Raw genomic sequence first — 57,671 nt, 5'->3', positions numbered from 1 at the left:
CACGGACATCATCCATGTTCAGCTCCGAAGCCTGGCCAACCAGATCGCTCAGGGCGGCCTCCGGCAGCACACCAGAGTGCTGGAACAGCAGGATTCCCTCGCGGAAAACAAACAGCGTCGGAATCGACTGAATGCCCAGGGCTGCCGAAACCTCCTGGTTGGCATCGGTGTCCAGCTTTGCGAACACTACCTCTGAGTGCTTCTCGGAAGCCTTCTCATAAATCGGGGCGAACTGGCGGCACGGACCGCACCAGGATGCCCAGGCATCAACGAGCACGATGTCGTTGTTCTGAATAGTCTCAGCGAAAGTCTCGTTCGTAATATCAACAGTTGCCATGGGTCTAACTCCTCTTACTCTTTAACGTCGTGTTCTAACTTCACGTTCTTTACGTAGGTTTTTACCCGTTAGTCTCCCACAACGCACGCGGGGGTCGTTTCATTCCCGCCGGGTTCGCGGGAACGTCGTAAAGCGGCGCGTGCTAGTGGTTGATGCGGACAGTGTTGGCCTGTTTACCCAGGCCATCGATGGTGATGACCATTTCCTGGCCATCCTGAAGGTAGGTCTGCGGGCTCATGCCGTGGCCAACACCCGCCGGCGTTCCCGTGGAGATGACATCGCCCGGGTTCAGCTGCACGAACTGTGAGATGTAGGCGATCAACTTTGCCGGGGAGAAAACAAGGTCCGCAATCGGTGCATCCTGGCGCAGCTCTCCGTCGACGTATGTGCGCACCCGCGCGGAGTCCGCATCGAAAGCATCAGCCGTGAGCATCCACGGCCCGAAAGCACTGGCGCGCTGCAACGTCTTCCCCTGTAGCCACTGCGCGGTGGCATACTGGAAATCGCGCTGGGTGAAGTCATTCATAATCGCGTACCCAGCGATAGCGTCCTGCGCCTGCTCCTCCGACACCCGCAAGCAGGTCTCACCGACGATAACCGCGAGCTCGCCTTCGTAATCGAGCTTCTCCGCGCAGGCCTCCGGCACTCGGATATCATCCTTCGCGCCAGCGACGGCATCGGCAAACTTTGCGAATAACGTCGGCACCTCGGGGCGCTGGTGCCCCATCTCGTCGATGTGCGCGGCATAGTTCAGGCCGACGCAGACAATCTTGCCCGGCCGCGTAATCAGCGGTGCGAACGCCCACGCGCTCTCCGCCATGACGTTGTCAGGGTTGTTCCCCGCCTCCGCCAAGAGTTCTTCCGCTTCACGACGCCACGTTGGCCGCGCTAACACATCTCCGAGACAGTGGTCATCAAAAAGGACCGCTACCCCGTCGCCGAGAACAGCGGCGCGGGTTGCACCCTGATATCGCAACGTTGCTAGACGCATGGCTTTCTCATTTCTTCATGGCTATTCTCTGTGTCACTTCTGCCGCCTGATCGGCTCTCGGTTCCACGCTACCGCCTTGTTGAGCTGAATTAGGAAGCAGGTTCGCTCTTCGGCTGACGCGGAGCCTCGCCTTCAGGCAGGGAAGAAGGATTCTGGCTGCGCTGAAGGGCACGCTGCCCCGGCGTAGTCATGCGCACTACCCACGCAGGACGGACAAAGAGCCACCCGGCACCGATGGCAAGCAGCAACCTGTGCAGACCAAGGCACAGCATCGCCGCAATGATAGTCACCAGCGGCGTCATGATGACCAAGTGTGGGTCCTTTGGCAGGATGAGGTCGCAAATAATCATGACCACAACCAACATTGGAATGTGCATGAGGAAGATAGGCAGCGTTCGGCCGCCAACCTTTTCAAAGGGCACAACTAGGCGAGTGTTCTGCAGCATCGCCATAATATTGATTGCAGCCAGTGCGCCAGTGGTGGACAGGTACACGCGGGTGAAGCCGACGTTGCCTTCGTTAAAGCTCGAGTAGGTCGCCTGCACCCAGATCGCCACCGACAGGAACGCCGTCAGCGTCACTAGCAGTGAGAGGCCGCTGCGACGCTGTGCCATCCGGAAAATCCAGGGCGCACCGTACATGCCCAGCACGTAGAAGAACAGCATCTTGGTGACAAAGTCCCACGACCAGCTGGACGAGGCAAAAGGTGCCCATGCACTAATGAGGCCTGTAACGATGAGCTGAATCACCGGATGTACCCAGCGAAATGCTCGTGTGAGAATTGCGAACAGCGCCAGCGCCCACAGGAACCAAAGGTAGGAAGTTGGTTCGATGATCGCGTGAAGCGTGTTGTAAATTCGCGGCCCCCACGCGCTGTGGTCCGTGATCGGCGGCGGAGATACTATGCCATCGGCATCCACGTGCGTATACGGCATGAGGAAAAGCACGAAGTCACGCAGTGGAACCCAAATCACGTAGAGATAGACCATCACCCAGATTCGGCGATTGGCTAACTTATGCCACGACTCCTTAAGTGCCTTGCCGGCGAACAGCCCAGATAGCAGGAAAAACAGCGGCATACGGATTGGTCCGAGGAAGAAGTTAATCCCCGCCCACTGCGCCGTGTAGTAACCGTGCGCTTGCAGCTCTGTGATGGCATGGCCAAGCACAACTAAAAGAATGCACAGCCCCTTAGCCGCATCTACCCAACCGACGCGCTGTTTCGGCGCACTCTTCTGCCTTTTCGCTTTGGCCTCCGCTGCCACGGGAGCGGCAGTTGGTGACATAGTGCTTCCCCGCTTCCCGACGACTCCGCGTAACCCTCAAAACCTTCAAAACCATCAACGCACGAAAACTCGCCCTATTGACTGTCACTCACCTTACCTAGCCACCCGGATTGCACTAATTCTGGGTGGCTAGGCCAGGCACCTAGAGAGAACCGCTGGGCTCCTCCGCCAGGTTGGCGAACCTGGAGTAATGCAGCTGGTGGGCCACAGCAATGCTTCCGGTCGGTCCACCACGGTGCTTTGCGACGATAATATCCGCCTCACCAGCACGTTCATGGTCAGCCTCCTGCGAGTCCGGCCGGTAAATCAGCATGACGATATCGGCATCCTGCTCCAGCGAACCCGACTCACGCAGGTCCGAGACCTGTGGCTTCTTATCTGTGCGAGCTTCCGGACCACGATTCAGCTGCGAAATTGCAATCAGCGGTACCTCGAGCTCCTTCGCCAACAACTTGAGCTGACGGGAGAACTCCGAGACCTCTTGCTGCCTGGACTCGACTTTTTTACCCGAGCTCATCAGCTGCAGGTAGTCGACCACGATCATCTTCAGATCGTGCTTCTGCTTCAGCTGACGTGCCTTCGCGCGAATTTCCATCATGGTCAGGTTCGGCGAGTCATCAATAAACAGCGGAGCATCACGAATCTTGTCGCCGACCTCGACCAGCTTTGTCCAGTCCCGCTCATCCAGGTCACCGGAGCGCAAAGATGCCATGTTGATCTTCGCCTCTGCGGACATGATGCGCATCATGATTTCATTGCGCGACATTTCCAACGAGAAAATTGCGCTGGTCATGCCGTTGCGAATCGAGGCCGAACGCATGAAGTCCATTGCAAGCGTGGACTTACCCACACCCGGACGGGCCGCAATAATCACCATCTGACCTGGGTGAAGGCCATTTGTCAGCTTGTCCAGGTTGGTAATCCCCGTCGGCACACCCTGCGCCAGACCGCCGTTTTGGGTAATAAGATCCAGTTCCTCCAGCGTGTCATCCAGGACATCGGCGATGGGAACGTAGTCATTCTTCGTGTTCTCACGTCCAACGCTGAAAATGAGCTGCTGCGCCTCATCCACCAGCTGCTCCGGCTCCGTGTCCTCCGCGCCCGCATAGCCAATCTGGGCGATTTTCGTGCCGGCCTCTACCAGGCGACGGATTGTCGCCTTCTCCGCAACAATGCGGGCATAGAACTGCGCATTCGCCGCCGTTGGCACCAGGGAGGCCAAGGTGTGCAGGTACAGCGGACCACCGATGCGCTCCAGGTCTCCAGTTCGATCCAGACGACCTGCCAGCAAAATGGGGTCAATTTCCGAGGACTCACCGTAGAGGTGCAAAATCGCCGAGTAAATCGTCTGGTGCGCTGGCCGGTAGAAATCCTCCGGCGTCAGCTGCTCGTACACATCCGCGACGACCTCTGAGTTCAGCAGCATCGCGCCGAGCACACTCTGCTCCGCCTCGATATTGTGCGGCGGGGTGCGCTCAAAAGTCGCGCCCGCGACCGCACTCGCACGAGCGCCACGACCACGGTCTCGCTCCCAGTCCCGCGCCCCAGATCCGCTTGCCGACGATCCGTTGCCCGAGCTCTGCGAGAAGGAATACTCCTCCGGTGGCGCATCCTCTACCGGCGGTTCCGGGGGCAGCGGAACGTCATCGAAGGAATCATCGTGGGAATTTACCGAGTAGGAGGACGCCTCGTCCCCTGCTCCGGAATGACCACCATCACCTACAGGCTGACTCATCGTGAGCAGCTCCTCCCCTTCTGGACCACTTAGGTGCCTTTTCAACCCTGTTGCTGACTGACCGTCACACTCAATATGTCTGTTCCGACCGCCAGCACTGGACACCTGATTACCTACCGCAGTTATACCTGTTCGAGCGGATTGACGGACCTGTAAAAGTACCCTTGAAGGCCCCGGAAAACAATCTTCTACGGTGTTTATCCCCGAAGTTATCCACAGCACCTGTGGACAAGCCTGGGGAGAACATGTGCACAATCAAGAAAAGTCCAGGTGAACGGTCCGTAACCCTAAACCGCCGCTTGAATGTTAACGGGGGTAGCGGAGTTTCAACCCGGAAATATTCTATCTACGCAGGCCAGTGCGTATTTGCCTTAATTCTGCACAAATGTAATCCTCTGTTACCTCGTTAGCATCGATGCTGCTCATGCGGAGATTATTAACGATAAATTAATAAAAATCTCGCGCTCTCCAGAAAAGTTATCCACGGCAGCCAGGCAAGTTACCCACAGGTTTATCCACAGAAATCATTGTTAGCCTGTGGACAAGTCGTAGACGCTCTTTCCAGCACCTGCGTAAAAGGCTTTAAACCAGCCTTAAACCACGAAAAGCCCCGACCTTTCACTACGAAAGATCAGAGCTTCACGTGTGCTGTTGTCATTGGGCCTCAGAGCCCGCGCAGTCTTTAAACGCGGTGCTCGTCAGCCGCCGTCAAAGTAAAAACTCTAAACCGCGAACTTACGCGGCGACGACCTGTACGGAAACATGCGCGGTAATCTGCGGGTGCAGCGCGATGTCAACGGTGTGCTTACCAAGGGACTTGATCTGGCTCGGAGCAAGCACGACTGCGCGCTTGTCGATAGCCTGACCGGAAGCCTTACGAACTGCATCGGCGATGTCACCCTTGGTGACAGAACCGAACAGCTTGCCATTTTCCGAAGCCTTCACAGCAACGGAGACGTTGTCGAGCGAATCAATCTTCTGCTTGACTTCACGTGCATGGTCGAGGTCGCGGATAGCGCGAGCCTCCTGGGCACGACGAATGCCCTCGATCTGCTTTTCTGCGCCGCGGGTGGCAACAATTGCCAGTCCGCGAGGAAGCAGGTAGTTACGTCCGTAGCCGGCCTTGACCTCAACGATGTCGCCTGCGACACCGAGCTTGTCAACGTCGGCGGTGAGGATCAGCTTCATGATCCCTGCCTTTCGCTGGATATGTCTTTAAAAGATTATGAGAATTGTGGATGCTAAATCTGCTGCAAACTAGTCACGTAGTGCCGTGGCTGGAAGGAGCTTAGAACGGAGGCTCATCGCCGCCGAAGCCGCCACCGGCCGGAGGAGCTGAGTTCCACGGATCTTCCGCAGGAGCTCCGCCACCAAAACCGCGATCGCCCTGTCCACCCTGGTTGCCCTGGTTTCCACCAAAGCCACCGCCGAAACCACCACCGGCATTTCCGCCCTGGCTGCGGTTGCCGCCGCCAAAGTTTCCACCGCCGTTGCGTGGAGTGCGCGTGACCTGAGCTCGAGCGAACTTCAGGGACGGGCCCACCTCATCGACCTCAACCTCAAAGACGGTACGACGCTCGCCCTCGCGGGTCTCGTAACTGCGCTGGCGCAGACGACCCTGGACGATGACGCGCATGCCCTTGGAGAGACTTTCGACAGCGTTCTCCGCTGCCTCACGCCACAGGCTGCAGGTGAGGAACATGCCCTCGCCGTCAACCCACTGGCCATCTCGGTACACCCGCGGAGTCGACGCGACGCGGAAGTTCGCGACGGCGGTGCCGTTCTGGGTGTACTTAAGCTCCGGGTCAGCAACCAGGTTGCCAACCACTGTGATTTGTACGTCTCCCTGAGCCATGCTTCTTCTCCTCGGTTGTATTCTGTCGAGCTGATGATGGGGCTTTCGCCCGCTATCCTACGGCTTTCGCATTACCGGTGTGCCCCATTCGAGCACTCTAGCTACGCAAATATGACGCAGATTAACGATCAACCCGCAGCACCTTGGTGCGCAGGATGCTGTCGTTCAGATTCAGACGACGGTCGAGTTCCAGCACGGTTGCGGACTCGCAGGTGAGGTCGACGACAACGTAGATGCCGTCTTCCTTCTTCTCGATCGGGTAGGCGAGGTGGCGCTTACCCCAGATGTCCACCTTCTCCACCTTGCCGTTCTCCTTGCGGACAACGTCGAGGTACTTCTCCAGGGACGGGCCTACGGTGCGCTCATCCTGAGACGGATCGATAATAATCATTACTTCGTAGTGACGCACGGACCTCATCACCTCCTATGGTCTAGTTCTTGTATTTCGGCTACACAGCGTGGTGCGCTGGCACTGTCTTTCATGCCAACCGCTATGCAGCAGGAGGATCGTTGCGTCAAGCAACCCTGCCAGGGTACCGCAGGCAGAGGTATATGTCCTAATCGCAGGCGCCGTCGGCAAGCAGTACTGGCAAGCGGTGTCAGGGCGCCGAATAAAAAGAGACGCACACAGAGCTACTGCGTGCGTCTCTTTGAATTGTGAAGTTGTCGCGTGCTTGGTGGGCAGTTAACGCTCTAGCAACTGACTACCTGGCCTGCGTCCTACATTGATGTCGAGGAAGCATGTGCCAACGCAATAATCACCGGAATGACTGTCGCGAATAGGAAAGCTGCTAGGCACAGAGCCCAAATGATTGCCGGTTTCCACTTCTGCATGAAGCCCCAAAAGGCCGTGCCGAACATCAGGAAGCCAATCGCGACGCAGACGATGGTGAAAATCACCCACGTGTCCACTTACTGTCCACCTCCAGGGTTACCGGGGTCTCCGCCGCCTTCATTGCCATCGCCGAAACCACCGCCTCCCGGAATCGGGATGGGCAGTAGGTCAGCGATTCCGCCGCCACCGCCGCCGCCATCGCCGCCCGGAACCGGAAGCGGTGCAGGCTGCTCCTCGGAGGACTCAGAGGTCGACTCCTCGGCCGACTCCTCTTCTGTGGTCTCCGGGGCAGAGCCCTGGTCATAGCCAGAGTCAGAGGTCGATGGCGCCTGGTACTGCGGTGCACCTGCGACACCACCGATTGGTTCCGGCTTGGTGAAGTACTCAAAGTCCTCGTTGGCCAGTGCGTTATCCATGGTGTACTTCCACAGATCGCCCGGGGTTTGGGCACCGTACATGATGCCACCGTAGGCATTGTAGAGCGCCGAACCATCGACGTTGCCAACCCACACAGCGGTCGACAGCTGCGGTGTCGAACCAATCATCCACGCATCCTTGTTCTGGCCGGTGTCACCCAACTGCGTAGTACCGGTCTTGGCGGCCGACGGGCGACCACCACTCAAGGGCTTGTTGCTGTAACCGGCAATAGGCTCCATGGCCGATATCACATTGGTGGCCACTGCCTTGGAAACTCGACGGTCGCCCTTGTCGGCATTGGACTCGTAAACAATCTCGCCCTTGGAGTTTTCAACCTTCTCGACGAAGTGAGTCTGCTGATAGACACCATCGTTGGTCAGCGTGGCCAGACCAACGGCCATATCCAGCGGACGTGTGAGGTACTGACCCAAGGTAATACCGTCCTGCGAGTGACCGTTGTCATCCATCAGAGTCTTTTCAATACCCGGGATGGACTCGGCCACGCCCAGACGATGAGCCATTTTGGCAGTGTCATCCGGGCCATTCTTCAGGTCGCGCTGCAGGCGAATAAACGGGGTGTTCAGCGACTGCTTCAGGGACTCGTAAATCGGGAGGACACCACCGCCGGCACCACCGGCGTTGTACAGAGTGGCGTTACCGGACTGGACAGGCGCCGAAGAGTACTGCGCGGTCAGCGGAATGCCCTGATCGAGCGCTGCGGCCAGCGCAAAAATCTTGAAAGTAGAACCGGTCTGCAGACCGCTGTTCGCGTAGTCCCAACCAGTCGGATCGTCGCCACCGTAGTAGGCACGGACAGCACCGGTCTTTGGCTCCACCGAAACGATGGCGGCACGCAAACCCGTTGACTGATCGACGTAGTTTTCCATCGCATCCAGGGCAGCCTGCTGCACCGTCGGGTCAATGGTCGTCGTAATGCGTAGACCGCCAGTGTTGACCTCCTGCTCGGAGATACCTTCGCGCTCCAACTCAGCCAGCACCTGATTCTTGATCATGGCAGCCGGGCCGGGCTCCGGAGCCTGCTTCGGCGCCAACGCCGGATCGATGGTCTCCGGGTACTGCATTCCCGCGCGGTCCTGCGGCGAGACGATGTTCATCTCCACCAGGCCATCGAGGACGTAGTTCCAACGCTGCTCAGCCTCTGGACGGTTAGTCCACGGATCCAGTGCGGATGGACGCTGAATCGAGGCTGCCAGCACGGCACCCTCTTCGGCATTCAGCTCACCGACTTCCTTACCGAAGTAGGCCTTCGACGCTGCCGCGATACCGTATGCGTTACGACCAAAGTAAATCGTGTTGAGGTAGGCCTCAAGGATTTCGTCCTTGGTCCACTCCCGCGCCATCTTCGCCGACATGACCAGTTCCTTGGCCTTACGGGTCAGCGTGCGCTCATTGCCCACCACAGCATTCTTGACGTACTGCTGCGTAATGGTCGAGCCGCCACCGGCACTGGAATTACCAGTCACGACTCCCAGAGCCGCACGGGCATAACCAGTCAAGGAGAAACCCGGGTTGGTATAGAAATCACGATCCTCAGCTGCCAGCACTGCATTGCGTACAGCATCCGGCACCTTGTCGATAGTGATGTTGCTTCGGTTACCGCCCTCGGGGACGATGCGCGTGATTTCCTTTTCACCAGAACGGTCATAAATCACCGCAATCTGGCTATTGGCCAACTCCTCTGGCTCCGGCACGTCCGTTGTCGCATAAGCAACACCGAACACAACTACCGGCAACAGCACGACCAACGCCACGGCTAGACCGAGCCACGCTAAAATTCGCCGCTTATTGTCAGTCGGCTGTTCTTCTTGCGCCATCGAGCTTTCCTCTTCATGGTCATCTGGTTCATGGTCATCTGGGGCGTACTGCCCCTTCTCCGGGTCCGGCTCGCTTGCCGACGTCATCTCTGAACCGGTAGCCAGACCCTCGTCACTGCCACCGACCGAAACAGCATCAATGCTGTCGCTGGAATCGTCGTCAAGCGATGCGTCATCGGAGCGTGCGTGCGTATTGAAGGAATCAGCATCCGGCTGATCCCACCACTCGCCTGATGAATTAGAACCCTGGCCCTCGTGAGGGCTGTTAGGACCGCCTGGGCTATCGGGTCGATCATTGCTCACGGGTGCTCTCCCTAGTTTTCTGACTCTTCTCGAGCTGCCTGAAGTGTCCGGGTCAGGAAACTCCACTTGCAGTCGGGGCACACCTCAACTTCTTTGACGGTGCACGAACCATATTCATTAACTATTGCGGATAATTCGTTTTCAGTACAAGCAGAGCCGGAACGACGGCCCAAGTTTTCTCCGAACACCCAGAATACGAGTCGGAGGTCGAATTTGCGACATACTGGGCACTCTTCCTGGGACTTTCTGCCGTGAAAACGCGCGGCAGCGACCAGCCGAGCATCGGCATCACAGAGTGATTTCCGTGAAATCTCCCCTGCACGCCACTGCTCCAATAACTGCTTCTTGAGCAAGGAGTGATCGATCTCGCCCTGCCATGTCATCACGAAGACAGATTAGCAGGCGCGTGCGGGCTGATTTCACCCCCGCTTTATCGGTAAACACATGCCCCCTCACGGTTCGGGCATCGGCAAAAAACGCATAAAGGTATAACGTCACGCTCGTTACCTCAATGCGTGCACCCACTCACGGCCGCACCGCGGGCGTAAGGCCCTGGCGTAAGGCCCTGGTGCGGGGTCCTGATGCTTGGTCCTTCTGCGAGTTCCCGGTGTGAGTTCCCGGCGCGAGGTCAAAGCCTCCGAGCACATAGTTTCAAGGAGAATTACCAAATGAGTTCAATTCGCGTCGCTATCGTCGGCGTCGGCAACTGCGCCTCCTCCCTGGTGCAGGGTGTCGAGTTCTACCGCGATGCAAAGCCCGATGAGACCATTCCTGGCCTCATGCACGTCGTCTTCGGCGACTACCACGTCTCCGATGTCGAGTTCGTCGCAGCTTTCGATGTTGACGACAAGAAGGTCGGCAAGGACCTCTCCGAGGCCATTGTTTCCTCCGAGAACTGCACCATCAAGATTGCCGATGTCCCGACTCTCGGCGTTGAGGTTCAGCGCGGCCCGACCCTGGATGGCGTTGGCAAGTACTACGCGGACACCATCGACGAATCCCCGGCTGAACCGGTCGACGTTGTTCAGGCGCTGAAGGATGCCAAGGTCGATGTACTGGTCTCCTACCTGCCGGTCGGTTCAGAACAGGCTGACAAGTTCTACGCACAGTGCGCCATTGACGCTGGTGTAGCTTTCGTCAATGCCCTGCCGGTCTTCATCGCTTCCGACCCTGAGTGGGCCAAGAAGTTCGAAGACGCAGGGGTTCCGATTGTCGGCGACGACATCAAGAGCCAGGTCGGCGCAACCATCACCCACCGCGTCATGGCCAAGCTATTTGAGGACCGCGGTGTTCGCCTCGAGCGCACCCTGCAGCTCAACGTCGGCGGCAACATGGACTTCAAGAACATGCTCGAGCGCGACCGCCTCGAGTCCAAGAAGATCTCCAAGACCCAGGCTGTCACCTCCAATCTCACCGGTCCACTGGCCGGCAAGATCGATGACCGCAACGTCCACATCGGCCCGTCCGACTGGGTGGACTGGCTGGATGACCGCAAGTGGGCCTACGTCCGACTCGAGGGCAAGGCCTTCGGCGAGGTGCCGCTGAACCTTGAGTACAAGCTCGAGGTCTGGGACTCCCCGAACTCCGCTGGCATCATCATCGATGCTGTTCGCGCTGCCAAGATCGCCAAGGATCGCGGTATCGGCGGCCCGGTTTACGCCGCTTCTTCCTACCTGATGAAGTCCCCGCCGAAGCAGCTTGCCGACGATGTTGCGCGAGCACAGCTCGAAGCATTCATCAAGGGCGAAGACTAAAAGGTACAAGCACTCAAAGGTACAAGCCAGCAGCTCCGAGAGCATGTTCCTTGAAAAGCGTCAGCCGGTTACCCATGCGGTAGCCGCTGGCGCTTTTGTGCTTCTCTCTCCCCTATCCTCCCCGCGTCTCTTCCACGCCTTCTCGCCCTACTCGCTGCTGCGCCCATCTCGTCCCCGCCATGGATGCGTGCGCTGCAGTCGTCGTAAAGCTGACAGCAATACATCCGAGAGAGTTGATCCGCGAGATATATCACAAGCCGAAAGGGTTCGCGAGAGTAGCCGTATGGCTACCTCCAACCCACCGTTCTAAGTACAGAGGAAGTGACACTTTAGGGGGTTTCTGCCAGCACCGAAAAAACCTTATACGCAGATATGTTTAATGCCTTGTACTGGGGTTTTAGATGATTGGCGGAAAATTCCCGGTGATTTCATTGCCGAAATTACCAGTTGTAGAAAAATAAGTAGCACCCCAAATAAATTTCGTATTGGCAACTAGCGCTGTTCGCATATAACATCGTCGCTATGACATTATCTTCGGGCTCGATTGGCAATCCTGATGCCGTTACTCCTCTGTCGCTCGCTAAGCGCATTCGCCCTCTCCTGACTCGCGCTGAGCTGCTCTACAGCCGCCGCTCCTCGGAGTCCCAGCTCAGCCGCGCGCAGCTGTCCATCATGATGACCCTGGAGGCACTGGGTGCCTGCCGTATCAGCCAGTTGGCTGAGGCCGAGGCCATCCGCATGCCCACCGCCTCCAACGCCGTGCACCACTTGGAGGTCGCCGGCATGGTGGAGCGCGTCCGCGACAGCAAAGACCGCCGTGGCGTCCGCGTTGAACTGACCGACCGTGGCCGTGAAGAGCTGCACCGCGTTTCTGAAGAGCGCAATCAGCAGATGGCTGAGATGTTCAGCACGCTGACCCAGGAAGAGCTGGAGTTTGGCGCTGGTCTTGAGACGATTCTGTCCAAGATCCTCGAAAACTACCCGGAGCACCCAAAGACAAACCCAAGCGTCTAGTCTCTTTTCCAGCTAGCCCTGCCACCTTTAAGCCCACAGGCAGGATACATAGCTTTTACACTTCCTCGGTGCCGTTTTAAATATGCCCGCCTATCCACGTAGGCTATTACCCAGAAGCACCACTTGGATATTTCTGAGTAATCACAGGAGGATTAGCGATGGCTTCCCGCCCGCTTCGTATCATGATTGCGTGGCGTCCAGGCGAGTACGGCACCGAAACGCTTGCTTACGCCGCTTGGTTAGCTCGCACCACGAAGGTGCAGATTCGCGTTGTCAGCGCACTGTCGCGTGGCTGGCCGCTGACCTCACTGGCTCGGTTGAGCACCAATGACTCCTGGGTTTCCCACGAAACCGAGTCTCTTGAAAAAATCATCAAGGATGAGCTAAAGCTCGCTGGCCTGCGCAAGGGCATGCTTGACGACGATGCCGTACGGATCATCGAATCCTCCAGCGAATCCACAACTATCTGCAACGAAGCCGAAGAATTCGAAGCCGATGTGGTTCTGCTTGGCACCCGCCGAAGCAATACCAAGGACTGGGCCGCCAAGAACCGCAGTCGCTTTACTGCGGGATCAACCTCGGATGCGCTGCTGCATTACTCACCAATCCCGCTGGGATTGGCGATTCCCGGCGCGAAGCTTTCTAAACACGGTGTGACCCGTGTCAGCATTTGCTACATTGACACCCCACAGTCGCACCACGCATTGAATAAGGCTGCTGACCTGGCATATCGCTGGGAAGTTCCCCTGCGTTTGGTCTCATTTACGCCGCGTGGTGCGACCATGTACCCGACGGAGAACGGCTACGGCCCCTCCTCTGACCTGATGATTGAGTGGCGCGAGCAGGCTATGGGCCTGCTCGACCGCGGTATCGACCGCGCGCATACCCGTTACCCAGACCTTTCCATTGATGCGGAAGTAGCCTCCGGCAACGGTTGGGAAGAGGCCATTCAGTCCATCAAGTGGAAAAAGGGAGACTTGCTCGTTTTGGGTTCGTCTACTCTTGGCCCATTCGGGCGAATTTTCATCGGCTCGTCGACTAACCACATCGTTCGCCACAGCCCGGTGCCAATGCTGATTACTCCGGCCTAGTATGGCAGGCACATCAGACGGCATTTAGAGGCGAGGGGAGCAGATGGTGGATAATTCACCGAAGCGCAGTACACCAGAGCGCAATGAGGATGAAATCTTCGACGAGCTTGAGCGCAAGATGTATTCCGGCAAGCGCGCCTACATCTACACCGCGGGTGTGATTCTTACGACGCTGCTCGCGGGCCTCATTATTGGCATCGCCGGCGCCATTGTCGGTGGCCCCACCTGTGATGCGGGTAAGTCCAGCTTCCTCTGCTCCCGCACTTGGGAGATCCTTTTCCCCGTTGTCCCGGGCGTAATCTCCCTGGTCGGCTGCCTTTTGGGCTTCTGGCAGACCTACGTGGAGTGGAAGAACTTCCGCAACTGGCGCGCGTGGCTCGCTATGTGCTGGGTGCTCATGCCCTTCACTTTGATGTGGATGCTCTCCACATTCGGCGTCCTGATTCTGGGCGTTAAGTAGGGGTAAGAGGCGGCCAGCCTCGGAGCCACCCCTTGAGGCTTTTGCGAGAAAGTCTCAAGCGAGAAAGTGTCTGGGTTTATGTCAAATTTGAGCCGATTTTAGGCTTCAAACTGACATAAACCCAGACACTTTCTTGTAGGCATTAGCCTCCCGGCTACTTCTTCACAACTAGATTGACCATCTTGCCCGGAACGACAATGACCTTCACGATATTGCCACCGGCGTTCTCCACAGCTGCGACAACCTTTTCGTCGGCACGCGCGACGGCCTCGATGTCCTCGCGGGAAGCATCGGTAGCCACGTCAATGCGAGCGCGAACCTTGCCGTTAATCTGAACTGGCAGCTCAACGGTGTCGTCGACCAGCCACTTCTCGTCAACTGCCGGCCACGGGCCGTGTGCCAGGGACTCGGTGTGGCCGAGGCGGCTCCACAGTTCCTCCGCGATATGCGGCGCGACCGGACCAAGCATGAGGGCCAGCGGCTCCACGGCGGCGCGCGGTGCACCGGCCGAACCGTAGGTCTTAGTCAGGTAGTTGACGTACTCAATGAGCTTTGCGACGGCCGTGTTGTCACGCAGCTCTGCGTAGTCGGAGGTAACCCCTTCCACGGTGCGGTTGAGGGCCTTGAGGTCGTCGTCGGAAAGCGCTGCGTCCGTGACGGCGAGCTCACCGGAGTCCTCATTGACCACCAGGCGCCAAGCGCGCTGGAGGAAGCGCTGCGAGCCGACCAGATCCTTCGTCGCCCACGGGCGGGAGGTGTCCAGCGGACCCATGGCCATCTCGTAGACGCGCAGGGTGTCAGCGCCGTAGTTGTCGCAGACCTCGTCGGGGGAGACGGCGTTCTTCAGGGACTTGCCCATCTTGCCGTACTCCTGGAAAACTTCCAGGTCAGAGCCGTCTTCGGCGCCGCCTGGGATGAGGAACTTACCATCGCGCTCAACAACCTGATCCGCCGGCTGGTAGACACCACGGGCATCGGTGTAGGCGTAGGCCTGGATGTAGCCCTGGTTGAACAGACGGCGGTACGGCTCCTTGGAGGTCACGTAGCCGAGGTCGAAGAGGACCTTGTGCCAGAAGCGGGAGTAGAGCAGGTGCAGCACTGCGTGCTCGACGCCACCGACGTAGAGGTCGACGCCGCCTGGGTCGTCCTTACCGTGAGTCTCCGGGCGAGGGCCGGTCCAGTAGCGCTCGTTTTCCAGGTCAACGAACTCCTCAGCGTTGTTCGGGTCGATGTAGCGCAGCTGGTACCAGGAGGAACCTGCCCAGTTCGGCATGACATTGGTGTCACGGCGGTACTTCTTCTTGCCATCGCCGAGATCGAGCTCGACATTGACCCAGTCAGTGGCCTTGTCCAGTGGAGCCTTTGGCTCGGTGTCGGCGTCGTCCGGGTCGAAGGTGACCGGCTTGTAGTCCTCGACCTCTGGCAGCTCGACCGGAAGCATGGACTCGGGCAGCGCGTGGGCGTGACCGTCCTCGTCGTAGACGATGGGGAAGGGCTCGCCCCAGTAGCGCTGGCGGGCGAACAGCCAGTCGCGCAGCTTGTACTGGACCTTCTCGTGACCAGCACCTTCCTTCTCCAACCACTCAATGACGGTGGCGATGGCGGTGTCCTTGTCCAGGCCATTGATGTCCAGGCCGGAATCATTGGCGGAGTTCACGCACGTACCGTTACCGACGTACGCCTCCTTTGCAATGTCACCACCTGCGACGACCTCGCGGATTGGCAGACCGAAGGCAGTGGCGAACTCGTAGTCGCGCTCATCGTGGGCCGGGACAGCCATGATGGCACCGGTGCCGTAGCCAATCAAGACATAGTCGGAAATGAACACCGGCACCTGCTCACCGCTCACCGGGTTGGTGGCGTAAGCGCCCAGGAAGACACCGGTCTTTTCCTTGTTCTCCTGGCGTTCCAGGTCGGACTTGGAGGCAATTGCGGCGCGGTAAGCGGCGACGGCCTCGGCTGGGGTTTCCTTGCCGAAGGTCCAGCGCTCATCCATGCCCTCGTAGGTACCGCTGCCGGCTTCGACCAGCTGATCCACCAGCTCGTGCTCAGGAGCGAGCACCATGTAGGAGGCTCCGAAGAGAGTGTCCGGGCGAGTGGTGAAGACCCTGATCTTGGTGGAGACCTTCGGGCCGACCTCGGCTGTGAAGTCGACCTCGGCACCGCGGGAGCGGCCAATCCAGTTGCGCTGCATGGACTTGACCTTGTCCGGCCAGTCCAGCAGCTCCAGGTCGTCGACTAGGCGATCAGCGTAAGCGGTGATGCGCATCATCCACTGGCCCAGCCGCTTGCGGAACACCGGGAAGTTACCGCGCTCCGAACGGCCCTCGGCGGTCACTTCTTCGTTGGACAGCACAGTGCCGAGGCCCGGACACCAGTTGACCATCGAATTCGACTGGTAAACCAGACGGAATTCGTCGACTGCTTCGCGCTGCTCGGTCTCGCTGAGCTCAGCGTAGACGCGACCGTCCTTGGTAGCCATCTCGCCCGACTCCAAGAGTGGAATCAGCTCATCGATGCGACGGGCCTTCTTCTGATCCTCATCGAACCAGGCGTTGTAAATCTGCAGGAAAATCCACTGCGTCCACTTGTAGTAGTCCTGGTCAGTGGTCGCGAAAACACGGCGGCGGTCATGGCCAAGTCCCAGGCGGCCCAGCTGTCGCTCCATGTTGGCGATATTCGTTTCCGTCGTCACGCGCGGGTGCGTACCGGTCTGGATTGCGAACTGCTCCGCCGGCAAGCCGAAGGCGTCGTAGCCCAGGGTGTGCAGCACGTTTGCGCCCTGCATGCGGTGGAAGCGCGCGAAGACGTCGGTGGCGATGTATCCCAGCGGGTGGCCTACGTGCAGACCGACACCGGACGGGTACGGGAACATGTCCTGGACGAAAAGCTTGTCCTTCGGCGGAGTCGATCCGTCGGCAGCTGCCAAATCGCCCACCGGGTTGGGGGCGTAGAAGGTGCCGTTATCTTTCCAATACGCCTGCCACTTTCCCTCTAGCTGAGTCGCCAGCTCGGGGGAGTAGCGGTAGTCGGTGGCTTCTGCCGAGGACGAGGACTTTTCGCTGTTGGTCATGGTCTCACAGTCTAATAGGTGCGTTTGGCACGTGCTCAACCACCTATATAAATTGGAAGCATGATTGTCATCCCTGTAATTACCCTGGTTCTGGCTGTTTGCATAGCCGTTGTCGCTGGTTTGGCATGGTCGGCGAAGCTACCGGGTAATAACTGGATCGGAATTCGTGCGCCTGAGGCTCGAAAGTCCCAGGAAAACTGGGATATTACGCACCGCGTTGCCGGCCCGCCGTGGGCTGTGTCCGCTGTCGCTTTCCTCGGTGCCGCCATGCTCGGCTTCCTCGCCATCCGCCCGGAGGCCTCTGGTTGGATGTGGCTGTGGTACGCCGTCGCTCTGCTCGCCGGTATCGCCATGCTCGGCATTGGTGCGGCTATCGGCTCGCACACCATCGCGCTTTACGACGCCAAGGTCTCCGCCGAGTCCGGCTCCGGTTGTGGGTGCGGCGACGGTGACAGCGGCTGTGGCTGTGGCTCCGCCGCCACTGATGCCACCGACACTGCGGCTGATGATGCCTGCTGCTCCGACAACCCGGCAGCAGACTGCGGTGTCTCCGGTGGCTGCAGCTCCTGTGGTCTGGAAGGACTGTGCACGGACAAGGGCTCATCCGCGAATGCCACTTTCAAGCCTGTGGACAAGGATGCGCTGCGCAAGGCAGCTGAGCAGAAGAAGTAAAAAATTATTGCAGAGAAAAGCTTCTGCAAAACAGTAAGACAACCTCTGGTTGCCCACTAAGCTATTTGTCCATGTGGCAACGAATTGTGAATTGGCGTCCAGATCCCCTCATCGTCGGTATCGTTGCTGCAGCGATACTGGCGATTATTTTTCCTGCAAGCGGCACTACCGCTGAGGTTTTCAGCTGGGCCACAAAGATCGCCATTGGCTTCTTGTTCTTCCTCTATGGCGCGCGCCTGAGCCCGCAGGATGCGTTGGCCGGTGTTAAGCATTGGCGGCTGCACATAACCATTCTGGCTTTCACATTCGTGCTGTTCCCAATCCTCGGCCTGCTGATGAAACCCCTGGATTGGATTCTTTCTCCTGGCCTCTACCTGGGCATTTTGTACATGACGCTGGCACCGTCGACGGTGCAGTCGAGTGTGAACTTCACCTCCATCGCCAAGGGCAATGTCGCCGGCGCAATCGTCAGTGCCTCGGCATCTAACCTGCTGGGCATTGTGGTCACACCGGTGCTGGTGATGCTGTTGATGGCCACCGGCGGCGGCATTCATGTGGATTCGTCGGTGTTCTTGGATATCTCGCTGCAGTTGCTGCTGCCATTCGCAATCGGCCAGCTCACTCGCCGTTGGACCCTGAAGTTTGCCGCCGCGAAGACGACTAAGAACGTTGACCGCCTATCTATCGCAATGGTCGTTTACGCGGCGTTCTCCGAGGGCATGGTGCAGGGCATCTGGTCGAAGGTGCCGGCAGGAGACATTGTCATCCTGTGTGTGCTTTCGGTCGTGCTGGTGGAATTCGTTTTGCGGTTGTCCGGATTCATCGCAAATAAGATGGGCTTCGACCGCAAGGACCGCATTGCGATTCAGTTCTGCGGTTCGAAGAAGTCCCTGGCCACCGGTCTGCCCATGGCTGCCGTTATCTTTGGTGCCGATGCCAGCCTCTACATTTTGCCGCTGATGATTTTCCACCAGATTCAGCTGATGATCTGTGCGGTCTACGCCGCTCGCTGGGGCAAGGAAGCAGAAGCTGAGCCGGAGCCACAACCCGCTTAACGCGGTCTAGCGCATGGACCCGAGGGGCGAATCCGGCTTGGCACATATACTGGGGCGCACAACATATGGTTCGGTTTTAAACGAGCAAACGAAAGTGTGAGATTCAGCATGGCTAACGAGAATCCGGCTCCGTTCTCCCCGGAACAGCGCGCCGCAGAAGAGACCGCAATCAACGAGTTCTGGTCGTGGTGGAACTCTTTTGGCGCCGATGCGCTCGACTCGATGTTTAGTGTCCAGCTCGGTATCGATGGTGCTCCGAATGCCGCCGATGTGGACATTATTGATGTCCAGAAGGAGGTCGGCGGCCGCATCGCCGCTATTAATGACCGGCTCATCTGGGGGTTTGAGGCTGGCGCTCCGTATTCTCGCCACCTTCTGACTGTTAGCGCTGCCGGCGATCCGGAGCTGCGTCCGGTCGCTCGCCGTTGGCTGGAGGCCGCGCCTGACGACGGCGCGGTGTGGTCTTTCACCGACCTCCGTCAGGCGGATCCGGCGATGAAGCTGTCGCTGGGGGATGTCGCGGCCACGTTGGTTGCACAGGGTGCGCTCGAGGCCGATGCTCCGGCCGAGGTCGATCCGGCAGACGCACGCGTGGCTGTTAGCAGTGGTCATGGGGCAGTGGACGTTCGTCTATTCCACCCGCTGTTCCCGGCAATTGCTCAGTTGGAGGACGGTGAGCGCTTGGTAGCTCAGCTCGGTTTCACGCTGCTGCAGCTGGCTCTGGGGGAGGAGGACTTCGGCCTATGGCTGCGCGGCTTTGCCTTCGCTGGCGAGGAGCCGGAAGGTGCTATCCCGCTACCGGAGCTGGGCGGTGTCGTCGAGCAGCTCGCGGAAGAGTGCCCGGAGTGGCTCACCATTGATGCCGAAGCCAACGGCCAGCCACTCGTCGTCGCTACTCGCGCGCCGATTACGCAGCTGGTGAGCCCGACTATGACGCAGCATGTGCTGATTCAGCTCATGCTCGGCAATATTGATGACAAGGGCTTGCCGACGGACGAATCGAAGGAATCCCTCTCCGAGTTCAATACCGCTGCCGCTGAAGCCATCGCTGAGGACAAGGGTATTTTTGTTGCAACTGAGCAATCCGATGGCATGGCTCTGATGCACTTCTTTATTGACCCGGCATCTGATGCGGAGGCGGGTCTGCGAGCTGTTGCGGAGACGTGGACCGAGGGAGAGCACGTCGTCGATACCGCTTACGATCCAGCTTGGCAGCGCGTCGGTCACCTGCGCGTGTAGATTGGTTTTTTGTTATGAACGCTCGTCATCGTCTTACTCCACGGCCTTCCCGCGCGATTCGCATGGGTCTTACCGGTGTCATCGCTGTCACCAGCCTTCCGCTGGCAGCTGGAAACGTCGCTGCGGCTCCGCAGCCAAAACTGACTCCGCAGGGCACTATTGATGCTCCGGGGCGAACCCAGATCAGCTTTACCCACACCCCAAGTGGCACGCACTACGGTACGGCGAACGAAAATGAGGCTCGTCCGGGGCTTTCGATTGTCAAGCTCTACATTGCGGACTACGTCTTCAAACATGGCACAGAGGCGGACAAGGCGAAGGCCACAGAGATGATTCGCTACTCCGATGACAATATCGCCAGTGAGCTCTATGGCCGTTACCCGGATTCCATCAACGCCACTGCGCGTGAGTACGGCCTCAGCAACACCCACGGTGCAGATCACTGGGGAAATTCAACAACGTCCAGCGCGGACACTGTGAAGTTCTTGGAGGCCAAGAAGCGTGAGAACTCTTCTGACCCGGTGCTGGTTGCTATGAGCACCGCGTCACCTGTGGCAGCGGATGGCTACCGTCAGGATTACGGCACCGCCACGCTGCCGGGTGTTATTGGCACAAAGTGGGGTTGGTCCGATGACCGCCAGAGCGTTCACGCCTCGGCATCCATTGGACCTGACTTCAGCGTCGCTGCTAACACCTACGGCACGAAGGAAACTCACACCAGTGATGTTCAGAATGCCTTCGACGGCACGCTGGGCACTCCATCGCTGCCTGGCCTGCCCGACAGCCCGAGCCTGCCGGACATCCCAGGCGTCCCGAACCTGCCCGAGAGCCCGAATCTCGGCGAACTACTGAATCTGCCGGAATCCCCGCAGCTGCCCCAGATTCCGGGACTACCGGACTTCACTGGTCAGGTACCGGCACAGTTCTAGCCACTGCCGCTAGCCACTGGTCCGCTGGCACCGTCCCACACACAGCGCACCTCACGCGACAAGGTTCACGAGGACCATATACAGCGCCGTGCCTACAAAAATCGAAATCACGGTGTTACGCCGCCACCAGTGCAGGCCAATGGTGACCACCAGTGCTACGGGCACGGCCCAGGCAGCGCCGGGGTCGCCACTCTCACCGCTGAGTCCTAGCCGCCCGAAGACGGTGTAGGCAACCAACGCCACCATGACTCCAACCGGCATGGTCGTGCCGAGGAACTCGAACAGGGGAGACCCCTTCAGAGTGCGCACGAATGCAAACGGCAGCGCACGCAGCGCAAGAGTCACCGTACCCATCGCAAAGAGCGCGGCAAGCACATAGCCGGAATCGGGCATCGCGGTCATGCTCGCTCTCCCTCCGTTACACGCTGATTGCTTGCCGACGTCATGCGCATCACCCGATCCACCCGCGGTGACCACACGCGCAACAGCAGCAGGCCGAAGTACATCAGCAGTCCGATAACCAGCATCTGGTTCGGGTTAATCAGCCAGCCCACCAGCGTGCAGACGATAGCGGACAGGGGCAGTGACCAATCCTTGGAAGTCTCAAACGCGTCCATGGCCAGCACCGTAAAGAGCGCCACCAGTGCGAACTCGGCACCGCGGATACCCTCGGGCAGTGCTGCGCCGGTTAGAGCCCCGACAATACCGGAGCCCACCCACAATAACTGGCAGAGAATCTGAATCGTCAGCAGTCGGTGGCCCGACATCTTTTCGTCCGCATTTGCCGCAGAGACGATGGCATACGACTCGTCGGTAAGCGCGTATGTGGAGTATGCGCGACCGAGACGAGACTGTATCCGGTCGCGTGGGAACGTCAGCCCATAGAAGACGTGGCGGAAGTTGACCATAAAGGACGTCACAGCACAGCCGAGCAGACCCGTATGCGCCATAACCAGGCCGACAGCGAGGAACTCCATCGACCCCGCGTAGACCACGAAGGAGAAGATGGGTGCCCACCACCAGCTAAAGCCAGTTTGTGCGATGAGCAGGCCGAATGCGAGCCCTAGCGGAATGAGTCCCATGCCCACGGGCAGTGTCTGCCGGATGCCGGCAGCTATGTCGCTGCGGTCGCCAGTTGCTGTGGTTGTGGCGCTACTTCCTTCAGCGCTGATTCCTTCGGTATTGATGTGCTCACTCATCTAGTTGTCACGTACATCTACGGGATAGGTGCCATACAGTGGCAGCGGCCAGGGCTGACGGCGCATGCAATCACCCCAGATGTCTGCGGCAGCAGGCGCGAGTACATCTGAGGGCAGGGCAGGGGCGACGTACCAGTCACCGCGCTCGAGCTCGTCTTCCAGCTGCCCCGGATCCCAGCCTGCGTAACCGGCGAAGATGCGTGCGCCATCTATGCGGTCGCGTACGCCCTCCGGCTCCGCACCGAGGTTGACCAGCGCAAACCTGTGAGCGATGCGTTCCATCAGCGGGGCACCGGTAATACTGTCGGTCTCCTCTGGGAGGGTGGCACCATTTCGCACCACACCAATGCAGATTGGCTGTGTCTGGTTGACCGGACCCCCGACGTAGAGCACCGGCGGCTTGGCCATCAGCGGCGCCCAAGGCTCGAGCACATTGTGCACCGGCGTCTGCGAACGCTGTGTGAGATCGACACCAAGGGTGCCGTGTTCATCGTGCTCAATGAGGAAAATCACCGAGCGGGAAAACTCCGGCGAGAGCATGCCGGGTGCTGCGAGCAGCAGCATACCGGCAGCCGGGTCGTTGCGCTCGAGGCTGGTAAAAAGCCGGTCGCCGTAGAGATTTTCCGGATTAATCGATGCCATTAGCTCTCACTTTCGCTTTCAGCCTGCTCACCGGACTGCTCGTACCACCATTTCTTCAGCGCCAAGATAGCATCTTCACGCTCCAGCGGACCGGACTCCAATCGCAGCTCTTTCAGGTAATTCCAGGCCTGTCCGACTTCTTTGCCGGGCTTCAGGTCCAGAATTTCCATGATTTCGTTGCCATCCAGGTCGGGGCGGACGCGTGCGAGGTCCTCCTGCTCGGCGAGCTCCTTGATTCGCGCTTCCAGGCTGTCGCAGGCTCGTGCGAGGCGTGCTGCTTTACGACGGTTTCTCGTCGTACAGTCGGCCCGCACGATTTTGTTGAGTCGTTCCAACAGATCTCCGGCGTCGTTGACATAACGTCGCACCGCCGAGTCCGTCCACTTGCCTTCGCCGTAGCCGTGGAAGCGCATGTGCAGGTAGACCAACTGCGAGATTTCGTGGTTGGTCTTCTTCGGGAACTTCAGTTTCCGAAGGCGGCGTCGCACCAGCTTCGCGCCGACAACTTCGTGCTGGTAAAAGGTGACGTTTCCCTGCTCGTTGTAGGCACGGGTAGCGGGTTTGCCGCAGTCGTGCAGCAGTGCCGCCCAGCGCAGTACGAGGTCCGGTTCACCGGGTTCTTCCTGGTCAATAGCTTGCCGCATGACCTGCAGAGAGTGTTGGTAGACATCCTTGTGCTGGCGGTGTTCATCCTGCGTCATGCGCATGTCGGAGATCTCCGGCAGCACGCGGTCGGCCAACCCCGATTCCACCATCAGGTCGATACCTCGGCTTGGGTCCGCACCCAGGATGAGCTTGTTCAGCTCGGTGGAGATGCGCTCGACCGTGATGCGGTCAATTTCGCTGGACATTTCCTTCAGCGCTTTGAGCACACGCGGTGCCACGTCGAACCCCAGCTGGGATGCGAAGCGGCAGGCACGCAGCATCCGCAGGGGGTCGTCGCCAAAACTGACCTCCGGCGCCCCCGGGGTGTCCAACACACCCGCGACAAGATCCTCGAAACCTCCGAGCGGGTCGAGGAAGGTGCGGGTGCCGTCACCGTGGAGCTCCACGGCGATGGCGTTACAGCGGAAATCACGGCGGATTAGATCGCCCTCCAGCGTGTCACCGAAAGTGACCTCCGGATTCCGGCTGACCTGGTCATACGTATCCGCGCGGAAGGTGGTGATCTCCACCTGACGGCCATGCCGTTCCGCGGAGAGTGTGCCGAATTCAATGCCGGTATCCCAGACAATGTCCGCCCAGTCATCGAGGATTGCGCGTGTCACCTCCGGGCGCGCGTCGGTGGTGAAATCGAGATCCACGCCCAGTCGCCCTAAGAGAGCATCGCGCACAGAACCGCCCACGAGGTACAGGCGATGGCCAGCTGCACTAAACGCGGCTGCCAGCGAATCGAGGATCTCCGACTCCTTGGCGATCGCCTGATCCGCCACTGCCAGCATTGCCGTCCTGCGCACCTGTGGGTCTGCGTCAGCAGTCGCCGGAGTAGCACCGTGAGGTGTAGTCCCCCCGGGCTGGTCACCATTTGTCGTTGAAGGAGTCGATTGTGTCACGACCGACACAATACCCGCTTATACCTATAAACCCGGTAGTCTAAGTGGAATGAACAACGTGGTACGCAATGACAACTCGGCGGCGAAGAGCCGTCGACGTCGTCGGCGACCGCGCAGAAGGGGTGGCGTTTCCTCGTCCACCAACACTAGCAACGCTACTACCAGCGGAAATTCTGCGAAACGTAGTGGCTCCGGTGCCAATGGCCCCCAAAAGGCCAAGCCAAACTCCGGTGGCGCCAAGAAATCTTCCAAATCACCGAAGTCGGCACGACCCTCGAAGCAGTCGAACAACCGCGGTGGCCGTAAGAACGGTCAGGATAGGAACAATCGCCGTCGTCACGCACAGACGAAGCGCACAAACAATCGCCGTGCGCACTCGTCGCGCGCGCAAAATGCAGCGCCGATGCAGACCTCGATTGAGACTTCGGCGGGCGGACTGGTCGTCTCGGGTCTGGCCGAGGCGGTCGGCGAGGGCGGCAAGGTCGACCTGTCGCGGATTTATGTCGCGCTGATTGGTCGGCACGACCGCCGCGGGCGCCTGCTGTGGTCAATGCCCAAGGGCCATGTCGAGCCCGGCGAAGCTTTCGATTCCACCGCCGAACGTGAGGTGTGGGAAGAAACGGGCATTCGCGGCGAGGTCATCGAGGAGCTCGGTGTGATTGACTACTGGTTTGTCTCCGATGGCACGCGGATTCACAAGACCGTGCACCATCACCTTCTGCGCTACGTCGATGGCGATTTGAACGACGAAGATCCCGAGGTCACTCAGGTCATGTGGGTCCCGGTAGACACCCTGGTGGAGCGGTTGGCCTACGCTGACGAACGCAAACTGGCCCGGCGCGCGCACAATCTGCTGCCCGATCTCGCCCGCGCGGAAAAGCGAGCAGGCCGGCAGACGCCGAGGTGATTGCGCATGTTCAGGTTGCAGTTGCCAAGGAATGTTGTTCGTAAAGTCACGGCCGCCACCGCAGCGCTCATACTGTGCTTGCCGACGGCCGTTGCGCCCCCAGCTTTTGCGCAAGATGAGCAGTTGTGGGGCAGTGGTACCAATCGAGTCGGTGAACAGGGACCCCTTCGGCTTTCGATAACCAGCTTCGCTCCGCATGTCGCGGCTCTACATTCGACACTGACCATCAAGGTGCAGGTGCACAACACCTCCAACGCGGATATCAGCAATGTTGCGCTGCGCCCACAGCGGGCCGGCGCACTAGCTTCCTCTGCAGATGCGCAGACGATTCTCGCTGAGCCTGAATCGGTGTTTGATGTGGCTGGTACCTTCAGTGCCCCCATCGAGCTGAAAGCGGGCGAGACGCGTGAGGTTACGCTAAGTGTTCCTATCTCCGCACCGGCCCCAGAAGGACTCGACATCACGGAAGCCGGCACGTTTCCGCTGCTCATCAACGCTAACGGGCAACCGGAAGATGACATCGACCGCCTGCTGGCGGAAACACGCGCACTGCTACCGGTGACGGATTCGCAAGCTGCAGGTGATGAGCCGGAACCGCCTGCCGGTGATGAGAACGACAACGATGAGACCGACAATTCCGATGCGCCCACCCGCCGCGACCCAGTGCCGTTTTCGCTGATTTGGCCCATCAGCCAGCCAGTGCCAGTGGTCGGCGGTGAGACCGGTGACGCACCCTCGTCGCCGAATCTCATCCTCACCGACAATTCTTTGGCCGAGTCTCTCGAACGCGGTGGCCGCCTCGACGGTTTGCTCACCTCGTTGGAAAAAGGCTTTGCCGGCCCCGATGGGGAGAGATTGCGGGAATCGACATGCATCGCCATCGACCCGGAGACCCTCGATGCAATCTCCCGGATGACCCGTGACTACTGGATTGGCACCAGCCGCCCAAGTCCTGTCGAGTCCTCTCCACGACTGCGGGATTCCTGGGGAAACGCGGATGACACCAATCTCACGCATATGCCCGCCAGCGACAATGCCGCCGACTGGCTTAACCGGCTGCACGATCTCACACAGGACACGTGCACACTGTCACTGCCGTGGGGCGGCACCGATGCCAGCGCCGTAGCTCGCGTGGCGGATCAAGAGCTTTCCATGGAGGCACTCGCCGCTGGTCGGCAGACCATCGCCAAGCATTTGGACGTTCAGACACTGCCGGGTATCTATTTGCCCGCCGAGGGATACGTAACGTCGGAAAGCGCCCCGCTGTACTCGGCGGCGACAGCTCTGAACGGAACCACTCCGGAGCGCGCATTCGAAGACCGCGTAGATACCGGCGAGACGATGCCTCCCTCGCCCACTCCACGCGAAGCCGCGCACGACACCACCGTATTAGTCGCGGACAACACCACTATCACCGCCGATGGTCAGACACTACGGCCTGGCCACAGTGGCGTGCTTGCCGACGGTAGCCGCGCCTTCGCCCTCTCTGGGGCACTGACAGCCTCTCTGGCTGTAACAGGACGGTCTCCCCAGACTGTGGCGTATTCGAATCTGCTGGGACGCTACGATTTCCGAATCGACTCCGAGGCTGCACGGATGCAGACAGCGATTGGCACTCTGTTCCAATCACTGACTGATTCGGATGCCCCTCGCGCGGCTGTAGTGGCAGCACCACCGTCCGGTTGGGATCCACACGCTAGCGACGCTGAAGATTTCATGGCCGCGGTTCGGAAAGCCGTGGACGCTAACCTGGCTGAGCTAACTCCGCTGATGGACTCCATCACCGCCGCAGCTCGTGACCTGGATGCGGGCTCGGTTACCCCAGTTGACGAGCTCGCCGATCCCGCGCCAGTGAGTGAGACGCTCGTGGAGAAGGCTCAACTGGCCTCCCGCGAAATCACGGACCTGACCACAATCATGTCCAACGATCCCAATGTCGCACTGACGCGGTATGAATTCACCCGCCCCCTGCGGCACGACTTGCTGCGCTCGTTTACAACTCTCGGCCGGCGAAATCAGCTGCAGTCACCTGACGTGCAGCGGCGGAGCGAAGAACTCAGCGACCAGGCACTGATTATGACTCGACGCCTGCGCAATTCAGTGACGTTGGTAGCTCCCGGCGGTGTCTACACCCGCGCAACGCAGCTGTCGCCGATTGCGGTGCTGGCTCGCAATGGCCTGCCGCTGCCGGTTCCCGCGTTCGTGCGCGTCGGCGCTGGAGATTCGGTGATGGAGGAGAAGTATGAGGCCGCCATCCCCGCCAAGGGGTCGGTGACTGTTCAGTTCACTCCGAAGTCGGGTGATGATGCAGAATCCACTCCGGCGACCAATGCTCCAGAGGGAGACCGGCCACGGGATAGTGGAGACAACTCCCACAACCTGTTGCTGTGGCTCGAATCACCTGGCGGCACGCCGATTTCTCGATCAGTGAGTATTTCCGTGCAATCGGGCGCTTCGGTTGGGGTTTTGGCTATCGTGACCCTCGTCATCGTCACTGTTGGTGGGTTTTTTGCCGCAAAACGGTCTCAGTACTTTCGGAAATAGACCCCCTTTTAAGCAACAATAGGACATGTGACTGACTCAGACGCGCATAAATCTGGACTTCGAGGCCGCATTCGTCGCCCCGCGCCACCGGCCCCAGTTCCGGCGGCGCGGCCAACGGCTGAATCTCAGCCGGCCGAAGCGGCCCCGGACCTAACTCGCGTATCCGGCCATAAGGCAAATGCCGATACCGCCGCTGACGCGATGACGGAATCGGCATCACCATCGCCAGCAAAGGCGGCAACTGCGACAGCAACCGCTTCCAGCGATTCCTCCGCAGGCTCGACGGCGGACGCAAATCAGGGACAGTCGAACTCGGACATCGTCGCCTCCACGGGCTCGATGGCAATCGCTACCCTGATTTCGCGCATTACGGGTTTTTTGCGAAACCTGCTCATCGGCGCGACGCTGGGTCCGGCTGTGGCTTCAGCCTTCAACGTCGCCAACACACTGCCGAACCTGATTACGGAAATCGTCCTCGGCGCGGTGCTGACTTCTCTGGTGGTGCCGGTGTTGGTGCGCGCGGAGAAGGAGGATCCAGATCACGGTGCCGCCTTCATTAGACGTCTCTTGACTGTCTCTATGACGCTGCTGGCAGTGGTGACGGTGCTGGCAGTGATAGGTGCGCCACTGTTGACCAGATTGAGCCTTAACGAGGCCGGTAAGGTCAACGTTCCGCTGGCAACGTCCTTTGCGTTCTTATTATTGCCGCAAATCATCTTCTACGGCATATTTGCGCTGCTCATGGCGGTGCTAAACACCAAGGGAATCTTTAAACCCGGTGCGTGGGCACCTGTCGCTAACAACGTCGTGGCCATTGCCACGCTCTTGCTATATCTGTTCCTGCCCGGCCAATTGAGTCCGGATTCGGACGGTTCACTCTCCGATCCGCACATCCTGCTTTTGGGTCTTGGTACCACCCTGGGTGTCGTCATTCAGGCAGCCATCATGATTCCCTACCTCAAGCGCGCGGGCATTGATTTGCGTCCGCTGTGGGGTATCGACGACCGCATCAAACAGTTCACCGGCATGGGTGTCGCGATTATTACCTACGTGGCAATTTCCCAGGCTGGTTACTTCATCACCACCAATATTGCCTCGACTGCCTCCAAGGCAGCGCCGACGATTTACCAGCAGGCTTGGCTGCTGTTGCAGGTGCCCTACGGCATCATCGGAGTTACCTTGCTGACCGCCATCATGCCGCGACTGTCCCGCAATGCAGCCGATGGCAACGATGGGGCAGTGGTCCGCGATCTGTCCATCGGTACGCGCCTGACCATGATTGCGCTGGTGCCGATCGTCGCATTCTTCACCGCATTCGGCCGCCCCATCGCCGTCGGTCTTTTCGCGTATCTGGAGTTCCCCCGCGAAACCGCAGAGATTCTCGGTTGGACGCTGTCCTTCTCGGCGTTCTCGCTTATTCCATACGCCATTGTGCTTTTGCACTTGCGTGTTTTCTACGCCCGTGAAGAGGCCTGGACCCCGACTTTCATCATCCTCGGCATTACCACCGTCAAGGTGATTCTGTCGTTCTTCGCTCCTCGTCTGGCTTCTGACGATGAGACCGTCGTCGTGTTGCTCGGTGCCGCCAACGGTTTCGGTTTCGTCGCCGGCGCGGTAATTGGCTTCTTGCTCTTGCGCCGCGCTCTCGGACACTTGGACAGTAAGGCGACCATCCACACCGTGCTGTGGGCACTGGGGGCGTCGCTCGTCGGTGTCGCCGTCGCCTGGGGCGCATTCGCATTGACCGACCTTGTGCTGTTCGATTTCTTCGGTTCCTTCGGCGTGCTGCTGCAGACCATCGTCACCGGCGTGGTCTTCCTCATCGGTACCGGCCTGGTGCTCGCTCAGGCTCCATTGGAAGAGGTCCGCGTTCTGGGCGGCTTCCTCGGCCGCATCCCGGGTCTACGCCGCTTTGCTCCGCAGCCTCATGCAGCCGACAATGCCGTCGCCGACCGTGAGGATATGGAGCGCGAACGTGGCTTCGCCGCTGATGCTTTCTCGATTGCCCCGTCGAACCTGATCGGCGAGGCCACGGGTCTGGCAAACGAGGGCTTCACCGCTTCGCCGCTGCTGCCGCCGATGCCGACGCAGGGTTCTCGCCCAACCCGCTATGTACCCGGCGAGATGGTCTCAGGTGGTCGTTTCCGTCTGCGTTCTGAAGTCGCGACCTACCCAGGTCTGCGCCTGTGGCGCGCCATGGATATGGGCGATCCCAACAACTCAGATGTCGCACTCGTCTTCGTCGACACGATTGCACTGCCGTACTACGACACTTCGCCATCGGTTGCCGCCCAGAAGATTGCCACGACGACCAATGAGCTGCGTGACCTGGCTGGCACCGGGATGTCCCACATTCATAGTGTGGCGAAGACACGCACCGAGGTGCTCATCGTCGCCGACTGGACCAGCAGTATCGGTATTGAGCGGTTCGATCAGGCCGCCCACCCGGATGCCCTGGCACTCGCAATAGCATCACTTGCCGAGACAATCGCCGACGCCCACGAATCTGGACGCTGCCTTGGCCTGACAAACAAGCCTGGACAATTGCGCATCAGCAGCGACGGCCACATCTACGACGCTTTCCCCGTCGTTTTGCCCGATAGCTCGCAACGTTCGGACTACAACGCGTTGCTTTCTGTCATCGACGAGCTGTTCTACAACTTGCCAAATATCCCCTCCGATATTTCTGCTGCCATCGACCGCGCGAAGCAGGTTCGCCCGGAGAACTTCAACCAAAAGGAGTCGCCAGCTCGCACACTCGCGGAGGATTTGCGCACTGCAGCGCTCGGCCCCGACTCTTCGGAGTTTCTCGCAATCGACCCCGACACCGGTGCGCGCGAATCCGTCGATGCCGACGGTGCAGCCCAATCAAACGCTCACCACACCAAGAATCGCACCCGCGCATTCAGCACCGGCGCAGTCGTTGTCGGTGTAGTCATTGTCGGTGCACTTGTCGCCGCGGGCATCTTTGGACTGGTTAACCGTTCCTCGGACGCACCGATTAACTCCGAGTCCGTACGACGCGGTCCGGCTCCGGTCACGACGCTCTCGCTTGCCGACGCTAGCGAGTGGCAAGCCGACACCGACAACCCTGCAGCAGGTCCGGACAATCCGGACATGGCTGAGCTGACCATCGATAATGACGAGGAAAGCTTCTGGGTAACTTCTACTTACCTCAGCCAGTTCGGCAATCGTCCAGAGGACTTTAAACCTGGTGTTGGTATTCGGGTCACTCTGGATGAACCGGCAACCATTCGAGAGCTTAAGGTCTCTGCGACCCCGGGCGCACACATTGAAGTTCGCGGCCTACGCGATGCTGACTCGACAAACTTGGATGACACAACGGTTCTCGGTAGCGCAACCGCCATCTCAGGTACGACAACTATCGAAATTGATAGCCGCGACACTGAGTGGAAGAACCTTGTTGTCTGGATCTCCGGCTTGCCGACGGCTGCGGAAGCGGTAGCCGACAGCAACTCAGACACTGATGCTGATACGAATGCTGATGCTGAGTCGCAGAATTCCGATTCGGACAACCCACTTGTCGGCGACCGCAATCTGGCTGAGCAATCCCCGGATTCGTTGCTGCCAGTTGCAATTGGCGATATCCAGGTGCGTGGTACGGAATAACGCTCTGAGCTTGCCGTAGGCGGCAACAGTTCAAGTTGTCCCAAGTTATCCACAGCTACTGGGACGTTTTGAAATTCATCCACAGCCCGCGGTCTCCACGGCAGTTTTGCCAAGCGGAGAGCGCGGGTTTCGTGTTTGCATAGGAGCCATGAACTTTGGGGGAAGAAATCGAATTGGGGACAGTCACCGTAAGGCCCGCATGGGTCGGCGACTGGGGGATTGTGGCGTCGTCGGTATGCAAAAGCATGCATCTGCGGACGAGGTCGATCGTGAATTATTGAAGGCGCACCTGGCGGGGGATCGTCGCGCGTTCGCGGTGTTGGCACGGCGTTATTATCCGCAGTTGGTAGCAATGGCGCGGCGCTATCGTCGGGATGATTTCGATCCCTTGGATGGGGTACAGGAGGGGCTGGCGCGGGCAATTGCGGGGGCGGCGAGCTTTCGCGGGCGTTCAACGGTGGCGACGTGGCTGACGTGCATCGTGAAGAATGCGTGTATTGACCACAACCGCGGTCGTTTCGGGGAGATCCCTCTCTGCGATAAGGAGGAGGATTTTGAGACGTTTATGAGTTCACAGCCGATTCCCTGCCCGGATGTTCCGCTACGTGTGACTATGGCCGCCGCATTGGAGCAGCTGCCAACGGATCAACGGGATGCCCTGTTGTACTTGGACATCTTTGGCTATTCGCTGCAGGAGACTTCTCGCAGTATTGGGCAGCCGAGCGGGACGTTGAAGTCTCGGCGGGCGCGGGCGCGTCGTACGCTTCGGCGACAATTGGAAGAAGTGCAGGTGACCTAACAACTGCGGAGCAGGGGAGAGGCTGGGGGAATAGAGATGGCTAACCTCACGTTGGTTGAAGTGGCTGGTTCCGGTAACTTCTTTCCCGGAGCTGAAAAATTGCTTACTACTGAGCATCACTGTGCGCCATGTGATGTGAGAGATAAAAATTATAGGAGTCTTCATGAGCGATATCGTTCACGACCTGATCATCGTCGGTTCCGGTCCCGCCGGTTACACGGCTGCCACCTACGCAGCCCGTGCCGACCTGAAGCCTGTGGTGTTCGAGGGCATCGAGTTTGGCGGTCTGCTTATGACGACTACCGATGTGGAGAACTACCCAGGTTTCTCCGAGGGCATCATGGGACCAGAGCTGATGGATCAGATGCGCGCACAGGCAGAGCGCTTCGGCGCTGACCTGCGCATGGAGATTGTCGATCGCATGGATCTCACCGGCGATATCAAGTCTGTCTGGGTTGGTGAAGAAGAGCACAAGGCTCACGCTGTCATCCTGGCAACCGGTGCCGCCCCGCGTTATGTCGGCGCTCCGGGCGAGCAGGCGCTGCTTGGTCATGGCGTCAGCGCCTGTGCCACCTGTGATGGTTTCTTCTTCCGCGACCACGATATTGCCGTCATCGGCGGCGGTGACTCCGCAATGGAAGAGGCAACCTTCCTTACCAAGTTCGCCCGCTCGGTGACGATTGTCCATCGCCGCGATGAGTTCCGTGCGTCGAAGATCATGGTCGAGCGCGCGCAGAACAATGACAAGATTCGCTTTGCGACGAACAAGGTTGTGTCCCAGGTTCTTGGTGAGGACAAGGGTTCGGTTACCGGTCTCGAGCTGGAAGACACCGTCACTGGTGAGAAGTCCGTCCTGGATGTGACTGCCATGTTCGTAGCAATTGGCCACGAGCCACGTTCGCAGATGGTTCGCAATCAGCTGGATTGCGATGAGAATGGCTACATTCAGGTAGCCGCTCCGAGCACCCAGACCTCTCTCAAGGGCGTCTTTGCGGCGGGCGATGTTGTTGACTCGCATTACCAGCAGGCAATTACCGCCGCTGGTTCTGGCTGCAAGGCTGCGCTGGATGCTGAGCACTACTTGGAAACTGTTGCTCGGTAGATGACAGCAGGGCAGTCGCACTAGCTGGATAAACACCTAATAGTTGGGGTATCGCAATTGTTGGATAAGCCCTACGATTGCAGATATCCAACTATGGGGAATATCCGATAGTCGGTAAGCCCAATTGTTGTTAGCTGTAGCTCAATCAGGGTGCAGCGGGACGTGTTATAGCCCGGTACGCCCCGTACTCATCGAGCACTTGCAGCGTTCTCAAGAACACCATTAATTAACAATTTAGTACTTCACTCGCACCACCGGAAGCCCTAATTTTTGACGCCTTGAGCGCCAAATCCGTACGCGAGGCTGAAGAAGCTAGGTTGAAAAATTAGAATCAAGACCACAAAACAAAACCACTAAGAACTCAAACGAGCTCATTCTAAGGAGAAGAATTTCATGGCTCCGGTAACCGTCACCGCCAACACCTTTAAGTCCGATGTCCTCGAATCCGATAAGCCGGTGCTTGTTGATTTCTGGGCAGAGTGGTGTGGCCCGTGTAAGAAGATTGCTCCCGTTTTGGACGAGGTTGCGACCGAGCTCGATGGCAAGGCCGTCATCGCCAAGGTCAACGTCGATGAGGAGCGTGCACTGGCTGGCATGTTCCAGATTATGTCCATCCCAAGCCTGCTCCTATTCAAGGACGGCAAGAAGGTCGAAGAGATTCGCGGAGTCCGCCCGAAGGGCGAAATCACGTCGCTCATCGAAAAGCACCTTTAAAAGAACTTGGGGTTGCTCCTTATCCGATACGAGGTTACGACTGCCCACCCGTCACTTCGCTACTGCCACCTTCGTTGGACACACCCCATTATGATGTGACTGAAGTTGTGGTTGTGATTTAGAGTTAGTCCTGGGGTTCTGCCGTCGGGCTAGCCGACGCGCCCTCGTAACAATCAATTCGCGCCTGCGACCTGGTAATCTTGCTGGAAATGGCGGTTTACGTCTTCCTTAATACCGTGAAGGAACCAGGTTGCCGCCAACTTGAGAGGTATTGCTGACCATATCCTCTGAGAGTGCGCGGGATTTCTTAACTGAAGTTTCGTTTAGCTCACTGGCCAGTAATACTGATTAAGTGTTGTGAGGACCCACAACGGCCTAAACATAATTGTGGAGTTCGGAAGGGAGTTTTCGTGCCAGAGTTTCTGAAGGTGGGCGATAGGTCACCTCGTGTAGCCGAGGTACGTTCTACCCTGGCTCGTCTTGGGCTTCTGCCCAATTGGGAGGGCTCAGCCGCGGAGGAGAACTCGCCTCAGTGGTCTGGTGACGATGACCTCTTTGATGAGGACATGCGCAACGCTCTTCTGGCGTTCCAACAGTCCCGCGGTGTCTATGCCGACGGGATTATCCGCGACAGCACCCTGCGCCTACTGCGAGAAGCCTCGTACACTCTGGGCACCCGCGTACTGTCCTACGATCCACTGTCACAAATGACCGGTGAGGACGTAGGCGTTCTCCAAGCTACCTTGCAGGAACTCGGCTTCCACGATGCCCGAGTAGACGGCCACTTTGGCCCGAAGACCGATGCCTCTGTACGTGAATACCAGCTCAATTACGGGCTGGAGCCCGACGGTATCTGTGGTCCCGTTACTCTCCGGGCGCTCAGCTACTTGGGCAGGAGGGTTACTGGTGGCTCTGTAAACGCCTTCCACGAGAAGGAAATACTGCGCACGATGGGGCCGAAGCTCTCTGGAAAGCGCATTGTCATTGATCCAGGTCTTGGGGCAGGGGAGCCCGGCATTGTGGTCGACGGCCCTTACGGTCAGATTTCTGAAGAAGAGATTCTTTGGGATTTGGCCTCTCGCATTGAGGGTCGCCTTGTCGCGGCAGGTGCAGAGACTATTCTGTCTCGTCCTCGTACCGACAATCCGTCCATCGAGGATCGCGCTGAGATGGCCAACGCATTTGGCGCTGACGTCTTCATCTCCCTGCAGGCTGACCACTATCACAACAACCGCGCCAGCGGTATTGCGACCTTTTACTTTGGCTCGATGAAGGGCTCCAACTCCATTCTGGGCGAACAGCTCTCTGGCCTTATCCAGCGAGAGATTGTTGCCCGTACGAGCCTGGTAGACTGCCGCTCGCACGCCCGTACCTGGGATCTCCTCCGTCTGACCAGGATGCCCACGGTGGAAGTCGCCGTTGGTTACCTGACCAACGAGGATGACGTCGCAATTCTTTCTTCCCCAGATCAGCGGGACGTAATTGCCGAATCTATCGTTGTCGCTGTAAAGCGTCTGTACCTGGGCGATGAAGAGCAGCAGCCAATGACCGGCGCTTACAGCTTTGCGCAGCTGATTGAAGAGGAAAAAGCCTAAACACGGCTGACCAATGAAACCCAGCGCTAAAGACTGAACAGCTTTGAGCGCATAAAGGGTTCTTTCGCACTTAGATCCAACGCATGGCCGATTTCTTCGTCCCAGTCCAATTCCGCATCCAACTCGATACGGAGTTTCGGATGAATCGGATGTGGAGTCACCACCCGAAACCCGGAGTCAAGAAGGATTCGCGTACGAATCAAATCACCGGCGTTATGGTTAATCGCCGCCAACGAATCTGAAATACACGGCTTAGGATTTAGCTTTTCTTCAAGTTGCGCTTCGAAATCAGCGATTAGGTTCTCCGTACCGTCGTCAGGCGTTGGCGACGACGGCGTAAATGCCGACATAGAATCCGCCGTGCCACTGCAACCAAACGCTTCTACCGCTGAAATCCCGCGCAGCGCGAGCTTGTGCAGAGCGGTCACAATGAGCACGCGGAGCATGTCATCGTCAACCTCTAAAGCGTTGTAATGCAGACTCGTCAGCGCAATCGCATCCGGCGATATTGGTCCGGAAGGCATGGAAAATGTCGTCGGGCAGAAGCGTGGCGGAGCAAAGAGCAGCGTGCCGACGGTCTCAGGTTTCCCATCGATAAGTGATGCCGGTGGCTTTCGTCGTAGCGAATATCCGCACGGTCCCCAGGAAAGGTAGACGGTATTGAGCCATGCTTCCTTCTCCAAGCGCACCTGGGCGGCTAAATCAGGGCTTAAATCGCCATTTAAGAGGCTTTCACTAGCTCCGCCTGGCCGAGTAGGGGGTTGGCCGTCCGAATGCTTTAAATCACCGTTAGGCGCTTCATCCTCTTCTGGCGTGCTGGGGTCCAAATTAGGTTCGCGCGGCTCAGTCGAGAACTGGGGTAGGGCAGTTGCTGTACGGATATGCTCCATGCCCTGTTCCCAAAACAGGCTTAACATCGTCTCTGGATAGATTCCCTCGATGTCGGCCAGCGAAATTTTCTCGATGAATACTTCAGTCACAGTAACCGGGTTTACTCTTCGTCGAGATGCATCAGTGACATGATGCGATCAAAGTCCTCGAGGTTGCCGAATTCGATAACGATTTTGCCCTTACGCTTGCCCATCTGGGCAGTCACCTTCGTATCAAAAGAATTGGACAGGCGGTCAGCCCAATTGTGAAGGACCTCCGGCTGCGGAGTGGGCTCACGGTGCTGCTTTTTCGGTCGCTCGCCGGCATTGAGTAATGTCACTGCTTCTTCGGTCGCACGGACGGATAGTCCTTCAGCAACAATTCGCTCGGCGAGGCGCTGCTGTTCTTCCTTACCTGCCTTAACTCCAAGCAAGGCACGTGCGTGACCAGCCGACAGAACACCGACCGCTACTCGTCGCTGTACCTCCACCGGCAACTGCAAGAGTCGAATCATGTTGGTAATAACGGGCCGCGAGCGACCGATTCGATCCGCCAGCTCTGCCTGAGTTACACCAAACTCTTCGAGTAGCTGCTGGTACGCAGCGGCCTCTTCGAGTGGGTTCAGCTGAACGCGATGGATGTTCTCTAGTAGGGCATCGCGAAGCATGTCCTGGTTTGGAGTATCGCGAACGATGGCGGGAATCGTGTCGACCCCAGCTCGCTGAGAAGCACGCCAGCGACGTTCACCCATGATGATTTCAAACTCGGGTTGCGGCGCGTTCGGATCTTCCTTGCGCGCTGCCTCGAGTGCGGCCGCACGACTATCCTCAGAGATTGGTCGTACGATAATCGGCTGCAATAGACCGAACTCACGAATAGAGTGAGCGAGCTCATTTAGGGGCTCCTCATCGAAGACCTCTCGTGGCTGCTTCGGGTTCGGCGTGATCAGCTTCAAGTTGATCTCGCGATAGGTCGCGCCAAACTCGTTTGCGGCCGAAGCGTCAACATCGGTAGCCTCGGCGCTGCCATGGTCCGCTGCTCCCGACGTCGTCGAGGGCAATGTTTCACGTGAAACATCACTAGACTTACCAATAACCTTATCGTCACTGTGACGTTTCTGCGCCTCATTGGTATGAGGTTTGCTCTGGCCGGATTTTGCAGATTTTCCGGCGTTTTTGCCTTCAGTCAACGAGGTGCCGGATCCCGTCGCGGCTGCCCCCAGTACGTCGGCAACTCCGCTACTTCCAGGCTGCTTCGTCCCCTGGGTACGGCGGGGACCGAAGATAATATCCGCGGCACTCTCACCTACCGAGGGGTTAGCCGCCGGAGCAGTTGGGATCAGCGCGGCGATACCGCGACCGAGCCCTCCCTTGCGGTTCTCCTTTTTTTGATTCGACATCGGTAACTACTCCTAGTGGCTTTAATTTGTCTCAGTGGAATTGGACGGGGTAGGGGAGGAAGCTGGTTTTTGCCCAATCGCACTTCCACCCGGAACTGCGGAATAGTCGCCACGCGTTGCCAATTCCTTCGCGGCGTCAAGATAAGCAACTGCGCCCCGAGACCCTGGATCGTAGGAAATTACGGTCTGCGAATATCCCGGCGCCTCCGATACCTTCACGGATCGAGGGATGAGATTACGTAGCACAACCTCACCGAAGTAGTTACGAACCTCATTGGCAACTTCTTCCGAAAGCTTGGTGCGGCCATCGAACATAGTGAGCAGCACAGCAGAAATATGTAGCTCCGGATTGAGATGCTGACGAATCATCTGCACGTTATTCATCAGCTGAGTCACACCCTCCAAGGCGTAAAACTCACACTGAATCGGAATCAAAACCTCGTTGGCGGCAGTCATCGAATTCAGAGTCAACAGACCGAGCGAAGGAGGGCAGTCAATAATGAGAAAGTCAAAGCCGTTGTCAATCAGGTACTGATCTGACACTGCATCGAGAAGTCGGCGCTCACGGTTCAGGAGCGAGACCAGCTCAATCTCGGAGCCCGCCAAGTCCAACGTCGCTGGCACACAAAAGAGATTCTCAGATTCAGGGGAACGCTGGATGACATCGTCAATCTGTAGTTCGCCAATTAGAAGCTCATACGTCGACGGGGTCCCGGAAACATGCTCAATCCCCAGGGCCGTAGAAGCATTTCCCTGCGGGTCATTATCGATGACTAGCACCTTGAGACCATGCCGCGCGAGCGCCGACGCGATGTTGACTGCCGAAGTGGTCTTGCCCACGCCACCCTTCTGGTTGGCGATAGTAATACGGCGCGGGCGTTCGGGGCGTGGAAGCGATAAACGGTTCGGGGCCTTAACTTGCGCTGCCCGTTGAGCTGCCGCAGCGATGGGTGTGTCTTGCCAGGACTTCCGGCTCATTAACTATTCCCCTTACAAGCACAGCAATCACCAATCATGGCCACTGGAGTGCGAATAAAAACTTAGTAACTATCTGCAAAAGCGTAATCATCAAGCCCCAACAAGCGTTAGACGCCGACGATTGTGGAAATGTTTCACGTGAAACATCCACCTTGGCCGGTAGGACTTTGCCATACCGCGATACTTATCCCACTCTAGCCCGACGGCACTACGCGCCTCAATGTCGAAACCAAAACACAAGCGAACCGGCAGTGGAGTAGGGGAGGGGGACTTACAACCTACTTCTTCTGAATAATCACGGCGTACGTCGAAGTTCCCAACACGGAACCGCCAACCTCTACAACGCGGGGATTAGTTCCCTTCGCCTTGGCAATAAGCTTTGCGTCCCGATCAATCTCCTCTTGCGCAGTTCCACCCTTCAGTGCAACCATCGCGCCTCCGGATTTAACTAAAGGAAGCGACCAGCCCGCCAATTTCCCAAGAGGGGCAACAGCGCGAGAAGTGACGACATCTACTTGGCCAACCTCAGCGCGAACCACTTTCTCCTCAGCGCGGCCGCGAACCACGGTCACATTGTCCAGCTCGAGATCTTCCACAACTTCGTTCAAGAAAGTCGTACGGCGCAGCAATGGTTCTACAAGAACCACCTTCAAATCTGGTCGTGCAAGAGCAAGCGGAATCCCGGGCAAGCCTGCCCCCGAACCAATGTCCGCAACTACAAGCCCTTTGCCTATCGCTTCTCCAACTACCGCAGAATTGATAATGTGCCGATCCCACAGCTTTGGAGTTTCACGTGGCCCAATCAAACCTCGGACTGTAGCCTCCTCAGCCAACCATGAGTGGTAGCGGTATGCTCGATCGGCATTCCCTCCAAACACGGTATCTATCACCGAACGCAGATCCGCATCGACCAAACCTGCGGAGGCTTCTTGATTATCGACGTCTTTCGCGGAGTTACTCAACAGTTCCACTAACCTTTCCAATGGGGCAGCTGTGCCGTCACCCGTCGAGCTTTTCATTACCCCTAGTGTACGACAGTGCAACAGCGATGTTTCACGTGAAACATTGATCAAAGTTGGATGCCAAACTCCAGGCCCCGGAGAAAATTACATGCCTGTAATAACAGTGACGTTGTTTGCTCGATAGAGCACGAAGGCAAGCAAAAACGCCCCGCATCAACTGCGGGGCGTTTCGATTAATTAACTTATGTAGACGAAGGGCGATTCCACTTCAGCTATTTCTTTTTCCGCTTCCGGTTCTTCCGATTTGCGGGTTTCTGTCCTGGCGCTGGCTTCGAGGCTGGGCCCTGCTGTCCCTTCCCCGAATTACCATCCGGAAGATGGCTAGAAGCCTTGTTCGCTGCAGAGGCCTGACCGGACTGCGCCTGCTGCGCATTCTGCGCTGCCTGACGCTTGCCACCCTTCTTCGGATTGATTGGCTTCTGGCCAACCTTCGGAGCGAGCTTCTCCTGTGCCTCGCGCTTGGCAGCCTTCTTAGCTGCGACAGCTTCCTTCTCTTCCTCATCCAGCTTGCCGAAGATGTAGCGCTGCTGGAAGTAGGTCCAGACGTTGTTAGTCACCATGTAGACAAGAAGACCGATGTGCCAGAAAGCACCGGTAACAAGAATCATGATCGGGAAGAACCAAAGCATCATCTTGTTCATCATGTCCATCTGCTGACCCATAACGCCTTCCTGGCGCTTCACCAGACCGGCTTCCTGGCGGGCACGCGTGCGGTCAACAGACATGCGAGCGTTGAAGTGCGTTGCAAGTGCCGCAATAACAATCAGCGGAATGGCAACGATCATGATGTCCATGCGGGTGAAGTCCGCAGGCGTACCAGGCACAGTAAAGGCTGCGTATTGATCCTCGCCCATACCAACCGAACTGGACAGTGGAGCATTGAGCACACGAGCCAGCAGGAAGGACCGCACCTCATCTACACCGAAGACGTAGTTAGGCGTATTCCAGTTCTGCTCCACCGACATGCGAAGCGCATTGCCCGTCGTACCCGTTCGGTTGAACGAACGCAGCACGTGGAAAAGGCCAATGAACACAGGCATCTGAACCAGAATCGGCAAACAGCCGCCGAGCGGGTTGACACCCATTTCCTTCTGTAGCTGGCGCATAGCAAGAGCCTGAGCCTGCTGATCGTTCTTGTACTTCTCCTTGATGGCCTGCATCTCAGGAGCGAGCTGCTGCATCTTGATGGCAGAACGCTGCTGGTTCAGCATCGGCTTAAACAGGAGGATACGGATGGTGACCACAAGCAAAATAATGGCCAGCACCCAGGAGATACCCGAGGAGGGATCGAATAGGAAACCTGAGGCCTTATGCCAGAACCACAGGATGGCCGAAATCGGCACATACACGAAATTGAGCACGGTCTAAGATCACTCCGTTCTTTAGGGGACAGCGCACTCGCGCCTTCGTCTACAAAGCCCCGTCAAAGGCTAAGCATTACTAGAGGTTACCTGTGCATTCGCCTCAACCACGAACCCAGGCCGGGGAATGTGGCAGGAACTGGATCCCAGCCACCCGGATGCCAGGGTGCGCAACGGAAGATGCGCAAGAAAGTCAGCCACAGGCCACGAATAGCTCCGAAACGGCGCACAGCCTCAAGACCATATGCGGAGCACGTCGGTTCAAAACGACATGTGCTCGTGGGCTTCAGATTAGAGATACGACGGCGGTAGAAGAGAATCGCCCTCTCAGCCACACGTGCGCCGGGGGTCTGAGCGAGGGGGCCGTCGTCAAGCGAATTAGCGCCGACGTTCGTATGTGGCGAGTGCCGATTGCACATCGTGGGACAGCTCCTGGCTGGTGGCTGTGGCAGATGCAGGCAGCGCGCGAACGACAATGTCCATGGTGGACGGAAGATTCTGCGCGGCCGCGGCCATAACATGGCGGAGCCTGCGGGATACAGCGTGACGAGTCACGGCGTTGCCCACAGCTTTAGATACGACAAGACCGACACGCGGACCACCAAACCTGGCAATCTGCGTATCGGTCTTATCTTCACCGCCAGAAGCGGCGGTGTCACGAATATGCAAGACCAAGGTCTTGCGTCCGATTCGGCGTCCACGTCGTACGGTGACCGTGAAGTCACGCGAAGAACGCAGCTTATTGCTCTGAGGGAGCACCGAAATCGGTGTCCTCTTGCTTAAGCGGACAGGCGGGCACGGCCCTTGCTGCGGCGTGCTGCCACAACGGCGCGACCGGAACGGGTACGCATACGGGTACGGAAGCCGTGCACGCGTGCACGACGGCGGTTATTCGGCTGGAACGTCCGCTTCGACACGGTTGACACTCCTTGAAACTCAAACGACCACGAGTCCACGCTGAACACACCGCAGTAAACTCCTCGCTTCGAGTGCGAGGCAGCGATGCGTCTGACGCATTCCCGTGATGCACGGAAAAATTACTTACCGACAGATTGAAAGCTACATGCGTTCTGTCGGGTCCAAGCACAAGCTCGGACTCATATCTCAATGGATATGAAACACCCAGATAGGTTACGTCGAATCGGGCGAGAAATTCAAATCAACACGCCGGATTTACCTGGAGAATCATTTTCCAAGTTTTCCGACGGTACCGATGTTGACCTGTGGAAATACTGACCTATGCACTGCAATCCACAGGGTGTTTATCCCATTAGCTGTGGATAACTTCCACACCATGAATCACAGCGAGCAGGGGAAATAACGTGTTTACCTAGGTAAACGCAGACTAGGGGGCTATTTTTCATTGTGGGCAAACTGTGGATAAACTGTTAGTCAATTAGCGACAAGGTTTATCCACAGGTGTGGACAAACATGTGGAAGTCCTGCTCGGGGCGTATAGCACCTTGTGTAGAAACACCCCACAGGGCGAATTACAAGAAATAGCCCCCAAATGGGCAGATATGGCGCTCTCGCCATGCCAAAAACACTCCACAAAAACAGGTCGCCTCGATAAATTTGATGAACGTAAACATGTAAAAGGACATTCACACAGTGAGCGAACAACCAGAATTGCCAGGTGGACTCTGGGAGCAGGTCGTTTCTATCCTGACTTCACCAGAAGGTGTGCCGGAGTTGGGCATTGCACCACTACGCCCGCCACACAAGGCACTGCTGCGGTCAGTGACGCACACTGGTGACTTTCCAGGTTTTTTCCTGCTCAGCACTCAATCGCCAGTGGTGCAGGCGCTGGTAAAAGAAGAGCTCAAAGGCATTATCGAGGCCGTCTTAGCTTCGCTGACCGGCGAGGAGTTGGAAACAGTCATCACCGTTGCCGATCCTGCTGACGACGCTGAAGATAGCCAGGCAGCAGAGACCACTCAACCATCTGCACAGCACTCGGGGCAGATGCCATCTGCAGCTTCGCGTCCGCAGCAGGCTCAGCGTCAACAGCCAAACCAGCAGCACCAGCAGCAATCTGGCCGCAACTACCCGTTCCCCAGTGCAGATACGAACGACTTCAATCTCCACGAGCAGCACCAGGGATCGACGCAGACGCCACAGGTGTCGCAGACGCACCAGCCGAATGTCCATAATCAGCAGAGTGCCCAGTCACAACGCCGATCGATGGACGCCGTAGATTCGATGGCCCAGGGGCTTTCGCACTCATCTGCCGAGAATCCAATGACTATTGCTGATCAGCGCCAGGTCACAAGTCCTTTCCGCTCCGAGAGCCACGGCACTCCAACCGAGATGAGCATGCCTTTCGAGGAGCCCACCCTCAACCCGAACTACACCTTCGAGACCTTCGTTATTGGTCCGCAGAATAAGTTCGCCGCTGCAGCCGCCGTCGCTGTTGCGGAGTCTCCGGGGCGCACCTACAACCCGCTGTTTATCTCCGGCGGTTCGGGTCTTGGCAAGACGCACCTGCTCCACGGCATTGGTCACTACGCCAAGCATTTGTACCCTAACCTGCGGGTTCGTTACGTTTCCTCGGAAGAGTTCACCAACGACTTCATTAATTCCGTGCGTGACGACGCCCAGGAATCCTTCAAGCGTCGCTACCGCGATTTGGACATGCTCATCATCGATGACATCCAGTTCTTGGAGGGCAAGGAAGGTACACAGGAAGAGTTCTTCCATACGTTCAATGCCCTGCACCAGTCCAATCACCAAATTGTGCTGTCGTCGGACCGCCCACCACGCGAGCTTAAGACCCTGGAGGATCGCCTTCGTACCCGCTTCCAGTGGGGGCTCAATCCGGATCTGCAATACCCGGACTTGGAGACGCGAATCGCAATTCTGTCGAAGAAGGCACAGCTGTCTGATTTGGTCGTTCCGCATGATGTACTCCAGTACATCGCGGAGAACACCTCGTCTTCTATTCGTGAGCTCGAGGGGCGTCTCCTGCAGATTAGTGCTCACGCATCCATGATTCATGAGCCTGTGACCTTGAAGTTTGCGCAGGAGATCCTCGGTGCCGACGAAATCGAGGTGCAGATTACCCCGGAGATCATCATCTCCACCACGGCTGAGTACTTCGACTTAACGGTTGCGGATTTGGTGGGCCCGGGTAAGACTCGCCCGGTCGCTCATGCACGCCAGATCGCGATGTACCTGACGAGATCCTTCACCGAACTTTCGTTGCCGTCGATTGGCCGGGAGTTCGGAAATCGTGACCATTCGACGGTTTTGCACGCTGAACGCAAGATTGTTAAGGAAATTCAGGAGAAAAAGCCCTCAAAGGACCAGGTCAACGACCTGACTACACGCATTCGTGACCGAGCTCGCGGCACGGCTTAAAAACCTTGGGCTCGGCGTGCGGAATTCTTGTTATTAACTGCGGTTTTTCCGTGCACAGAGCTGTGGACAACTCGTAAATTTTGTGGATGAAAGATGAAGCCCGAACACTATCCACAGACACCCCAAGTTATCCACAGTTAGACGCACTGGTTATCCACAGCTCGAAACCAGTGAAGACCAGCGGGAATCATGTAATTTCACAATGTGCACACCCCCTATTACTACTCCCGACTTTAAAAATCTCTAGAAACTTCTAGATAAAAGGGGGCCTGCGCACAACCTCGGGCAAACAACCTCTGGCGCACAACTTCATAAATGCCAAGAACGAGTAAGAACTACGATCAAGCACTAGACGGACTACAAGAATCCCAGTGAGGTCTTTGGCAGTCTGCAGTAGAGTTGTACGATGGAATCTTTGTAACTCCAGTCATGTGCGCTGACATAGCGTGCTGACAACACAAAAGACGGCTAATAACAGACATCCAATACCGGTGGAGGAACGATGGAGCAGACCGAAGTCCGTATTCGCGCGGCTAAGGACGATCTCGCGGGTGCGGTGAGCTGGGTTGCTCGTAACCTGCCTGCACGCCCGACTCAGCCGATTCTGCGTGGCATGATTTTTCTCGCGGATGACAATGGTCTGCAGCTCGCTGGCTATGACTACGAGGTCTCGACTCAGATTCGTATTAGCGCAGAGGTCGATGAGCCCGGTCGCTTCGCCGTCAATGGAAAGTTGGTTTCTGACATTGTCTCTAAGCTGCCGAATAAGCAGGTAGAGATGCACTTTGATGGCACGAAGGTCATCGTTCGCTGTGGTTCTTCCCGCTTCGAACTGCCAAGTCTGACCTTGGAGGATTACCCGCAGCTACCAGAAGCTCCGGCTGCTACCGGCACTGTCGATGCCGCTCTGTTGGCTGAGGCTATTGGTCAGGTCGCTATCGCTGCCGGCAAGGATGAGTCGCTGCCGATGCTGACCGGCATCCGGATGGAAACCGAAGGTAACGAGGTCACTCTCGCTGCCACCGACCGTTTCCGCCTGGCGGTTCGCAGTTTCGAGTGGGAGCAGATCCCGGAGGGGGAGACCAAGCTGCTCATCCCGGCAAAGACCTTCGCGGAGACTGCCCGCACTCTCGATACCACTTCCAGCGAGCCAGTGACCTTGGCATTCGGCGACGGATCTGATGATCGTGAGGTCGGCTCCGAAGGTCTGCTGGCTATCCTCGCCGATCCTCGTCGCACTACCACGCGACTGCTGGACGCCGAGTTCCCGAAGTTCCGTCCGCTGCTGCCGAAGCAGCATTCCTCCATGGCTGTTGCTCGTGTTGACCAGCTGCAGGATGCCATCCGTCGTGTGTCCCTGATGGCGGATCACGGTGCGCAGATTCGCATGGACTTCTCCGATGGCCAGGTTGTCCTTTCCGCTCATGGCGACGAGGTCGGTCACGCAGAAGAGACTGTGGCCTGCAACTTCTATGGGGAACCACTTCTGATCGCCTTCAACCCGCAGTACCTGCTCGAGGGGCTCAGCGCTGTTCGCTCCCACCGCGTTCTGCTGGGCTTTACGCAGCCGTCGCGTCCCGCGATTCTCATTCCAGAGCCGGAAGCTATCCCGGAGCTCGGTGAGGACGGCTTCTACCCAACGCCGGAGACCGACTTCACTTACCTGCTGATGCCTGTGCGCCTGCCGGGCTAGTTTGCGGCTATGCACATTCGGTATTTGTCCTTGCGGGACTTCCGCTCCTGGCCGGAGTTGGAAGTCGAGTTCACGCCTGGAATTACCGTATTTACCGGGCAAAATGGCTACGGCAAGACCAATATTGTCGAGGCCGTTGGATATCTCTCCACGCTCGGCTCGCATCGAGTGTCTACGGATGCTCCGCTGGTTCGTTCGGGGACCCCGTCGGCACGCATTTCGGCGACGGCGGTCAATGATGGCCGCGAGCTGACGGCGCATCTGCTCATCAATCCGCATCGCGCGAATCAGGCGCAGATCAATCGCACGCGGCTGAAGTCTCCGCGGGAGCTGCTGGGGATCGTTAAGTCGGTCTTTTTCTCGCCCGAGGATCTCACGCTGGTCAAGGGCGAGCCCGCTTCCCGTCGCCGATACATCGATGATTTGCTCGCTTTACGACGGCCACTGTCCGCCGGTATCCGCATTCAATATGACAAGATTTTGCGTCAGAAGAATGCGCTGCTGAAGTCGGCGGGCTCGACGCTGCGCCGTGGCTATTCTTCCTCGGAGGGGCAGGCCGCACTGAGCACGCTGGATACCTGGGATGCGCAATTGGCGCAGGTGGGAGCGGCTTTAATGGCTGCGCGCATGGATTTGATCGCCGAGCTTTCCGAGCATGTCAGCGAGGCCTATGCCACGCTTGCCCCGCACTCGCGCCCAGCCACGATTGCCTATGCGCCGAAGGTCGACAGTCTGGATGGCGGGCCATTGCCCAGCGAACCGGAGCTGCTCGAGGCACTGCTGCTGACGAAGATGGCGGAGCGCCGCACCGCGGAGATTGAGCGCGGTTCCTGTCTCGTTGGTCCGCATCGCGATGATCTCAACCTCATTCTCGGCAATGACCCCGCCAAGGGCTTCGCTAGCCACGGCGAGACCTGGTCTTTTGCACTCGCGCTGCGTCTCGGCGCGTACTTTTTGCTCCGTGCCGATGGGCCCGACCCGATCTTGGTGCTTGACGACGTGTTTGCGGAGCTCGACCGGCATCGTCGGGAAGCTCTCATGGAAATCGCGCAGCAGGCTGAGCAGGTGTTGATCACCTCGGCGGTGGGGGAGGAGTTGCCTCAGGCACTGGTCGAGGATTCTTCTGTCACTCATCACACGGTGACGGTGGCGCAGACTGAGCAGGGGCGAATCTCACTGCTGGATGAAAACCCAGTCGCGGAAGAGTGACGGGTATGGTCGAGAACATGGAGCCGGATAACTCACCGGAAGAAGAAAAGGACCTGATTAGCGACGCTTTCTTCCGCATGCGCGATGCCGCTAAGGAGGGCGGTCACAAGTTACCGAATCTCCAGCGGCCACCGAAGAAGAAGGGCTCGTGGTCTGGCCTCGATAGCCGTGTGCCTGTGAAGGCCGCGGAGGGGATTGTTGCGGACGTCGATAAGCAGCGGGCAGCGCAAGCAGTGGTGCGAGATCGTGCCGGTACGGTGATTTCGCCGAGCCTATTGAAGGAGGCGGGGATTCGGCTGTACCGGAAATATGACCGTCGACCTGCGCCGATTGGTGCGGTGCTGAATAAGGCAGTAGTTGATCGCGGCTGGCAGATCCACATTGCCCACGGTGTGATTATGACGGAGTGGGATTCGATGGTCGGCAAGGTTGTTGCGGAACACTCCCAGGTGAAGGAGTTCAAGGACGGCACTTTGGTGGTCGAGTGCCAATCGACAGCATGGGCAACACAGCTGCGGCTAGCGCAGCGACAGGTTTTGAAGTCGATTGCGGAACGCGTCGGCGATGGGGTGGTTGAGGAAATTAAGGTGCTGGGGCCAAAAGCGCCGAATTGGCGCAAGGGCAAATTGCACATCGAGGGCCGAGGACCGCGTGATACTTACGGGTAAAGGTCGGTAAACGGTCTACGATTAGCCGTCGGTATGCGTAAAACTGCGAAATTTGGTCCTTTGAGCGCATCGGCTATATCCACAGTAGGGGACTACGTTGGGGTAAGATGGGCAGGAGAATACCGGCAGGCGGTTCTTGAGACGTTATCGACTTCCAAACTAGCCAGACCTATCTAGTAGTCCTAGGTGGTTCTGGCTGGCGCTGATAGCGCTTGACCGCCGGCCTATTTTTCGCGCGCTGACGAATGTTGCGCGGGGAGAGAACCAAGAATAGGAGACGCGCCGAACCGTGGCTGCTACCGAACATCAATATGACGCCTCATCGATTACCATCCTCGAGGGCCTCGAGGCCGTGCGTAAGCGGCCGGGTATGTACATTGGCTCGACTGGTGAGCGTGGTTTGCACCACCTGGTGTGGGAGGTTGTAGACAACTCCGTCGACGAGGCGATGGCGGGTTACGCCACCGATGTTGAGGTCACTCTGCTGGAAGACGGCGGCGTTCAGGTCCGCGATAACGGCCGTGGTATTCCTGTCGAAATGCACCCGTCGGGTATGCCGACGGTGCAGGTGGTTATGACTCAGCTGCACGCCGGCGGCAAGTTTGACTCCGAGTCCTACGCTGTCTCCGGTGGTCTGCACGGTGTGGGTATTTCGGTGGTTAACGCGCTGTCGACGCGCATGGAAACCGAGGTCATCCGCGATGGCTATACCTGGTACCAGAACTTCGACCAGGCTGTTCCGGAAGAAATTATCCGAGGTAAGAAGACTCGTGGTTCGGGTACCACGCAGCGTTTCTGGCCGGATCCGGAGATTTTTGAGACCACCGATTTCAAGTTCGACACCATTTCTCGCCGCCTGCGCGAGATGGCGTTTTTGAACAAGGGCCTGACCATCACGTTGGTGGACAAGCGTGTCTCCGAGGAGGAGCTCGAGGCTGAGGCTCTGGCGGAGCAGGCGGAGACCGAATCCGCTGAAATCGCCAAGGATGCGGTTGAGGAGCAGAAGGAGAAGGCAGAGAAGACCACCAAGCCGAAGGAGCGCCGCAAGGTCTTCCACTACCCGAATGGTCTGCGGGACTATGTCGAGACTCTGAACAAGTCGAAGAACATCATCCACCCGACCATCATTTCCTTCGATGCTGCAGGTGACGGCCATGAGGTCGAGATTGCCATGCAGTGGAACTCGGGTTACTCCGAGTCGGTGCACACCTTCGCCAACACCATTAACACCATTGAGGGTGGCACGCACGAAGAGGGCTTCCGTTCTGCGTTGACATCGCTGATGAACCGCTATGCGCGTGAGCACCGCCTGTTGAAGGAGAAGGAAAACAACCTCTCCGGCGAGGACTGCCGTGAAGGTCTCGCTGCCGTGATTTCGGTGAAGGTCGCCGATCCGCAGTTCGAGGGCCAGACGAAGACGAAGCTGGGTAACACCGAGGTGCGTTCCTTCGTCCAGCGCATGACTAATGAGCACATCGGTCACTGGCTGGAGGCCAATCCGGCTGAGGCCAAGGCCATTGTTAACAAGGCCATTGCTTCGGCGCATGCCCGTCAGGCGGCTCGTAAGGCCCGTGACCTGGTACGTCGTAAGTCCGCGACCGATCTTGGCGGTCTTCCGGGTAAGTTGGCGGACTGCCGTTCGAAGGATCCGAAGCAGTCCGAGCTGTTCATCGTGGAGGGTGACTCCGCAGGTGGTTCTGCAAAGGCAGGCCGAAACTCGCTGTTCCAGGCCATTTTGCCGCTGCGCGGTAAGATCTTGAACGTCGAGAAGGCGCGCCTGGATAAGACTCTGAAGAATAACGAGGTCCAGGCCATTATTACGGCGCTGGGCACCGGTATTCACGACGAATTCGACATCGAGAAGCTGCGCTACCACAAGATTGTGCTGATGGCCGACGCCGACGTCGATGGTCAGCACATTGCCACGCTGCTACTGACGCTGCTGTTCCGTCTGATGCGTCCGCTGATTGATGAAGGGCACGTCTACCTCGCCCAGCCGCCGCTGTACAAGCTCAAGTGGGCCAAGGGTGAGCCGGGCTACGCCTACTCCGATGCTGAGCGCGATCAGCTGCTGGAAGAGGGGCTGGCTGCCAACCGCAAGATCAACAAGGACGATGGTGTTCAGCGTTACAAGGGTCTCGGTGAGATGAACGCCGCTGAGCTGTGGGATACCACCATGGATCCGGATCACCGCGTGCTGCGTAAGGTCGCCCTCGAAGACGCGCAGAAGGCCGATGAACTGTTCACCATTCTGATGGGCGATGACGTCGCTTCACGACGTTCGTTCATCACCCGTAATGCGAAGGACGTTCGCTTCCTCGACGTTTAAGCCGGTACCTGGTTTTAGTTTTCGCCTTGTCGGTTCCCCTGACAAAACCTCAGTTCAGCCATTAATGTTTATGAAATGGAAGATACTCGGGGAAGCATGGTCAACGGGGAACCGCCAGTCGAGCCACGTATTGTGCAGGAGACTTTGCCAGATGGCTCCGTGACCCCGATGGCGCTTCGGTTTCCCGAAGGTTCGCCTCGGGGCATTGTCGTTATTTGGCCGGGCTTTGGCATGGGTGCTCGCTACTACCGGCCGATTGCCCAAGAGTTACAGCGTCGAGGTTTTTGCGTCCTGACCTCGGAGTTGCGCGGCCAGGGTAACCAGACTGCGGTGGCCACCCGCCGTCACAATTGGGGCTACCAGGATCTCGCATCGGTGGATTACCCGCTGGCCGTGGCGCGGGCTCGCAAGGAGTTTGATCACCTCGCGGCAGGGGAGAGCACAGGGGAGAAGCTACCCGTCTACTTGCTGTGTCATTCCATGGGCGGTCAGATTGCCTCGCTGTATCTGGCCCGACCGGAAGCGGACGTGGCCGGCGTAGTGATGGTCGGCTCCGGTACTCCGCACTACAACTGTTTTACTGGCAACGAGTACAAGCGGCTTCGCTACGGTGCACCGTTTATGCAGGTGGTGTCCCAGATCCTGGGCTATTGGCCAGCGGGCAGGCTTGATTTGGCCGGCTATGGCCGCCAGGCTCGTAACCATGTGGTGGAGTGGGCGCGGTTCTCGCGCACGGGTCTTCTGCGACCGCGCGGTGCGGATATCGACTACGCCGCTGAGATGCCGAAGGTGACCACCCCGGCGCTGCTGCTGAACTGTGGTGGTGACCGTGACTGCCCGGAGGCTTCCGCACAGGCGCTGGCACGGATGCTGCCGAATTCGGCAAAGTACGAGTTCATTGAGCAGCGGCTGGGCCACAATCGCTGGGCGCGTGAGCCACAGGCTGTGGTTGACCGTCTAGAGCAGTTTATTGAGGAAATTTAAACCGCAATTTTCCAGCTGGTAATCTGCGCTTCTTAACGTAGATGCCTATGGCAACTTCACCTAAAAATATATCTGAATTTTCCCGTCGGCACTTCCTGCAGACCGCCGCAGGAGTCGGTGCTGTCACCGCTGCGAGCACGCTGCTGCCGCCATCATTGCGCCATGCACTCGCGCAGCCCCGACCGGCTGGCTCCCTCGACCAGGTTGAGCACGTTGTCGTGTTGATGCAGGAAAACCGCTCTTTTGATCACTACTTCGGCACTCTCCGAGGTGTGCGGGGGTACAACGACAATTCCGCTTTGCCGGGCGTTTTCAACCAGAGTGGGGTCAGTCCATACCTGATTCGCAACGCCGCTAATCGCGGTGATCTCTCGGTGGAGTACATTGCAAGTTTGCCGCACGGTTGGGAAGACGGGCAGGTTGCACTAAACGGCGGCCGCTGTAACGGCTGGATCGAGGCTAAGGGCAAAGGCACGATGGCCTGCTATGACCGTCAGGACATCGCGTTCCAATTCGCACTCGCAGAGACATTCACTATCTGTGATGGCTACTTTTCTTCAATGCCTACGTCGACAAGCCCGAACCGCAACTACCTGTTTTCGGGTGATACCCGAAAGGAACCGTGGGGGACTGGAGCGGTTGGCAATGCGGCGTACGAGCCGACGCACCCGGGGTACAGGTGGCGCACGTATGCCGAGGATCTCTCGGCGGCTGGGGTGCCATGGCGCGTCTACCAGGAGTGGGATAACTACACGGACAACAACCTGGATTTCTTCGCCGCGTTTCGAAATATTGGCCGCAAGGTCATTCGTGAGGCCGGGCTGCCTGGTCGCGACATGACGGGCTTCCACGAGAAGCTGCTGGAACTGGGTGATGGCACGCCGCCAACTGCAGAGCAGCAGCAGATGGTCGACCGCCTGAATGCCGCTGTGGAGAAGCTGCCTGAGGCGGAACGGGATCTCTATGATCGCGCGCTGCACCGCCGCCAGCCGGGCACGCTAACCGACGCTTTCCGACGGGATGTTGAATCTGGGGAGCTGCCAAAGGTGTCCTGGATTGTGCCTTCGGCCGCGGAAAGCGAGCACCCGGGAGCGTCCTCGCCGATTCAGTCGGCGAATATCACTTACCGCCTGTTGGATGCGTTGGCCTCCAACCCGGAGGTGTGGGCCAAGACCGTCTTCCTGATTAACTTTGACGAGTTTGATGGTTACTTCGACCATGTGGTGCCGCCGCTGCCGCCGAAGAATGAGCCGGGGGAGTGGTACCTGGGCAAGCCGAAGGGGCTCGGGTTCCGTGTCCCGATGACTGTCATTTCACCGTGGTCGGTGGGTGGTTTGGTGTCCTCAGAGGTCTTCGATCACACTTCGGTGATCCGTTTCCTGGAGCAAGTCACCGGCGTGAGCTGCGGAAATATCACTGATTGGCGTCGTCGGGTATGTGGTGATTTGGTATCCACACTGGACTTCTCGGCGTCTACGGGAATGCAGCTTCCAGAGCAGCCGGGACCAGCGCCGGAGTTTGTGAAGCGCTGGGAGGCGGAGCCGGCCGGTGACTATCCTGTGCAGGAGTCCGAGCAGGCGACCGCGCTGCCGACACCGTACCGGCTGCACGCCTACCTCAAAGGCGGCAATCTTGTGCTGGTCAATGACGGTTCCCGTGAGGCTGTTTTCGCTGTTTACAGTGGCAATAAGGTGGAGCATCACACGGTGCTCGGTACGTTAGAGCTGCGAATTGGACTCCTGGAGCGCGAACTTACCGTGTGCGGCCCGGACCGCTTCCTGCGTGTATTCAGCAAGACGGCGAAAGAGTTGCCGGAGGTCACTTTGGAGCACGCGGCGGGACGTGTTCTAGTTGGCGGGCAGGACCGGACGGCTGATTATGTCCGTGATGGTTGGTACGAGGTTGAGCTGGCTGAAGGTGAGGCCACGGCGTATTACACGGGCCGGCTGGAGTCCGGCAATCGCATTCCGACCAGCCCGTTTACCCGAAAGAGTGACTAGGCCCTGTCCCCGGCTAAGTGCCGCCTTTGACCAGATCCCACGTCTCTGCGAATGACAGCTCTTCGCCGTTGGTGGTGAGGAGTATGTGTGCAAGTAGTGCGCCCAGTGCGGTGTTGCCAAAACTTAGTGGTTTCACGTGAAACGTTGCGTAAGCGACCGCCTGCGCTGCCGCAGAAATCGCGGGAAAGCTACGGTGACCAGCAATGACTCCTGAGCTGGCGGCGACAATAGCGCTGATTGTCCACGGCCTCGCAAGTGTAGCGTCGGCCAATTCCGGCACTGTGGCCACCAGTTCATCGGTAGCCGCCAGGATAGCGGCCTCGCTGAGAGGCTGAATCTGGGGCGCGCTCATTCTTGTACTCCGCGGGGCCTTGGGGAGCTCAACTTTCGCAGCAGCGCCATGTCAGTATCAATTACGCTTGCCGTAATTTCCCGAGCCTGACCTTGCTGAAGGGCTCTCGCTGCGGCGGATTCGATGGCGCGAATGGCGGCCTCGTGTTTAGACACGCCCTCCATGTGCGCCAGCAGCGCCAGAGCGGTGTCCTGTTCTTTCGTGAGTCTCAAGGTCATCGCCATCGCATTTGCTCCTTGCTGCCTAGCTTGTGCCGTCTTATTCGTCTCTACTAGGCCTAAAACCCAGATTTGATACCACAATGGTATCGAAAAGTTGCACACGGCGTCGTAAAGCGGGCTCTAAAGCCCTGTAGAATGGATGCGAACCTCTTTTAAGTAAAGGAAGCAGTCATTGAGCGACGATAACAACAACGACGGCTCATCCTTCGGAAGTGGAGTATTGGGCCACCAGGTTCGCCCGATCGACATCAATGAAGAGATGCAGTCGAGCTATATCGACTACGCCATGAGCGTGATTGTGGGCCGTGCGCTGCCGGAGATTCGTGATGGTCTCAAGCCGGTGCACCGCCGCATTCTCTACGCCATGTTCGACAACGGCTACCGCCCGGAGCGCGGTTATGTGAAGTCCGCAAAGCCGGTTTCGGACACGATGGGTAACTACCACCCGCACGGCGACAGCGCTATTTACGACACCATGGTGCGCATGGCGCAGCCGTGGTCCATGCGCTATCCGCTTGTCGACGGTCAGGGTAACTTCGGCTCCCGCGGTGACGACGGCCCCGCAGCTATGCGTTACACGGAGGCCCGTCTGACGCCGTTGGCCATGGAAATGGTGCGCGACATTCGCGAAAACACCGTCGATTTCCAACCGAACTATGACGGTCGTACGACAGAGCCTGTTATTCTGCCGTCGCGTGTCCCGCAGCTGTTGATGAACGGCTCCGGCGGTATTGCCGTCGGTATGGCCACCAACATCCCGCCGCACAACCTGCGTGAGGTCGCGGATGCCATCAACTGGTGCCTGGACAACCCGGATGCGGATGAAAAGACCACGCTGGATGCGGTCATGGAACGCATCAAGGGCCCGGATTTCCCAACTGCCGCCCAGATTGTCGGCGACAAGGGCATCAAGGAGGCCTACACCACCGGCCGTGGCTCGATTCGCATGCGCGGTGTGACCTCGATTGAGCAGGAGGGCACTCGTCAGTCGATTGTCATCACTGAGCTGCCATACCAGGTCAACCCGGACCGCATGATTGCCAACATCGCAGATCAGGTCAAGGATGGTCGTCTACAGGGCATTGCCTCCATTGATGACGAATCCGATCTGAAGTGGGGCATGCGCATCGTCGTCAAGCTCAAGCGCGACGCCGTGCCGCGTGTGGTGCTGAACAACCTGTACAAGCACTCCCAGCTGCAGACCAGCTTCGGTGCGAACATGCTCGCCATCGTCGACGGTGTGCCGCGTACGCTGCGCATTGACCAGATGGTGACGCTGTACGTCGCCCACCAGATTGAGGTCATTGTCCGACGGACCCAGTTCCGCCTGGACGAGAAGGAAAAGCGTGCCCATATCCTGCGTGGTCTGGTCAAGGCCCTGGATATGTTGGACGAGGTCATCGCCCTGATTCGCCGGTCTGCCACGGTCGATACCGCGCGCACGGGCTTGATGGGTCTGCTCGACATCGACGAGATTCAGGCTGACGCCATTTTGGCGATGCAGCTGCGTCGCCTGGCTGCTCTGGAGCGCCAGAAGATTATTGACGAGTTGGCTGAGATCGAGCTCGAGATCGCCGACCTGAAGGACATCCTGGCCAAGCCGGAGCGTCAGCGCGCCATCGTTAAGGAAGAGCTGGGCGAGGTCGTGGAGAAGTACGGCGATGACCGTCGTACCCAGATCGTGGCCGCTGAGGGCGACGTCACCGAAGAGGACCTCATCGCCCGCGAAAACGTGGTCGTGACCATTACCTCCACGGGCTACGCCAAGCGCACCAAGGTCGATGCCTACAAGGCACAGCGCCGTGGTGGCAAGGGCGTACGCGGCGCGGACCTGAAGCAGGACGACATCGTCCGCCACTTCTTCGTCTGCTCCACGCACGACTGGATTCTGTTCTTCACCAACAAGGGGCGCGTCTACCGTCTCAAAGCCTACGAACTGCCGGAGGCCACTCGCGCCGCCCGCGGTCAGCATGTCGCCAACCTGCTGGAATTCCAGCCGGAAGAGCGCATCGCCGAGGTGCTGCAGATTCAGAGCTACCAGGACAGCCCGTACCTGGTGCTGGCCACCAGCGAAGGCAAGGTCAAGAAGTCCCGCCTGGAGGACTACGAGTCTGCTCGCTCCGCTGGCCTGATTGCCATCAACCTGCGCGAAGGCGACTCCCTCATCGGTGCTCGTCTGTGCTCTGCTGACGATGACCTGCTGCTCGTCTCTGAGCGTGGCCAGGCCATCCGCTTTACGGCTTCCGACGACGCGCTGCGCCCGATGGGCCGCGCCACCGCCGGTGTCCAGGGCATGCGCTTCAAGGGCGACGACAAGCTGCTCAGCATGGTCGTGGTCGAGGAAGAGCACAACCTGCTGGTCGCCACGACCGGCGGCTTCGGCAAGAAGACCAAGCTCAGCGAGTACACCCCGCAGAACCGCGGCGGTATGGGCGTGCTGACGCTCAAGTACGACCCGAAGCGTGGACCGCTGATGGGTGCCCTGGTGGTCGACAACGACGACGAAATCTTCGCTGTCACCTCCGCCGGCGACATCATCCGCACCAACGTCAACGAGATTCGCGCCACCTCGCGTGCCACTAAGGGCGTGCGCCTGGTCAACCTCGCTGACGGCGTGGAACTGCTGGCTATCGACCGCAACGTCGAGGATGAGGGCGAAGAGACCGCTTCTAAGGTCTCTGAGGCCGGAACCTTGGACGTAGTCCCGAAGCGCACCGGCGCGACCAAGAGCACCGGTGCCGCTGAGTCCGGTGACTCGGAGGCGGAGAAGGAGTAAGCGTATGGCCGAAACTAACTTGGTAGTCGACAAGGTGAGCCCCTGGTCCGCCATGCGCATTACGGCGGCCACTGGTTTCATTGGCTTCCTCGTCTGGCTTGCCGCGGTTGGCCTGCTCTACCTCTTGCTCTCCGGGATGGGATTGCTCGCTCCGATTAGTGAAATGGTCGGCGGGGAGGATTCCATCAGCGCGGGTCTCGTCCTTGGCCTGGCGGCCGCTGTAGGAGCGCTGTGGTGGGTGCTGTCGATTGGGCTCATGGCCCTCGGCGCGGTCATCTACAACGCTTGCGGCGGTCTCGTCGGAGGTCTCAAGATTTCGCTTGCCGACGACGACTAGGCTGCCTAGCCTCCCGCTGGCCCCGGTGTCACCCCCGTTCGGTGGCCCCGGGGCCGCGTTGGTTCAGAGGTGTTTTCAGTGATCTGGTTATGGAGTAGCCGTAATGACTACTTAATGACTGCTTTTTAACTCAATATTTAGGCCTCTGACCAGGCGATTTGTGAAGTGTCATGGTTACGGGTTAAGTTATATCTCGTTCCACGGGGCCTATAGCTCAGGCGGTTAGAGCACTTCGCTGATAACGAAGGGGTCGGAGGTTCAAGTCCTCCTAGGCCCACTGCCGAACAAGGTATAATTGCTCGGTGTACGGGGCTTTAGCTCAATTGGTAGAGCACCTGCTTTGCAAGCAGGAGGTCAGGGGTTCGATTCCCCTAAGCTCCACAAGGAACAAAATCCCCCGGTCGTAAGGCCGGGGGATTTTTGCGTTTTGGGGATGTAGAAGGGGAGGGGGCAAGAACGCCGAGTTACTGACTGCGTTTATGACAAAAATGGCGTGAAAAATGGCTGGTAGGGTCAGGCGGTCATTGCATCATGGATAACACCAGA

At 58.3% G+C, this 57,671-nt stretch carries 49 protein-coding genes and 2 tRNA genes (1 of these 51 running past the window's edge); 26 read left to right on the top strand and 25 right to left on the bottom strand.

What is annotated here, in order from left to right; all coding sequences use genetic code 11:
• From trxA (ADB02_RS01185) to ADB02_RS11445, 10 genes are all read right to left on the bottom strand, one after another.
• Positions 1–337 carry the 5' portion of a thioredoxin gene (gene trxA / locus ADB02_RS01185; RefSeq protein ID WP_016421700.1) on the bottom strand. It extends 44 nt beyond the left edge of the window, so the window shows 337 of its 381 coding nt (coding positions 1–337); the start codon lies at positions 335–337; its stop codon lies off the left edge, out of view.
• 142 nt (positions 338–479) lie between these two features.
• A complete protein-coding gene (locus ADB02_RS01180; RefSeq protein WP_016421701.1) occupies positions 480–1,328 on the bottom strand; it encodes a fumarylacetoacetate hydrolase family protein in 849 nt (282 codons plus the stop codon).
• A gap of 89 nt (positions 1,329–1,417) precedes the next feature.
• Positions 1,418–2,614: an acyltransferase family protein gene (locus tag ADB02_RS01175; protein ID WP_049189420.1), complete on the bottom strand. Its 1,197-nt coding sequence runs from the start codon at positions 2,612–2,614 to the stop codon at positions 1,418–1,420.
• 142 nt (positions 2,615–2,756) lie between these two features.
• Positions 2,757–4,349 (bottom strand): replicative DNA helicase, encoded by a 1,593-nt coding sequence (dnaB, locus tag ADB02_RS01170; RefSeq protein WP_049170075.1) that lies wholly within the window; start codon positions 4,347–4,349, stop codon positions 2,757–2,759.
• Positions 4,350–5,084: 735 nt separating this feature from the next.
• A complete protein-coding gene (rplI, locus tag ADB02_RS01165) occupies positions 5,085–5,537 on the bottom strand; it encodes a 50S ribosomal protein L9 (RefSeq protein ID WP_005511982.1) in 453 nt (150 codons plus the stop codon).
• 100 nt (positions 5,538–5,637) lie between these two features.
• Positions 5,638–6,204, bottom strand: coding sequence for a single-stranded DNA-binding protein (locus ADB02_RS01160; RefSeq protein WP_049170077.1), 567 nt, complete (start codon positions 6,202–6,204; stop codon positions 5,638–5,640).
• Between the two features lie 121 nt (positions 6,205–6,325).
• The gene (gene rpsF / locus ADB02_RS01155) at positions 6,326–6,613 is read right to left on the bottom strand and encodes a 30S ribosomal protein S6 (protein WP_005511978.1); all 288 of its coding nucleotides are present in this window, start codon (positions 6,611–6,613) and stop codon (positions 6,326–6,328) included.
• Between the two features lie 311 nt (positions 6,614–6,924).
• Complete coding sequence (locus ADB02_RS01150; RefSeq protein WP_016421704.1) at positions 6,925–7,116, bottom strand: hypothetical protein; 192 nt, start codon at positions 7,114–7,116, stop codon at positions 6,925–6,927.
• Positions 7,117–9,594, bottom strand: a complete 2,478-nt coding sequence (locus ADB02_RS01145; protein WP_049189419.1) for a transglycosylase domain-containing protein — start codon at positions 9,592–9,594, stop codon at positions 7,117–7,119.
• Positions 9,595–9,605: 11 nt separating this feature from the next.
• The gene (locus ADB02_RS11445) at positions 9,606–9,977 is read right to left on the bottom strand and encodes a DUF5318 family protein (protein WP_224783765.1); all 372 of its coding nucleotides are present in this window, start codon (positions 9,975–9,977) and stop codon (positions 9,606–9,608) included.
• A gap of 285 nt (positions 9,978–10,262) precedes the next feature.
• Between ADB02_RS11445 and ADB02_RS01140 the strand changes: the two genes are divergently transcribed.
• The 4 genes from ADB02_RS01140 to ADB02_RS01125 all read left to right on the top strand — a co-directional run bounded on the left by ADB02_RS01140 (position 10,263) and on the right by ADB02_RS01125 (position 13,913).
• Positions 10,263–11,348, top strand: coding sequence for an inositol-3-phosphate synthase (locus ADB02_RS01140; protein ID WP_016421706.1), 1,086 nt, complete (start codon positions 10,263–10,265; stop codon positions 11,346–11,348).
• A gap of 522 nt (positions 11,349–11,870) precedes the next feature.
• Positions 11,871–12,362, top strand: a complete 492-nt coding sequence (locus ADB02_RS01135) for a MarR family winged helix-turn-helix transcriptional regulator (RefSeq protein WP_016421708.1) — start codon at positions 11,871–11,873, stop codon at positions 12,360–12,362.
• A 158-nt stretch (positions 12,363–12,520) separates the two neighbouring features.
• A complete protein-coding gene (locus ADB02_RS01130) occupies positions 12,521–13,453 on the top strand; it encodes a universal stress protein (protein ID WP_005511918.1) in 933 nt (310 codons plus the stop codon).
• 43 nt (positions 13,454–13,496) lie between these two features.
• Positions 13,497–13,913 (top strand): hypothetical protein, encoded by a 417-nt coding sequence (locus tag ADB02_RS01125; RefSeq protein ID WP_048733161.1) that lies wholly within the window; start codon positions 13,497–13,499, stop codon positions 13,911–13,913.
• A gap of 154 nt (positions 13,914–14,067) precedes the next feature.
• Here ADB02_RS01125 and leuS read toward each other — a convergent pair whose 3' ends face one another.
• Entirely contained in the window at positions 14,068–16,986 is a 2,919-nt protein-coding gene (leuS, locus tag ADB02_RS01120) for a leucine--tRNA ligase (protein ID WP_049189418.1), read from the bottom strand.
• A gap of 60 nt (positions 16,987–17,046) precedes the next feature.
• Between leuS and ADB02_RS01115 the strand changes: the two genes are divergently transcribed.
• From ADB02_RS01115 to ADB02_RS11705, 4 genes are all read left to right on the top strand, one after another.
• Complete coding sequence (locus ADB02_RS01115; protein ID WP_049170086.1) at positions 17,047–17,658, top strand: SdpI family protein; 612 nt, start codon at positions 17,047–17,049, stop codon at positions 17,656–17,658.
• A 71-nt stretch (positions 17,659–17,729) separates the two neighbouring features.
• Positions 17,730–18,713: a bile acid:sodium symporter family protein gene (locus ADB02_RS01110; protein ID WP_016421713.1), complete on the top strand. Its 984-nt coding sequence runs from the start codon at positions 17,730–17,732 to the stop codon at positions 18,711–18,713.
• 108 nt (positions 18,714–18,821) lie between these two features.
• Positions 18,822–19,952, top strand: coding sequence for a DUF695 domain-containing protein (locus ADB02_RS01105; protein ID WP_049189417.1), 1,131 nt, complete (start codon positions 18,822–18,824; stop codon positions 19,950–19,952).
• Positions 19,953–19,966: 14 nt separating this feature from the next.
• The gene (locus tag ADB02_RS11705; protein ID WP_053087271.1) at positions 19,967–20,881 is read left to right on the top strand and encodes a hypothetical protein; all 915 of its coding nucleotides are present in this window, start codon (positions 19,967–19,969) and stop codon (positions 20,879–20,881) included.
• Positions 20,882–20,932: 51 nt separating this feature from the next.
• Here the strand turns inward: ADB02_RS11705 and ADB02_RS01095 are convergent, their stop codons facing one another.
• From ADB02_RS01095 to ADB02_RS01080, 4 genes are all read right to left on the bottom strand, one after another.
• Positions 20,933–21,283 (bottom strand): branched-chain amino acid transporter permease, encoded by a 351-nt coding sequence (locus ADB02_RS01095; RefSeq protein WP_049189416.1) that lies wholly within the window; start codon positions 21,281–21,283, stop codon positions 20,933–20,935.
• Entirely contained in the window at positions 21,280–21,963 is a 684-nt protein-coding gene (locus ADB02_RS01090) for an AzlC family ABC transporter permease (protein WP_048733174.1), read from the bottom strand. Before ADB02_RS01090 ends, ADB02_RS01095 begins: the two co-directional genes overlap by 4 nt.
• A gap of 117 nt (positions 21,964–22,080) precedes the next feature.
• A complete protein-coding gene (locus tag ADB02_RS01085) occupies positions 22,081–22,722 on the bottom strand; it encodes a YqgE/AlgH family protein (protein WP_016421725.1) in 642 nt (213 codons plus the stop codon).
• Positions 22,722–24,164, bottom strand: coding sequence for a CCA tRNA nucleotidyltransferase (locus tag ADB02_RS01080; RefSeq protein WP_016421726.1), 1,443 nt, complete (start codon positions 24,162–24,164; stop codon positions 22,722–22,724). The genes ADB02_RS01085 and ADB02_RS01080 overlap by 1 nt, the downstream gene beginning before the upstream one ends.
• 160 nt (positions 24,165–24,324) lie before the next feature.
• Here ADB02_RS01080 and ADB02_RS01075 point away from each other — a divergent pair, with 160 nt between their 5' ends.
• The 7 genes from ADB02_RS01075 (at position 24,325) to ADB02_RS01045 (ending at position 35,566) form a co-directional block, all read left to right on the top strand.
• Complete coding sequence (locus tag ADB02_RS01075) at positions 24,325–25,182, top strand: NUDIX hydrolase (protein ID WP_193388741.1); 858 nt, start codon at positions 24,325–24,327, stop codon at positions 25,180–25,182.
• 6 nt (positions 25,183–25,188) lie between these two features.
• Positions 25,189–27,726, top strand: coding sequence for a hypothetical protein (locus tag ADB02_RS01070; protein WP_049189425.1), 2,538 nt, complete (start codon positions 25,189–25,191; stop codon positions 27,724–27,726).
• Positions 27,727–27,753: 27 nt separating this feature from the next.
• Positions 27,754–31,356, top strand: coding sequence for a murein biosynthesis integral membrane protein MurJ (locus ADB02_RS01065; protein WP_049189415.1), 3,603 nt, complete (start codon positions 27,754–27,756; stop codon positions 31,354–31,356).
• Between the two features lie 199 nt (positions 31,357–31,555).
• Positions 31,556–32,155: a sigma-70 family RNA polymerase sigma factor gene (locus ADB02_RS01060; protein ID WP_065421701.1), complete on the top strand. Its 600-nt coding sequence runs from the start codon at positions 31,556–31,558 to the stop codon at positions 32,153–32,155.
• A gap of 163 nt (positions 32,156–32,318) precedes the next feature.
• Positions 32,319–33,257: a thioredoxin-disulfide reductase gene (trxB, locus tag ADB02_RS01055; RefSeq protein WP_005511625.1), complete on the top strand. Its 939-nt coding sequence runs from the start codon at positions 32,319–32,321 to the stop codon at positions 33,255–33,257.
• Positions 33,258–33,650: 393 nt separating this feature from the next.
• Entirely contained in the window at positions 33,651–33,971 is a 321-nt protein-coding gene (gene trxA / locus ADB02_RS01050) for a thioredoxin (RefSeq protein WP_016421730.1), read from the top strand.
• Positions 33,972–34,381: 410 nt separating this feature from the next.
• A complete protein-coding gene (locus ADB02_RS01045) occupies positions 34,382–35,566 on the top strand; it encodes an N-acetylmuramoyl-L-alanine amidase (RefSeq protein ID WP_048733139.1) in 1,185 nt (394 codons plus the stop codon).
• A 26-nt stretch (positions 35,567–35,592) separates the two neighbouring features.
• Here the strand turns inward: ADB02_RS01045 and ADB02_RS01040 are convergent, their stop codons facing one another.
• The 8 genes from ADB02_RS01040 to rpmH all read right to left on the bottom strand — a co-directional run bounded on the left by ADB02_RS01040 (position 35,593) and on the right by rpmH (position 42,113).
• A complete protein-coding gene (locus ADB02_RS01040) occupies positions 35,593–36,546 on the bottom strand; it encodes a hypothetical protein (RefSeq protein ID WP_049189413.1) in 954 nt (317 codons plus the stop codon).
• 11 nt (positions 36,547–36,557) lie between these two features.
• Positions 36,558–37,835, bottom strand: coding sequence for a ParB/RepB/Spo0J family partition protein (locus ADB02_RS01035; protein ID WP_016421733.1), 1,278 nt, complete (start codon positions 37,833–37,835; stop codon positions 36,558–36,560).
• 21 nt (positions 37,836–37,856) lie between these two features.
• Positions 37,857–38,813, bottom strand: a complete 957-nt coding sequence (locus ADB02_RS01030; protein ID WP_016421734.1) for a ParA family protein — start codon at positions 38,811–38,813, stop codon at positions 37,857–37,859.
• A 278-nt stretch (positions 38,814–39,091) separates the two neighbouring features.
• Entirely contained in the window at positions 39,092–39,727 is a 636-nt protein-coding gene (rsmG, locus tag ADB02_RS01025; protein WP_231367212.1) for a 16S rRNA (guanine(527)-N(7))-methyltransferase RsmG, read from the bottom strand.
• A 320-nt stretch (positions 39,728–40,047) separates the two neighbouring features.
• Positions 40,048–41,196 (bottom strand): membrane protein insertase YidC, encoded by a 1,149-nt coding sequence (yidC, locus tag ADB02_RS01020; protein WP_049189412.1) that lies wholly within the window; start codon positions 41,194–41,196, stop codon positions 40,048–40,050.
• An 86-nt stretch (positions 41,197–41,282) separates the two neighbouring features.
• Positions 41,283–41,615 (bottom strand): membrane protein insertion efficiency factor YidD, encoded by a 333-nt coding sequence (gene yidD / locus ADB02_RS11205; protein ID WP_080969543.1) that lies wholly within the window; start codon positions 41,613–41,615, stop codon positions 41,283–41,285.
• Complete coding sequence (rnpA, locus tag ADB02_RS01015; RefSeq protein ID WP_049170110.1) at positions 41,575–41,955, bottom strand: ribonuclease P protein component; 381 nt, start codon at positions 41,953–41,955, stop codon at positions 41,575–41,577. The genes yidD and rnpA overlap by 41 nt, the downstream gene beginning before the upstream one ends.
• 20 nt (positions 41,956–41,975) lie before the next feature.
• Entirely contained in the window at positions 41,976–42,113 is a 138-nt protein-coding gene (gene rpmH, locus ADB02_RS01010; protein WP_005511646.1) for a 50S ribosomal protein L34, read from the bottom strand.
• Between the two features lie 694 nt (positions 42,114–42,807).
• On the opposite strand from rpmH, the gene dnaA reads away from it, so the two are divergent.
• From dnaA to ADB02_RS00975, 7 genes are all read left to right on the top strand, one after another.
• Positions 42,808–44,556, top strand: a complete 1,749-nt coding sequence (dnaA, locus tag ADB02_RS01005) for a chromosomal replication initiator protein DnaA (protein ID WP_049189411.1) — start codon at positions 42,808–42,810, stop codon at positions 44,554–44,556.
• 502 nt (positions 44,557–45,058) lie between these two features.
• Positions 45,059–46,249, top strand: coding sequence for a DNA polymerase III subunit beta (dnaN, locus tag ADB02_RS01000; RefSeq protein WP_048731377.1), 1,191 nt, complete (start codon positions 45,059–45,061; stop codon positions 46,247–46,249).
• Between the two features lie 9 nt (positions 46,250–46,258).
• Positions 46,259–47,458: a DNA replication/repair protein RecF gene (recF, locus tag ADB02_RS00995; protein WP_048731375.1), complete on the top strand. Its 1,200-nt coding sequence runs from the start codon at positions 46,259–46,261 to the stop codon at positions 47,456–47,458.
• Positions 47,459–47,463: 5 nt separating this feature from the next.
• Positions 47,464–48,126 carry a DUF721 domain-containing protein gene (locus tag ADB02_RS00990; RefSeq protein WP_049170117.1) on the top strand — a complete coding sequence of 221 codons (663 nt, stop codon included), beginning with the start codon at positions 47,464–47,466 and terminating at the stop codon, positions 48,124–48,126.
• Positions 48,127–48,415: 289 nt separating this feature from the next.
• Positions 48,416–50,455: a DNA topoisomerase (ATP-hydrolyzing) subunit B gene (gene gyrB, locus ADB02_RS00985; protein WP_016421743.1), complete on the top strand. Its 2,040-nt coding sequence runs from the start codon at positions 48,416–48,418 to the stop codon at positions 50,453–50,455.
• A gap of 96 nt (positions 50,456–50,551) precedes the next feature.
• Positions 50,552–51,439, top strand: coding sequence for an alpha/beta fold hydrolase (locus ADB02_RS00980; RefSeq protein WP_049189410.1), 888 nt, complete (start codon positions 50,552–50,554; stop codon positions 51,437–51,439).
• Positions 51,440–51,486: 47 nt separating this feature from the next.
• Positions 51,487–53,439, top strand: coding sequence for an alkaline phosphatase family protein (locus ADB02_RS00975; RefSeq protein ID WP_049189409.1), 1,953 nt, complete (start codon positions 51,487–51,489; stop codon positions 53,437–53,439).
• Between the two features lie 13 nt (positions 53,440–53,452).
• Here the strand turns inward: ADB02_RS00975 and ADB02_RS00970 are convergent, their stop codons facing one another.
• Positions 53,453–53,791: a hypothetical protein gene (locus tag ADB02_RS00970; protein WP_049170123.1), complete on the bottom strand. Its 339-nt coding sequence runs from the start codon at positions 53,789–53,791 to the stop codon at positions 53,453–53,455.
• On the bottom strand, positions 53,788–54,015 hold the full coding sequence (locus tag ADB02_RS00965; protein ID WP_049189408.1) for a hypothetical protein: 228 nt from the start codon (positions 54,013–54,015) through the stop codon (positions 53,788–53,790). The genes ADB02_RS00970 and ADB02_RS00965 overlap by 4 nt, the downstream gene beginning before the upstream one ends.
• A gap of 256 nt (positions 54,016–54,271) precedes the next feature.
• Here ADB02_RS00965 and gyrA point away from each other — a divergent pair, with 256 nt between their 5' ends.
• From gyrA to ADB02_RS00945, 4 genes are all read left to right on the top strand, one after another.
• Positions 54,272–56,788 carry a DNA gyrase subunit A gene (gene gyrA, locus ADB02_RS00960; protein ID WP_241482363.1) on the top strand — a complete coding sequence of 839 codons (2,517 nt, stop codon included), beginning with the start codon at positions 54,272–54,274 and terminating at the stop codon, positions 56,786–56,788.
• A gap of 4 nt (positions 56,789–56,792) precedes the next feature.
• The gene (locus ADB02_RS00955) at positions 56,793–57,125 is read left to right on the top strand and encodes a DUF3566 domain-containing protein (RefSeq protein WP_049189406.1); all 333 of its coding nucleotides are present in this window, start codon (positions 56,793–56,795) and stop codon (positions 57,123–57,125) included.
• Positions 57,126–57,328: 203 nt separating this feature from the next.
• A tRNA-Ile gene (locus ADB02_RS00950) sits at positions 57,329–57,402 on the top strand.
• A 31-nt stretch (positions 57,403–57,433) separates the two neighbouring features.
• Positions 57,434–57,506 (top strand) — tRNA-Ala (locus tag ADB02_RS00945).
• Positions 57,507–57,671 lie beyond the last annotated feature (165 nt).

It is taken from the genome of Corynebacterium sp. 212_CJEI, assembly GCF_001055915.1.
Lineage (GTDB): Bacteria > Actinomycetota > Actinomycetes > Mycobacteriales > Mycobacteriaceae > Corynebacterium > Corynebacterium jeikeium_D.
Note: the sequence above shows the minus strand (reverse complement) of the source record. Positions and strands in the feature narration are given on the sequence as shown.

Coding starts and splice junctions, on each gene's coding strand:
- ADB02_RS01095 (WP_049189416.1), bottom strand. CDS start 21,283: ATGACCGCGATGCCCGATTCCGGCTATGTGCTTGCCGCGCTCTTTGCG.
- ADB02_RS01175 (WP_049189420.1), bottom strand. CDS start 2,614: ATGTCACCAACTGCCGCTCCCGTGGCAGCGGAGGCCAAAGCGAAAAGG.
- ADB02_RS00980 (WP_049189410.1), top strand. CDS start 50,552: ATGGTCAACGGGGAACCGCCAGTCGAGCCACGTATTGTGCAGGAGACT.
- ADB02_RS00975 (WP_049189409.1), top strand. CDS start 51,487: ATGGCAACTTCACCTAAAAATATATCTGAATTTTCCCGTCGGCACTTC.
- ADB02_RS01115 (WP_049170086.1), top strand. CDS start 17,047: ATGATTGTCATCCCTGTAATTACCCTGGTTCTGGCTGTTTGCATAGCC.
- ADB02_RS01070 (WP_049189425.1), top strand. CDS start 25,189: ATGTTCAGGTTGCAGTTGCCAAGGAATGTTGTTCGTAAAGTCACGGCC.
- ADB02_RS01105 (WP_049189417.1), top strand. CDS start 18,822: ATGGCTAACGAGAATCCGGCTCCGTTCTCCCCGGAACAGCGCGCCGCA.
- trxA (WP_016421730.1), top strand. CDS start 33,651: ATGGCTCCGGTAACCGTCACCGCCAACACCTTTAAGTCCGATGTCCTC.
- recF (WP_048731375.1), top strand. CDS start 46,259: ATGCACATTCGGTATTTGTCCTTGCGGGACTTCCGCTCCTGGCCGGAG.
- ADB02_RS01180 (WP_016421701.1), bottom strand. CDS start 1,328: ATGCGTCTAGCAACGTTGCGATATCAGGGTGCAACCCGCGCCGCTGTT.
- rplI (WP_005511982.1), bottom strand. CDS start 5,537: ATGAAGCTGATCCTCACCGCCGACGTTGACAAGCTCGGTGTCGCAGGC.
- dnaN (WP_048731377.1), top strand. CDS start 45,059: ATGGAGCAGACCGAAGTCCGTATTCGCGCGGCTAAGGACGATCTCGCG.
- trxB (WP_005511625.1), top strand. CDS start 32,319: ATGAGCGATATCGTTCACGACCTGATCATCGTCGGTTCCGGTCCCGCC.
- ADB02_RS01135 (WP_016421708.1), top strand. CDS start 11,871: ATGACATTATCTTCGGGCTCGATTGGCAATCCTGATGCCGTTACTCCT.
- yidD (WP_080969543.1), bottom strand. CDS start 41,615: ATGTGCAATCGGCACTCGCCACATACGAACGTCGGCGCTAATTCGCTT.
- ADB02_RS01085 (WP_016421725.1), bottom strand. CDS start 22,722: ATGGCATCGATTAATCCGGAAAATCTCTACGGCGACCGGCTTTTTACC.
- gyrA (WP_241482363.1), top strand. CDS start 54,272: ATGCAGTCGAGCTATATCGACTACGCCATGAGCGTGATTGTGGGCCGT.
- ADB02_RS01090 (WP_048733174.1), bottom strand. CDS start 21,963: ATGGGACTCATTCCGCTAGGGCTCGCATTCGGCCTGCTCATCGCACAA.
- ADB02_RS01160 (WP_049170077.1), bottom strand. CDS start 6,204: ATGGCTCAGGGAGACGTACAAATCACAGTGGTTGGCAACCTGGTTGCT.
- ADB02_RS01060 (WP_065421701.1), top strand. CDS start 31,556: ATGGGTCGGCGACTGGGGGATTGTGGCGTCGTCGGTATGCAAAAGCAT.
- ADB02_RS00965 (WP_049189408.1), bottom strand. CDS start 54,015: ATGGCGATGACCTTGAGACTCACGAAAGAACAGGACACCGCTCTGGCG.
- dnaB (WP_049170075.1), bottom strand. CDS start 4,349: ATGAGTCAGCCTGTAGGTGATGGTGGTCATTCCGGAGCAGGGGACGAG.
- ADB02_RS00970 (WP_049170123.1), bottom strand. CDS start 53,791: ATGAGCGCGCCCCAGATTCAGCCTCTCAGCGAGGCCGCTATCCTGGCG.
- ADB02_RS01030 (WP_016421734.1), bottom strand. CDS start 38,813: ATGAGCCGGAAGTCCTGGCAAGACACACCCATCGCTGCGGCAGCTCAA.
- ADB02_RS00990 (WP_049170117.1), top strand. CDS start 47,464: ATGGTCGAGAACATGGAGCCGGATAACTCACCGGAAGAAGAAAAGGAC.
- ADB02_RS11445 (WP_224783765.1), bottom strand. CDS start 9,977: ATGACATGGCAGGGCGAGATCGATCACTCCTTGCTCAAGAAGCAGTTA.
- ADB02_RS01130 (WP_005511918.1), top strand. CDS start 12,521: ATGGCTTCCCGCCCGCTTCGTATCATGATTGCGTGGCGTCCAGGCGAG.
- ADB02_RS11705 (WP_053087271.1), top strand. CDS start 19,967: ATGAACGCTCGTCATCGTCTTACTCCACGGCCTTCCCGCGCGATTCGC.
- ADB02_RS01110 (WP_016421713.1), top strand. CDS start 17,730: ATGTGGCAACGAATTGTGAATTGGCGTCCAGATCCCCTCATCGTCGGT.
- leuS (WP_049189418.1), bottom strand. CDS start 16,986: ATGACCAACAGCGAAAAGTCCTCGTCCTCGGCAGAAGCCACCGACTAC.
- ADB02_RS00955 (WP_049189406.1), top strand. CDS start 56,793: ATGGCCGAAACTAACTTGGTAGTCGACAAGGTGAGCCCCTGGTCCGCC.
- ADB02_RS01080 (WP_016421726.1), bottom strand. CDS start 24,164: ATGCTGGCAGTGGCGGATCAGGCGATCGCCAAGGAGTCGGAGATCCTC.
- ADB02_RS01035 (WP_016421733.1), bottom strand. CDS start 37,835: ATGTCGAATCAAAAAAAGGAGAACCGCAAGGGAGGGCTCGGTCGCGGT.
- ADB02_RS01140 (WP_016421706.1), top strand. CDS start 10,263: ATGAGTTCAATTCGCGTCGCTATCGTCGGCGTCGGCAACTGCGCCTCC.
- ADB02_RS01125 (WP_048733161.1), top strand. CDS start 13,497: ATGGTGGATAATTCACCGAAGCGCAGTACACCAGAGCGCAATGAGGAT.
- ADB02_RS01075 (WP_193388741.1), top strand. CDS start 24,325: ATGAACAACGTGGTACGCAATGACAACTCGGCGGCGAAGAGCCGTCGA.